Consider the following 57,671-nt stretch of genomic DNA (forward strand, 5'->3'; position numbering starts at 1 on the left):
CCTCGGCAATAAAATCCTGTACAATTAAAAAGTAACCCGGATAACCCGTTTTTTCAATGGTTTGTAATTCGAAGTCTAAACGTTCGGTAACTTCGGGTGTTAAAACACCATAACGTTTTTTTGCTCCTTCGTAAGTGAGGTGGCGCAAAAACTTATTCTCACCGCGCTTTCCTCCATCGGCTTCATCTTCTTCGACCAAAAATTCTTCAGGAATATCGAATTTAGGTAAGAGTACTTCGCGGGCAAGTTTATAAATTTCTATTTTATCTACAATCTCTTGAATATTTACAATCGCCTCTGGTAAATCGGCAAAAAGTGCTTTCATTTCATCACCAGATTTGAAATAGTATTCCTGATTGGGCAGTCCATAACGGTAACCCCGGCCGCGACCAATTGGTGTAGCCTGTTTTTCGCCGTCTTTTACACAAAGCAAAATATCGTGCGCATTCGCATCTTTTTTGTTAATGTAATAGGTATTGTTGGTAGCCACCAGTTTAACGGTATGTTTGCGTGCCAGGGCTATTAATGATTCGTTTACACGGTTTTCATCTTCCTGATTGTGGCGCATTACTTCCACATAGAAATCATCGCCAAACATGTTTTTCCACCAAATTAAAGCTTCTTCGGCCTGGGTTTCACCCATGTTTAAGATTTTGTTCGAAATCTCACCAGAAAGGTTACCCGATAATACTATAATATCATCTTTATAATGCTCAATTATCTGCCTATCAATACGGGGCACATAATAAAAACCCTTGGTATAGGCGATAGATGACATTTTAGCCAAATTGTGATAGCCTTTTTTATTTTTAGCCAACAACACCATCTGGTAACCATTGTCTTTAGCGGTTCTGTCAAGATGGTTATTACAAACAAAAAACTCAACTCCAACAATAGGGGTCATTACCACCTCTGTAGGTCGTTCGCCAGCTTCAATGGCGGCGGCATTTTTTGCTTCTGCGGCTTTATTATGGTTTAAAACCTGGTTTACAAAATGGAAAGCACCCATCATATTCGCGTGATCCGTCATCGCAACGGCAGGCATTTTCTGTGCTGCTGTAGCTTTAATCAAATCGGGGATGCTAATGGTACTTTGCAATACCGAAAACTGGGTATGGTTATGCAAGTGCACAAAAGTTGCGGCGGCAAGTTCCTGTTTATTCCCGGCAAGTTCTTGTTTGGAAATTCCTCCGCCTTCAGCTTTTTGTAAACGCTTACGAATTTCATCCGAAGCAGCTTTTAAATTAATATGTTTTAAACCAACACCCTCAATAGTAGCCGGATTTACTTCTCTAAAACGGGGAAAGTATGCTACATCAACCTGTAATTCTTCTTTCTTAAAAACTTCTCTTTTTACCAGCTCCAAAAAACAACGCGTGGTTGCTTCCACATCGGCGGTAGCGTTGTGTGCCTCGTTAAAAGGAACACCGAACAAATAAGAATGCAGCTCGGTTAAGGTTGGCAATTTAAATTTACCGCCCCTACCTCCGGGCAATTGCAACAACTGCGCGGTAACTTCGGTACACGTATCTAAAACAGGCATTTCTGCCAAGCGGTTAGCAACACCAAAACGGTGAAATTCGCAGCCCATAATGTTAACATCAAAGCCAATATTCTGACCTACAATAAACTTGGCCTTATTTAAAACCTCATTAAACTTAGCCAGCATTTCATCAAAACCAATACCTTGTTCGGCAGCAAGTTCAGTAGAAATACCGTGAATCCGCTCTGCATCATAGGGAATGTTAAATCCCTCTGGTTTAACGAGATAATCCTGATGTTCAACCAATCTCCCCATCTCATCGTGCAATTGCCAGGCAATCTGTATACAACGCGGCCAGTTATCCGTATCGGTAATGGGTGCATTGTAATTGCGGGGCAAACCCGTGGTTTCAGTATCAAAAATTAAGTACATAGTGTGCGGTAAAGAATTAACCGTTTAGAAATAATAACGGTTCTTCAAAAATAAGGAATTTGAGGATTGAAGTTGTCAGGATTTTATCAACAAAATGTGACGAACAAACCTCGCAGGTTTTTGAAACCTGCGAGGTTTAAAAAGGATGTGTACAAACTTCAACTAATACTTATTTAAGAGCAGATGAAGTTTTGTTACGCTAAGTTTAATAGTCCTCTTTTGTAACGAGGATTATTAAAGTACGCATTTTTAATGCGAAAATAATTGCTTAAAGAGCGTTGAAATCGCTTTACTCGTACATCCTCGTTACAAACGAGGACGAGGTAGTTATTTCAACTAGTATTTCGACAAGCAAAAGGATTAAAAACTTATATTATCGAGACTTGAATAAGCGCAATCTTAAATATGCCGCTGCATTGAGGCAATTTAATGCTCCTGGCTCACCAGTTCGCTAACCTCATACCCTTTCAGTCTGCACCTTTCGATGATATGTACCAACAAATCGGCTTCCATTTTAGGCTCTCTTGCCATAATAAACAGGTATTTCTCGTCTGGGTGACCTACCACAACATAACTATAATCGTTGGCCAGTTCGATAATCCAGTAACCAATTTTAAATGGCCATAAAAACTGGGCTTTCATATCGCCATCGGGTTTTTCTGTATCAAAAAACAGTTTCGAAGTGATCGATTTTTCCTCCGGCTTCCCCTCCTTATGGTAAGTAGTATACACATCGAAATGATCATCATCAGCCAAAGTATAGGTTTCGGTAGTTTGCTTCCAATGTTTATCCATTAAAGTAGGAATTGAGTATAACGAATACCATTTACCTTCAAAGGCTTTATAATCGATTTCTGAAATGGGCTTGTTTTCCATGGATTTAGTTTATTGAATAACTTCAATTACGGAATAAGGTTTTAATTAAATTGCTATTTCGGCACCTATCTATTTTATTAAATGATTTAGCCACTGAAACACGGAAAATTTTATCTCCAGCCTTTCATCATCGATTTTTTTACTTCCAGTATCGATTTCTTCCTTTCCAGTATCAATTGCACCCTTGCTGAATCTATTGCAAACGCTTCACTATCGACTTCGTAAGTTTCAGCATCGTTTGCGTAAGCTTCAGTATCGATTGCGTAAGCTTTAGTGTCGATTGTGTAAGTTTCAGTATCGATTGCGTAAGCTTCAGTATCGATTGCGTAAGCTTCAGTATCAATTGCGTAAGCTTCAGTATCGATTGTGTAAGTTTCAGCATCGATTGCCCTGGATACAATCTTAATTGATGCATTAACAAAGCATCAAATTGCATGACGATAAAGTTTTCAGAAAAGGATTTTTAAACCTTATATTTATTTCTACCTTCGATTAATATTTAACGATAGCAAACCATTAAAATAAAATATATGAAAGTAACGGTTGTTGGCGCAGGCGCAGTTGGTGCCACTTGTGCAGATAATATTGCCCGCAAAGAATTGGCAAACGAGCTTGTTCTGTTAGATATTAAAGAGGGCTTTGCCGAAGGTAAAGCCATCGACATGATGCAAACCGCAACTTTATTGGGTTTCGACACAAAAATTACCGGTGTTACCGGCGATTACAGCAAAACAGCTGGTTCTGATGTTGTTGTAATCACTTCTGGCTTGCCACGCAAACCTGGAATGACCAGGGAAGAGCTGATTGGCATTAATGCCGGCATTGTAAAAGGCGTTGCCGAAAATATTTTAAAATTCTCCCCAGAAGCCATTTTCATCGTAATCAGTAACCCGATGGATACCATGACTTACCTCGCCCTAAAATCGCTCGGATTACCTAAAAACCGCTTGATTGGCATGGGTGGAACACTTGATAGCTCGCGTTTTAAATTCTATTTATCTCAGGCTTTAAATTGCAATCCCAATGATTTACAGGGTTTCGTAATCGGTGGGCATGGCGATACCACCATGATTCCTTTAACCCGTTTGGCTACTTACCAAAGTTTACCCGTAAGTAATTTATTAGATAAAGAAACACTTGATAAAGTTGCATCCGATACCATGGTTGGTGGTGCTACTCTAACCGGATTAATCGGTACCTCTGCCTGGTATGCACCCGGTGCCGCAGGTGCCGCATTGGTTGAAGCCATTTTACGCGACGAGAAAAAACTGTTTACCTGTTGCGTTTCACTCGAAGGAGAATACGGCCAGGAAGATATCTGCCTCGGTGTACCTGTAATTATTGGCCGTAACGGTTGGGAAAAAATTATCGATTTTAAATTAACCGATGATGAACAGGCAGCCTTTAATAAAAGTGCTGATGCCGTAAGAAACATGAATAGCGTACTGGTAGAAATGAAACTGGTTTAATACGGTTTATTTTTCACCACGGAAACGCAGAAGCACGGAATAGATTGTTATCCGTGTGTTCCGTGCTTCCGTGGCTATTTTTTTTTGCACTTAAATACTTGTCACCCTAAGTATAAAAGAAAGGGCATAGACATCAACAAAATAATGAAATCAATTTCAATTCCCTTAAAGCTTATAAATTTACAAGATGATGGTTTCCATCTTTTACTGGAAGTTATCGTTTTTAAAGAAAAACATTTTGCTGTTCTAGATACCGGTGCATCAAGAAGCGTATTCGATAAATCATTAATCGAAAAACATCTCTCCGAAACGTTACAGGTATCAGATGAGATTAACGCCGCTACTCTTTTTACCACCACAACCACCATTCAGGCTACCATCCCCGAACTCAAAATTGGTTCTTTAAAGATCAAAAACTACGAAACAGTTGCTTTCGATCTCCAATCGGTTAGCGAAACTTACCAGCAATTTGGCCACCCCCCTATTATAAGCATTATCGGTGGAGATATTTTAATGCAGTATAAAGCCGTTATAAATTATGATAAAATGATTTTAAGACTTTATAAATAAAGGCAATGAAAAAGGACATCAACGACAGGAATGATATTGTTCTTTTAGTGGATACTTTTTACCAGAATGTTTCGCTTAACAAGGCTATAGGCCCAATATTTACCGATGTTGCTAAAGTAAACTGGGAACATCACCTGCCTAAAATGTACGATTTTTGGGAAAGTATTCTTTTCGGTATGGCAACTTACAAAGGCAACCCCATGCTTACTCATTTTGCACTGAACGAAAAAACTCCCTTGCAAACTGAGGCATTCGACACCTGGAAAAACCTCTTTTATAATACCGTAGATGATTTATTTACCGGCCCGAATGCTGAGTTGATTAAACAAAAAGCACAATCTATTGCCGATTTAATGCATTATAAGATTAATTCGGCCCCACCGAAAATCAGAATTGTTTAAAGCAGTTTCTCTTTGATTTACACTGCTTTATTATTAAATTTAGTTAACCAAACTAAATTTAATCATGAAATTTCTCAAAATCTTATTAGCGATTATCGTCGTACTGGCAATAATTATCATTGGAGGCAGCTTCCTCTTACCAAAAAGTTATATTGTGAGCAGATCTACGGTGATCAATGCTGCTGATAGTGTGATTTACAAAAACATCGCAGATTACAATGAATTTTACAAATGGAATGTATGGTCTAAAATGGATCCACAAGCGAAAGTAACCATTACAGGCACTATTGCAACCCCTGGTCACCTTTACCAGTGGAACGGAGAAAAAAGTGGCAACGGACAAATGAAAATCAATAAAGTTGATGTCAATAAAATGGTAGATATGGAATTGAAATTCATTAAACCAATGGAAAGTGTAGCCGATACCCGATTCGATATCACAAAAGAAACCAATGGAAATAAAGTAATCTGGACCATGAGCGGAGAAAGCAAAGGAATAATAAATAAATGGTTTGGCTTATTTATGGACAAAATGATCGGCAAAGATTTTGAAGACGGATTAAAATCACTAAAAGAAAAATCAGAAAAAGGTGTTTAATTGTTTTTGTAATTTAAGGTAGCGCGTAGAGATTGCCACGGAGACACGGAAAAATGAAATAAATTTATTAAATACCGTCGCCCTTCCTTAATACCGTCGTCATTTTGACCGCAGTGGAGAAATCTTTGAAAACCGTGCTTTTTAGTCGCGTCGTCATTTCGACCGCAGTGGAGAAATCTTTTCAAATTGCATCTTAACATCATTTCCCTATGATATCTCCATTCTTTTGCATTCCAGTCGAAATAACAATAAAAGAAATAGTCCTCTCCCACAGTATCGTCATTGCGAGAAGGCTTTTTCAGCCGACGAAGCAATCTTTCTAACCCTTGCGTTTAATAGAGAATTAAGAGGATTGCCACGGAGGCACGGAAAAATGAAATAAATTCCCTAAATACCGTCGCCATTCCTAATCCTGTCATCATTTCGACCGCAGTGGAGAAATCTTTTAAATTGAATTAATAATTTGTCCAAAAATCACTTTATTCCCTTGCACCCCAGAGGAAATAACGATACCCCTATTCCAAACAATTGTGTCGGCTTTGCGTTAAAAAACCATTAAATATCAACTTACCGCAATTAAGATTTTGTAATTCCCTATTTTTTAGATTACTTGCTAACAAATGAATTTATTACTTGTAGAAGACGAACCGAGTGTGGTATCTGTAATTTCGAGGGGACTAACCGAAGAGGGTTTTACAGTAAGTATTGCTCCCGATGGCGCTATTGGAAAACAGATGGCCTTAGATAATCAGTTCGACCTGATTATCCTCGATATTATGCTGCCTGGAATAAATGGATTAGAATTGTGCAAAATTATTAAAGAAAAAAAACCAAATACCCCCGTTATTATGCTTACCGCTTTAGGCACTACCGAAAATGTGGTAAATGGTTTGGATAATGGTGCGGATGATTACCTGATCAAACCTTTTAAATTTGCCGAGCTTTTTGCACGGATCAGGATGTTATTGAGGAGGTACCATGGCGCAGTTTCACAAGATCAGATTATCACCATAGCCGATCTGCAGATTAACTTAAGTGCGAAAACAGTTAAACGGGATCAACAGGAGATTGTACTCACCGCAACCGAATACCGCCTGCTGGAGTACATGTCAAAAAATAAATCCAAAATTTTATCGAGAATAGATATCTTAGAAAACGTATGGGATATCGATTTTAACCTCGGCACCAATGTTGTTGATGTATATGTAAACTATCTCCGCAAAAAAATAGATAAAAATTCCGATCAGAAACTCATCCATACAGCGGTAGGTTTGGGATATATTTTAAAAGAAAAATAAATGGAGATAGCCAAGAAAATCACTTTACTTTTTGCCATTTTATCGGCAATTATTATCTCTCTGCTAAGTGGTTTTGTATGGTATTTTTCTAACGACTTCGCTTTTGAAGATTTTTACAAACGCCTGGAAGCGCGGGTTAACATTGCCGCACAGATAAAATTGTACGAAGATGGAAACAATAAGGTGTATGCAAAAATGCGCAACCAATACCTGGAGCGCTTACCTTCCGAAAAAGAATTTATTGTAGAAGCGGGCAAAGCTCCTGAAAAGGTTGACCGCGAATTGCCTGCCAGCTTTTACAACCGCATTAAGGCAGGTTACATGGCCCGTTACCGGGTAGAAAATCACTTTTATGCAGGAAAATATTTTAGAAATCACAATTCAGGATACATCGTTATTGTTTCTGCAAATGATCCTTTTGGTTTCAGGGAGTTAAAAGATCTCCAGCGGATCCTTATTATCGGTTTTTTCCTTTCCGTTATTTTATCATTTGTAGTGGGCTGGAAGTTTTCGAATTACATGCTGATGCCTTTAAGGAACATTATTAAAAGCGTTAAAAAGATCAAAGCAGAAAATTTGCATTTAAGGCTTGATGTTAAAAATGGAAATGATGAAATGTCGCAATTGGCCCAAACCTTTAATAACATGCTCAACCGGCTGGAAACGGCTTTCGAAACACAAAATAATTTTATCAGCAATGCCTCTCATGAGCTGAGAACACCTTTAACCATTATCAGTGGCGAAGTTGAGCTGGCCCTTAAAACCATCGATGATACAACTAAACAAGAGAAAGCCTTATCTAAAATTAAAGATGAAGCCGAAAGGTTGGAGCATATTTTAACCAGTTTACTGGGCTTGGCGCAATCGGGTTTCAACGGAAAAAATCAACCTTGGGAAGAAGTCCGCATGGATGAATTGCTTTGGGAAATTAAAGAATCGGTTAATCAGGTTCATCCAAACAGTAAAATTGAGATTGATTTTAGCAAACTCCCCGATGATGATGAACTGCTTTCGCTCAAGGTAAATAAAAACCTGATTAAACTTGCCATCAGCAACATTGTAAGTAACGCCTGCAAATATTCAAATGAAAATCTGGTGAGCATCAGCATTGAGGGCAATGCCAATATGCTTTCAATCGCGGTAACCGATCGTGGCATCGGAATTCCACAAACCGATATACAACATATTTTTGAACCTTTTTACCGCGCATCAAATACCAACGACTTTAAAGGTTATGGTGTGGGTTTGCCCCTTTCTTTAAACATTATCCGCTTGCACAGAGGTAGCATTGCCATTAAATCGCAGGAAGGGATTGGCACAGAAATTAAAGTTTTATTACCTGCAAAAGGTTAATTGATGAAAGGTTTAACATGGTTAACTGTATTTCGGACGATTGCAAGATACAATTAACTGATTTAAATGGCTAGGAAATTTCAGCAACATTCCAAAAAAGAGTACACTCTAATCTCATTCTAATCTCGTTCTTATTCGGCTGTAATAACATCGCGCTAAACTTGTATAAATAATGTTTCAATTCATTTAAACAAGATATGCCATGAAAACAGTATTAATTCCTACCGATTTTAGACTAGAGAGTATTAAAATTATTGATGCGCTTGTTCAACACCAAAAAAATGAAACACTAAATATCATTTTTGTGCATGCGTTTAAATTATCAGATTCCATTACCGATATGTTAATGTTAAGTCGCCGCAGCCGTGATTACGAAAACGTTAGCGACGAATTTTATCAACAGCTAAGCCAGGTTAAGGCCAAATACTCCCCTCAGATTAATGCCATCTGTATCGAATATTTTTACGGCAGTACGGTAGCAGCCTTTAAAAATTTTATCGAAGCTTTTGATGTAGAATGTATTGCTTATTTAAAAGAATATAATTTTACACCGATCAACAAATATAGCATCGACCCTAAAATTTTAACTGAACGTGCTGGCTGCGAGGTAATTCAATTGAATACCTTAACTGTACACGCTAGCGAAAACTTAATTGATACAAAAATACACGAAGCAAAACTTCAGAAAGCAAACGTTTAATCATCTCATTTAATAATACTATCATGCTGTTACGAAATAATATTCCGCTCACTTATATATTCGGAAAGATCAAAAAAGAACTCTTGTTTGTTATAGGTTACTCCATAGGAATTGTGGTGTTATATGAAAATTTTCATGTTACACGGATCTCCATACCTGTTGCCGTACCTGCATTACTGGGAACAATCATCTCACTTTTACTTGCATTTCGATCAAACCAGGCATACGATAGATGGTGGGAGGCAAGGATTCTTTGGGGCGCCATAGTTAACGATTCGAGAACCATCTCCCGCCAAATATTGTCGTTCGTAGAAAATCCTTATGGTTTAGAAGAAATAGAGGAGTTTAAGGCAAGGTTTATTAAAAGACAAATTGCCTGGTGTTACGCTTTGAGCCAATCGTTAAGGGGTTTTAATCCACGTAAAGGTTTGGAAGAGTACATTTCAACTGAAGAAATTGCTTTCATTAAAAAACGTAAAAATGTAACCGCCTCTATTCTGGAATTGCATGCCATGGATTTAAAAAAGGCTTTACAGGAAGGCTGGATTAATAAATACCAGCAGATAGAGATTGATAAAACAATAACAGGTTTATGTAACCACATGGGTGGATCGGAAAGAATCAAGAATACCGTTTTCCCTGTAACCTATAGCAAGTATATCAATATGTCGATCCATTTATTCATTGTATTGTTGCCTTTTGGTTTGATTGAATACTTTGGTTATATGGAAGTTCCGTTAGTGGTAGCCATTGCGGCATTCTTTTTATTGGTAGAAAAAATGGCTGTACATCTACAGGATCCTTTCGAAAACAAACCCACAGATACCCCAACTACAACAATCTGCAGAACGATTGAACGCGATCTTTGCCAGATGTTAGACGATAATAAAATTTATGAGGACAAACCTCAAACCGAACTGGCTCCTGTTGGATCCTACTATATTTTGTAAGATAATCGAAGCCGAAAAATCAATCTCATTGTTCGAGATGGTTAGTTAATCAAGAATGTGTTGGCTCTGGATGGAGCAAACCCTTTTAGAAAGTTTATAGTAACAAAAAGCCATTCGGTTGCGAATGGCTTTTGTTTTTTAAATTAATTATATAAAAGTCTATATTTCTCAATCAAGGACTTAGTTTCCATTATACTGATCTTAGCTGTTCTAATTGCAGCATTAAAATAGAGTATAAATAAAACGATAGAAAGTGACACAACTAATTGTTGTACATTAATTGCAAAAATCGTGTATCCGACTGGTACAATGTTCATGGCAAAATTAGTTAATAGTATAGTACCGCCTAATAGAGGAAGAAAAGAATTGCCAGATTTAAAAGACGCAAACTTTTTATAAAGCGAAGGTTTAATAGTAGAAAACACCGAAATTCCAAACACACAGAGCAGACCAGTAACCAAAAATATATAAAAAACATTTGCCGTAAGTAAGCCTTGCATTTTGTAAATGCCGAAAATTGAAAAACAAAGCAGTAACACATATTTATATCCAAAAGCCGAGAAAAAAAATCTCCAAAACAAACGGCTGTATTTAGCGCGAATTGAATTGGTTAAGCCATCGGCAAAGGCACTAAGTCCCATGACACCAAATGATTGAATTGTTTCGTTTACCGCAGCATCAAAATTAAGGGTTGGGTTCTCAATCTTTTTTTCTTCAACTGATGAGGCGATATGATCTAAAATTTCCATCTGTATATCAACCTCTAGAAAACCCCTCTTGGCTATAAGGTCTCTAATTTGGTGCAATTGTTCTAGATTGAGATTCATTTAAAAAGAAGATTTTAAGTTTAATAATACTTGTAAATGTGCAATAAAGTCTTTTGCTTCCTGAAGTTTATTCACCACTTCTTTTTCTCCGCTTTTTGATAGTGAATAGTATTTACGCACACGGTTACCTACTACCTCTGTGGCAGTATCTAATAATCCATCAGCCTCCAATTTATGCAAAGCAGGATATAAAGCACCCTCTTTCAGCAATAATTCGCCTTTAGTTATAGCTTTCACCTTTTGCGTAATTTCATATCCGTACATCCTTTCATTTTCAGATAATAAATTCAAAATAATAGTTTGTAAAGTACCTTTAAACAATTCGTTATTTACAGCCATGAACAAATGTAAATATATTTATATACATAAGAAAACTATGTATATAATTTTATACATTAAAATAAAATTCCTGGCAACAAAAAACCCTCTTCAATTTGAAGAGGGTTATATATTAGCTTTTAGCTTTAGCTCTTGATGTTTCCGCTTAATTAAGCATCAATTTTTGCATATTTTGCATTACGCTCAATAAACTCCCTACGTGGAGCAACTTCATCGCCCATTAACATAGAGAAAGTGTGATCGCATTCTGCAGCACTTTCAATAGTAGCCTGTAATAAAGTACGTGTAGCAGGATTTAAAGTAGTATCCCAAAGCTGTTCTGCGTTCATCTCACCCAAACCTTTGTAACGTTGAATGTGTACGCTATCTTCTTTACCATTACCTTTTATGCGTTGTACAGCAGCATCGCGTTGTACATCATTCCAGCAATATTCGAAATCTTTACCTTTTTTAACCTGGTATAGTGGTGGCGAAGCGATATAAACATAACCCGCTTCAATTAAAGCCCTCATATAACGGTAAAAGAAAGTTAAAATCAAGGTGGTAATGTGAGAACCATCAATATCCGCATCCGTCATGATTACGATTTTGTGGTAACGCAGTTTGGTTAAGTTTAATGCTTTATCATCTTCAGGCGTACCGATACTCACACCTATTGCCGTAAACATATTTTTAATCTCGTCGTTTTCGTAAATTTTGTGCTCCATCGCTTTTTCAACATTCAGAATTTTACCTTTTAAAGGTAAAATAGCTTGAATATTTCTATCGCGACCTTGTTTAGCGGTACCACCCGCAGAATCACCCTCTACCAGGTAAATTTCGCATTTTTCAGGATCGCTATCAGAGCAATCTGCAAGTTTACCCGGCAAGCCAGAACCGCCCATTACACTCTTACGTTGCACCATTTCGCGTGCCTTACGCGCCGCAGCACGTGCCGTTGCAGCTAAAATTACCTTGTTAACGATCATTTTAGCTTCTTTTGGATTTTCTTCCAAATATGCACCTAATGCCTCGCCCACAGCCACATCTACCGCACCCATTACCTCACTGTTACCGAGTTTGGTTTTGGTTTGTCCTTCAAATTGAGGCTCCTGAACTTTTACAGAAACTACCGCAGTTAAACCTTCTCTAAAGTCATCGCCTGTAATTTCCATTTTAAGGTTTTTCAACAAACCGGATTTATCCGCATAACTTTTTAAGGTACGCGTTAAACCCCTGCGGAAACCTGCTATGTGTGTACCACCTTCGTGGGTATTAATGTTATTTACATAAGAGTGAACATTCTCTGAATAACTGTCGTTATATTGAAAAGCCAGCTCAACCGGAACACCATTTTTAATGCCGTCGATATAAATTGGTTCAGGCAAGAATGAAGCTCTTGTACCATCTAAAAAGGCAACAAATTCTTTCAATCCACCATCAGAATGGAAAACTTCTGATAAAAATTTACCGTCTTCTAAAACTTCACGCTCATCTGTTAAGGTAAGGGTAATTCCTTTGTTCAGAAAAGCAAGTTCGCGCAAACGGCCAGCCAATGTATCATATTTGTACTCGGTTGTTTGCGTAAAAATAGTTGCATCCGGGCTAAAAGTTACAATTGTACCACGTTTATCGGTTTTTCCAACTTCTTTAACATCGTATAAGGGCTTACCGATATTATATTCCTGTACCCAAATTTTACCTTCGCGGTGAACTTCAGCTTTCAAATGCGTAGATAAGGCGTTAACGCAACTTACCCCCACACCGTGTAAACCGCCGGAAACCTTGTAAGTATCTTTATCAAATTTACCACCTGCGTGCAAAACCGTCATTACGATCTCTAATGCCGATTTATTTTCTTTTGTATTGATCCCGGTTGGAATACCACGACCATTATCTTCAACCCTGATGGAGTTGCCTTCTAAAATTCTAACATCGATCGTATCTGCATGACCGGCCAAAGCCTCATCAATTGAGTTATCTACAACCTCGTAAACCAAATGGTGTAAACCTTTAACACCAGTATCACCTATATACATTGAAGGGCGCTTACGCACCGCTTCTAAACCTTCTAAAACCTGTATATTATCTGCCGAATAATTTGACTTTAAATCCTGTTCTTCGCTCATATTTTAATTAAAAACAATAAGTATCAAAAATACGCAAATTTTGCCATTTAACCCAATATGTGGATAAGTTTTAGGGTGTGAAAAAGAGTTAATCTCTCTACACTAAAGCATTAGGCATAAAGTAGGTTAAGGTTATTTAAAAGGGTTTTAAAAAGCAAATTAAAGGTTTTAAACAGGCATTAGCTTACCTTTTATTGGGGGTTTCGATGTTACTTTAAAAATTACGCTGATCATTAGAAATTATTAAGGTTGTTTGAAAAGCAAATTCAGCGTTTCAAACGGGTGTTAGTCCTGCTTTTTATTACAAGTCCCGATGAAAAATCGGGAGCTTTCCATTTCAATCGGGTTTAGATGGCCACAACCAACAGAAATGAAAGGATCTCTCATCAGCCCCATCAATCGTTCCTACGGAACGTAACGCCAATTGTACAATTGGCTACCCACCAAATGTCCCGCTGGGACGCCAAGGATTAATTTCCACAACGCAAACCGTTCCGTACCAACGACTCATCGGCACATAAAAATAAGAATATTTTCTTTGTTCATTAGGGACTATCCACCAATCGTGGCACTTGGCAACGTCAAAAATTGAAGGAACTTTAACCACAGATGTATGCAGATAAACACGGATTATATCCCCGTCTGAACAGCCGGGCAGGTGTATATAAATTATGTTTACCTATAACCAAGGCGTAACTTAACAAAATTTCCATCTGGAACGCCAAGGATTAGTTTCCACATCCCAAACCGTTCCGTAGGAACGACTCATCGGCACATAAAAATAAGAATATTTTCTTCGTTACTTAGGGACTATCCACCAATTGTGGCACTGGGCAACGTCAAAAATTTAAGGAACTTTAACCACAGATGTATGCAGATAAACACGGATTATATCCCCGTCTGAACAGCCAGGCAGGTGTATATATCCTTTTTTGTCTGTGGTTAAATTATGTTTACCTATAACCAAGGCGTAACTTAAAAAGATTTCCATCTGGGACGCCAAGGATTAATTTCCACATCGCAAACCGTTCCGTAGGAACGACTCATGGGTAGAAAAAAACAGAATGTTTTTTTACGTTCCATCGGAACGTTTGGTATTCTGAGATTCGCTATTTCCGCCCTGCAACCCCAGATAGCATCACTGGCCTTGCCACCTAAACCCGATGGCAGCGGGCATGAAGTAAAGCAAACAGCGGGTGCAACCTTAAAATGAAATACTGCAAGGGCTTTCCTAAAATTAAACATTAACGATTTTACAGACTTTTGCTACCGAATTGGCTTTAAATTGCATATCAAAACTAATTTATATAAGTTTGTTAAAATTTATTAAACAATAATGGAAAAAAGAACCTTCAAAACCTTTGGTTTATTTGCAACAGCAACTTTAATTACCGCTTTTTCTGCATGCCAAAACAAAGACACTAAAACTACTGAAATTAAAAAAACAGATAGCGCAACTGCAGCAGTTTCTGCAAGCGAGAAAATTGTATTTGTAAACCAAGACTCTTTATTGAACAAATACGAATACTACAAAGACTTAAAAATAAAATTTGAGGGTAAAACTAAAAATGCGCAAGCAGATATGCAGGCAAAAGGTCAGGCTTTTCAAAGAGAGGTTGCTCAATACCAACAATCTGCATCAACTTTAGCTGCAGACCAACGCAAAAGTACTGAAGAGCGTTTGGCTCGTAAGCAACAAGAATTACAAACTTACCAACAAAATGCTGGCGGTGCATTACAAAACGAACAAGCTGTAGAAACCGAAAAACTTTACGATAAAGTTGCTGGTTACTTAAAAACATACGCCAAAGAAAAAGGATATAAAATGGTGCTTTCATACACAAAAGGAAGTACAATTTTATTTGCTGATGAAAGTTTAGATGTTACTTCGGATGTAATTAAAGGTTTAAACGCCGAATACACCAAAAAGTAAGCAATAAGATATTAAAAAATGATGCTCCGAATAAATCGGGGCATTTTTTTTGTGTTATAATTTAGAAAAACACCAGGTAAGATGGAGAAAAAAGATCAGGAATTTATGCAAATGGCAATTGACTTATCAGTACAAAATGTAAGTGAAAGTATTGGAGGGCCTTTTGGTGAAGTTGTGGTAAAAAATGGCAAACTGATCGCGAAATCAGCAAATAAGGTAACCTTAACAAACGACCCAACGGCGCATGCCGAAGTTTCAGCAATAAGACTGGCCTGTACCGAACTGAATACTTTCGATTTAAGCGGTTGCGTAATTTATACCAGTTGCGAACCCTGCCCCATGTGCCTGGGCGCTATTTATTGGGCAAAAATTGATACAATCTATTATGCAAATACTAAAGCAGATGCAGAAAACATTGGCTTTAGCGATAAATTTATTTACAAGGAGTTAGATAAAAAAATGGAAAACAGAAGTTTGCCGGTAATACAGCTCATGCGAGATGAAGCCTTAGCTGCTTTTAAATTATGGGAAACTTCGCCAATGCGGATAGAATATTAGATAAAAGATTATTTGCCAATGCCTACCACAAATTACGAATGTCCAAAAATAAAAACTTGGTCAATAGTAAATTACCGTTTTAATACTTTCTATTATTAATGAAGTTTTAAGGAATAGTTATTGCAGTGAAATGTTATGACCTATGAACAGAAGATAACGAGTGAATTGGATTTTTGGAAATTTAAAACTTTACAAAAACCTTCTCTTATGAGCAAAGTAACTGATAAAGTTCAGAAGAAAATTAACAGTTATATCCCCGATCAGGTTCACAATGCAATTACAACTGCAATAAAACAAATGGTTAAGGCAGTGCTTTTTGGTTCTACATTTACAACTTCGAAACCCATTACCAATTTAACCCTGATGCACCGCGAAGCCCTGGTAAAGCAAAAAATAGATACGTATAAAAAAACAGGTGCCACTGAAGGTGGAATTACAGGAGCTGGTGGTTTTTTAATGAGCCTGGCCGATTTCCCTTTATTGCTGGGTATAAAAATGAAAATGCTTTTTGATATTGCTGCAGTTTACGGATACGATGTGAAAGACTACCGCGAGCGTTTATATATTTTGCACATTTTTCAGCTGGCATTTTCAAGTAAAGAAGAAAGTAAAAATATTTTTATTAAAATGCAGGGTTGGGATGATAAAGCCCACCAACTGCCAACCAATATTGATGAATTTGACTGGCTAACCTTTCAGCAGCAATACCGCGATTATATCGATTTGGCAAAACTTGCACAGATGCTTCCATTCGTTGGAGCAGCAGTAGGCGCAATAGCAAATTATAAATTGATCGAAAAACTGGGAAAAACAGCGATGATGAGTTATCGGATGCGTTATTTTAATCTACAGTACGCCGTAATCAGCTCGCAGGAAACTGAAAACCGTAAACTAAAAACTGAGCAATAATTATTCCTCTTCAAACATTCCCCCGATTAAATCGTCAGTCTCCCTTCTATCTTTTTTAGTGGGCCTGCCCGTTCCCCTATCGCGTTTTAAACTTGGCGAATGGAACATCGATTTAAAAGCATGTGTTTCTTCAACTGGAGTTAAATCTTTGTATTTCGTTAAAGCAGTTGGCGAATCTGTTCTGTTGTAAGAAAGTTCTACTACTTCGATAATTTTCTTTTCAATTCCTTTCGATACCTGGTAAACATCGCCAACTTTTACAATTGCAGAAGGTTTAATATTTTGCCCCTTCAACTTCACTCTTCCGGCTTTACAGGCATCCGTTGCAAGGCTACGGGTTTTAAACAACCTTATTGCCCATAAATATTTATCGATCCTAAGTTTTTCTGTCTCTGTCATAAAGTTCAAAAATACATAATTAGGTTAATTGTTTAAACTGGTTAATTGCTATTTCAGTGCATGATGTACAGTGAATCATTTTAAACGGTTAACCAATTAACCTTCGGGGAAAACAATTTAAACAATTAACCATTTAATAAGCAAAAATTGATTTATTTTGCGTAAAATTTAAAAACATCATGTATTCAGATTTAAAGAAATTAATTGAAGCCGCTTGGGAGGATAGAACCCTTTTAAAATACAGTAATTATTGTGAAGCCATTGAAGCCGTTGTTATGGGCCTTGATAAAGGTGAAATCCGTGTTGCTGAACCAGTTTTAAACTCTTGGGGCATTAATGAATGGGTAAAGAAAGCAGTAATTTTGTATTTCCCGATTCGTGAGATGAAAGAAATTAAAAGTGGCCCTTTCGTTTACCACGATAAAATGGATTTAAAAACCGACTATAAAGCAACTGGTGTACGTGTTGTGCCTATGGCAAGTGCGCGTTACGGTTCGTTTTTAGCCAAAGGTGTAATCATGATGCCATCATACGTAAACATTGGTGCTTATGTTGATGAAGGTACCATGGTTGATACATGGGCAACAGTAGGGTCTTGTGCACAAATTGGTAAACGCGTTCACTTAAGCGGTGGTGTGGGTATTGGTGGTGTTTTAGAGCCTGTGCAAGCTGCTCCGGTAATTATCGAAGATGATTGTTTCCTGGGTTCGAGAGCGATTGTTGTGGAAGGTGTTAAACTTGAAAAAGAAGTTGTTTTAGGTGCAAATGTGGTACTAACCGCATCAACTAAAATTATTGATGTTACCGGCCCTACACCAGTAGAATATAAAGGAGTTGTTCCGGCACGTTCGGTAGTAATTCCAGGAAGTTATACTAAAAAATTCCCTGCCGGAGAATACCAGGTACCTTGTGCTTTAATTATCGGTAAACGTAAAGAAAGTACAGATAAGAAAACATCACTTAACGATGCGTTAAGAGAAAATAATGTAGCAGTTTAAGCTGAAAGCACAAAGGTGAAAGCTGAAAGTGAAACTAAAAAAGCCGAAAGTAACGAACTTGATCAATCAAGCTTGGGTTTTTCGGCTTTAACCTTTTCGCTTAAAATTGGATTCGATGGCAAGCGTGCCGCCAATAACTTAACAGGATTGGGAAATTACAGCCGATCGTTAATTGAGCACCTTGCGCATCAATTTCCTCAACATCAATACCTCATTTATACGCCAAAAGTAAAACAGGCCAACCAGATTGATGCCTTTCTTGAAAAAGAAAACATTGAACTAAAACTCCCTAAAAACGGGTCTTTTTTATGGAGAACTTTAAATATCCTTAAAGATATAAATCAGGATGGCTGCCAGATTTTCCATGGCTTAAGTCATGAGATCCCCCTAGCCATACAACATACCAGGATTAAATCGGTCGTAACCATCCACGATCTGATCTTTCTTCGTTTCCCTCAATATTATAAATTTATCGACAGGAAATTATACGAGTGGAAAAGTAAATCAGCCTGTAAAAGAGCCAATAAAATTATCGCGATCAGCGAAAAAACCAAGGAAGATATTGTAGAATACTACGGCATTAATCCTGAAAAAATAGAGGTAATTTACCAAAGTTGCGATGATAATTTTAAAATTTCACTACCAAAGGAAACTTTAAGCAGAATTAAGGCCACTTATCAATTACCAGAAAAATACATTTTAAATGTTGGCACCATTGAGGAACGGAAAAACCTAAAATTGGCTGTACAGGCCTTAAAAGAGGTAGATGAAGCCTATAAATTAGTGGTTATAGGAAAACAAACCCCTTATTTTAAAACTGTTGAACAGGAAATAGAAAAACTTGGATTAAAAAACCGGATTCTATTTTTAAAAAATATTCCATTTGCCGATTTACCAGGAATTTATCAAATGGCCAATGTTTTTGTTTACCCATCATTTTATGAAGGTTTTGGCATCCCTATTATTGAAGCATTGTACTCGGGTGTTCCGGTGGTTGCAGCAACAGGATCTTGTTTAGAAGAAGCTGGCGGACCAAATAGCTTATACGTATCACCGAATGATTCTGAAGCGTTGGCAACTGCCATCAATAAAATTTTGAACGATTCTGAACTTCAAAAAGAAATGAAAGAAAAAGGGCTGGAATTTGTTCAAAAATTCAACAGCCCTGTAGTTACTCAGCAATTAATGAATTGCTATTTAAATCTTTTGCAATAGCCTTATTTTGCAGCGGTAACGTTTGGTGGGTATTGTGCCAAAATTTCTTTAACACCTGTATACAAACGTTGTTCTCTTTTATTGAAGTTATCAAGGTTAAAGCCTGAACCTTGTCCGTGCCAGAATAAAATCTTTTTAGCCGGATCTAAGAAATCGATAATAATTGTGCCTTCGATATACTGGTTAACATAGTTGGAACCCCAACCGCCCCAGCCTCCTCGCCAGCCACCCCAGCCCCAGCCCCAACCACCGTAGTAAGCCGGACCATAAACATCAGTTTTTTCTCTCGCCACAACTACGAGATTCACCAACAAATCTGGACGATCTGATTTGGTAAATCCTTTGGCATTCATCTCAGATTCTACCGCAGCCATTAATCTGCGTTTATCCAAATTATTAAGTTTTACGCGAGCAATGCCTTTATCGTAAAAATTGTAAGTTTTATAACCGCCTAAATCGACATTTTTATCATAATCTGATGCGGTGCGGAGTGTTGTACATCCTGCTAATGCCAATACGACTGTAAAAAGCATTAATAATTTTTGTGCTGTTCTCATTTTGTGCATTGTTTCTTTTAAAATAACCTGATATAAATATAGCGATTTTGGCATTTAAAAAGGAAAATCGTTTGTAATTTTTACACTCAGATTGTTATATTTTAAACAGCTAGCAATTGATTATGTTTTGACGCTATCTGTCTATGAATAAATATTTTACAAAATCAGTATAATTCTTTAATTGGTGCAACTGTATGTTTAATGTTACTCGATCCGGTTAGAGAATAATTAACCACATCATTATCCTTTTCTAAATCCTTTTTATTTGCTTTCCACTTTAAAATAAATGTTCCATGACTGATCATTTCATCATCGTTGTAAACCTTTGGCATTTGTAATTCTACAGGAAACTGATCAACATATTCTATATTTTCCAAACTATAACGATATATATTGTCTATATCACTCACTTCAAATATAATACCCGGTAAACCTCCAAATTTCCATGGTCCAATTTTCATTAAATTATCCTTTTTAGACCATGCCACATATTTACGTCCTCTAAAGTCGGTTTCGGCTTTGGTGCAAGTTTCGCCATTAATTTCCTTTGTTTCGGTAGAGATTTTCCAATTGAAATTATTTAATGTATCCACTACTAAATAGGTTGCCTTTGGCCATATCCTTTCTGCATAGATAAGGCCAGAAATATCAGGCGATTTCAATACGAAAGGTATCCGTTTATCATTGTCATTCAGTACGATCTTAACGCTGGTGATCCTCCTGATTCCGTTGTACGTAGTATCCCCCTCTAATTTTAATTCCTCATTTGGTATTGACAGCTCTAACGACCTGCCATTCAGGTAATACTGTTCCAATTTTATGTAACTTGTTCTTCCGCTCACATTTATATTGTTTCGATAATGAAAGATGATCCTTTTCTGGGCAACAAGCAATTGAGATAAACTGATAAGTACAGCGAAAAGGAATAATTTCTTCATATTGTTTAGCGTTTGCATAAAAATATGGACTGTTTAATTTAAAAAGCAAACATTAACATTATTTAACTTCCTTTTTAAAAATTACCTTTGCAAAATGCTAAGAGATGAGATTAATAAAGCTTTTGAGGTACTAAAATCAGGTGGGGTTATCCTTTATCCAACAGATACCATTTGGGGTCTGGGCTGCGATGCCAGCAATGCTGAAGCGGTGGATAAATTATTGAAGATCAAAAACCGTCCGGCAGAAAAAAGTTTGATTGTTTTACTTGATGTAGACAGCAAATTGCAAAGCTATGTTGCAGAAATTCCTGATGTAGCATATGATTTAATAGAATATGCAGAAAATCCTTTAACCATTATTTTTTCTGGTGCAAAAAACCTGGCCGAAAACGTAATTAATGCCGACGGCAGCGTAGGAATTCGAATTGTTAAACATGATTTCTGTACACCATTAATTCAGCGTTTTAGAAAACCAATTGTTTCTACTTCGGCAAATTTAAGCGGGCAACCCTCACCGAAATTTTTTGATGATATAGATCCTGAAATTATTGAAGCTGTAGATTATGTGGTAGATTTTGAACAGGAAAACCGGACCAGTAGAAAACCTTCAACCATTATGAAACTTTCTCCAAGCGGACAATTTGAATTTATCAGAAAGTAAGTTCCAATCCGCTGTAGGTATCGAACTTGTGTTTTCTTGATCCACCAAATGTTTTTCTTAATTTTGAACAAATGAATTACCCTTATATATGCAGTCTGATTTGAACGAAGGAAGCAGCAAGTATCCTTCAAAGGATTTGGGCTTGCACCTCCAAAATCCCATATTCAAAACCTTATCCACTATAGCCGATAAGCACAATATCGAAGCTTACGTAATTGGAGGATTTGTTCGTGATTTATTTTTAGATCGCCCTTCGAAAGATATTGATGTTGTTGTTGTGGGCAGTGGGATAGCATATGCTGAAGCAATTGGCCGGAAATTGAACACAAAAGTGGCCGTTTTTAAAAATTTCGGTACGGCTAATATCAAATATCAGGATCTGGAGGTCGAATTTGTAGGGGCCAGGAAAGAGTCTTATCGTTCAGATTCGCGAAAACCGATTGTTGAAGACGGTACCCTGGAAGACGACCAACTCCGCAGGGATTTTACCATCAATGCACTGGCAATTAATTTAAATACCAATCATTTTGGCGAATTGTTGGATCCCTTTAACGGACTTAAAGATTTAGAAAATAAACTGATCCGTACACCCCTTGATCCTGAAATTACGTTTTCTGATGATCCTTTGCGCATGATGCGGGCCATCCGGTTCGCTTCACAGCTTCATTTTGATATTGATCCGGCCGCCCTTAACGCGATTAAAACCCAAAAACAACGCATTAATATTGTATCAAAAGAAAGGATTACCGATGAAATGAATAAAATCATTCTCTCAAAAAAACCTTCGATCGGTTTTAAACACCTTTTTGATACTGGATTACTGCATATCATTTTTCCTCAGATGGCGCAACTTTATGGTGTCGAAATCATCAAAGGAAAAGGGCATAAAGATAATTTCTACCATACTTTAGAAGTATTGGATAATATTTGTGCAGCTACCGAAGACTTGTGGTTACGCTGGGCCGCAATTTTACACGATATAGCCAAACCTGCAACCAAACGTTTTGAAGAAGGCCACGGCTGGACCTTCCACGGCCATGAAGATAGAGGAGCCAGAATGGTTCCGAAGATTTTTGCACAGCTGAAACTTCCCTTAAATGAGAAAATGAAATATGTACAAAAACTGGTGCAGCTCCATTTACGCCCAATTGTTCTGGCACAGGAAACCGTAACAGATTCGGCCGTGAGGCGGTTGCTTTTTGATGCAGGCGAAGAGATTGAAAGCCTGATGTTGCTTTGCAACGCCGATGTTACTACCAAAAACGAATATAAAAAAACGAAATACAGAAACAACTTTGAGCTTGTTAAACAAAAGCTTAAAGATGTAGAAGAACGCGACAAAATACGCAACTGGCAGCCTCCTATTTCGGGCAATGATATTATGGAGACTTTTGGCTTAGATGCAGGCAAAGAAGTTGGATTAATTAAAAATGCGATCAGGGAGGCCATACTGGAAGGCCACATTACCAATGATTATGATGAAGCGTTTAATTTTATGCTTACTCAGGCAAAACAAATGGGATTAAATCCTGTTAATAAATAATTTAATTGCCTCTACGCTATATTAAGGTGCCTTTGTGGCATTTGATGTTTGCGGTAATATAAATTAACTTTATTTTTACGGTTCCAAAATACAATAATGGCTATTTATAAATTTAGAATTACTTTTGAAGATTTTGATGATGTTGTGAGAGAGATCGACATTAAATCAAACCAAACATTTGAAGACCTGCACAAGGCTATTCACAGATCTACGGGTTATAATGCCGAAAAATCTTCATCTTTTTATGTTAGCACCGATAACTGGTTAAAGGGTGATGAAATTGCTTATTTACCGAGCGAACGTAAAAAAGATCGTGTAGTTTTAATGGAAAACTCCAAATTGAGTGGTTTTATTGAAGATCCGCACCAAAAATTTTACTATATCTATAATTTCGACCGCCCATACGATTTTCATGTGGAGCTTGTAAAAATCATTTTAGATGCCGACCCGAATATTGAATATCCATTTTTAGCCAAAAGCAGTGGTGAGGCACCAAAAATTTTCGAAAGCAGCAATGCATCTATTACCGATCCTGGCGCATCTGCTGGTGCAGTAGCAGGCGAATTTGATTTTTTGAATGAAATGAATTTTGTTCCTGAAGATACCGACGAACTAGAAGCAATGGGCGATATGGGCATTAATGAGGAAGAAAGAGATGAAGAAGATGAAAGCGAAAGCGACGAATTTGGCGATGAGTTTTCTGATAGCGACAACTTCGAAGATGATAGCCATAAAGATGATTATTAATTTTTTTGCCATATATGTTGCTGATCCGATCACTTTAAGATTCAGTTCAGCTTCGTAGTGCTTAATTTATAATTTAATTATATCAAGTCAGGTGTTTACATCTGACTTTTTCTTTTAAAAAAATCATGTTACCTGCAGATCAAACTACTAAAAAGCCAAAAACACTAATAGCCATTGTTGGACCTACCGCAATTGGAAAAACAGCTTTAGCTATTAAACTGGCTACACATTTAGATACAGAAATTATCTCAGCAGATTCGCGTCAGTTTTTTAAAGAAATGGAAATTGGAACGGCCAAACCCGATGCAGTAGAACTAGCAGCAGCCAAGCACCACTTTATCAATTCACATTCGGTAAAACAACTGTTTAGCACCGGCGATTTCGAATTGGAAGCTTTAAATATACTCGATGAAATTTTTAAGTACCATGATACAGCTATAATGGTTGGCGGTTCAGGGCTATACATCAATGCGCTTATTAATGGTTTGGATGAAATGCCGGATATTGATTTATCCATTAGGGAAAAATTAAACAATCAATTCGAAAATGAAGGTTTAGCTGTTATTCAGGAGCAATTGGCCAAAGTAGATCCGGAATATTTTGCAAAAGTAGATCAACAAAATCCACAAAGGATGATCCGCGGATTGGAAGTTTTTTTATCCACAGGGCAAAAGCTTTCTTCAATGTTATCGGCCACTAAAAAGGAAAGACCATTCAGTATTATCAAAATTGGGTTAAATACCGATAGAGCTGTTTTGTACAACAGAATTAATGAGCGGGTAGATAAAATGGTGGAAAATGGTTTATTGGAAGAAGTAGCCACTTTAACCCCTTTTAAACAGTTTAATGCCTTAAATACCGTAGGATATAGTGAAATTTTTGATTATTTTGATGGGAAAGTATCGCTAGAGGAAGCAATAACTGCTATTAAACAAAATACCCGCCGCTTTGCAAAACGCCAGCTTACCTGGTTTAGAAGGGATGAAGAAATTAAATGGTTTGAGCCTGATGAAGGCGCTCAAATTATTGATTTTATAGAAACCCAAATGAGCAACAAATAAAAGAGGTTGCATCAAAAATTTGATCCCAACTCAGAAGTTATCTTATTGATACAACCTCTTTTTAACTATTTCGTGTCAGGAAATTTTACTCCCCTATATTGTGTAATATCCACTGTAGGTATGGTAGAACCATACTTTGCATTAATTGCATCAATGAATACATTGGCAATTACCGCATTTCCACGTGGCGTTAAATGTATCCCATCCAAAGAAAAAGCACCACCTGAAATAAAAGCAGAATTAATACCAATACCTTGGATATTCATTCCCACTTTAACCTGGTTAAAATAAGTATAAGTATCAGCTATGGCCAAACCTTTACTTGTAGCTAAAGATTTAATACTGCTGTTGTAACTGTTTACGTAATCTTTCACTTTTATAACCTCATCTTTATCCAGTACCCAATTACTGGTAATTGGATTTAGTGGGTGTAAGCCGTAAGGAATAGCACCCTGACCAAACAAACCAGCTGTTTGAAATGGCAAACGGATTAAATCTTCAGCAGTTGCAGCCCTAACTGCGCCTGTTCCGGTTTGAATATAAATTGCTGCTGCCGCAGGATTGATTGCTTTGGCTGCATTTAATAAAGCTGCTACCGTTACCGTATTAAAATAAGGAATTGCAGTTACATCAGGTATCGTACCAACAATACCTTTTTGCCCACCTGCAGATAATGCATTTACCAAATTAGCATATAGCGATGAAAAAGTAACCTTATCTGTTAAAACCGTAGTTGGATCTCCGTTAACGGTAACCGCTCCATTTAAAGCATACCCTAACACATCATTATTGCCCAACCAAAGTGAGAAAAAGGTGTGGTTTCTGCCCTGTATGTACTGAAAGTAATTCGTTTTACCAACTTGCGCATCAGTTAATAAACGCTCGAAATAAGGATTAGCCGCACTAAAAGTTAAAGATGGGTCAAAAGATAAATCGACACGCATGCCTGGGATACCTAAGTTTTGAATCTCAGTGGTGTATTTGGCTAAATGCTTTGCCGCATCAATGTAAGCCAATTTATCTGTAACCGGAGTTAAGGTTGGGGTACCGTTAACCAATGCTGTTAATGCAACATACCCCGAACCATTAGCTTGTGCATCTGTAAAAAAAGGAGAAGTAAAGCTACCACCACCTACTGTAGCCATTTTGGCCGCAATTAAATTTGGATAAGCTACTTTTTGTCCCTCTAAATATAATCCACCATCAGCAAAACCTGAGGTTAAAGAATTACCTACGGCAATGTATTTGCTAAAATTAGCTTGGCCGGCTGTAGTACCCGCCGGTGTTTCAATTTCTGGTTTACAAGCCGCTGTAAAAAGAATGGCAGCAGCTACAAAACTATTTAATATATATTTTTTCATTTGTAATTTCTCCTACCATTTATAAGTTAACGAAAGCCCTGGTGCATAAACCAAAGTTTTAAAAGTACCATCTAAGCCTGTTTCAAGGTTTTTCTGTTTACGCGATTTTACATCTTCAAAGAAGAATGAGGCATTAACTTCGAAATGACTGGTTGGCGTATACCCTAAACCAGCACTTAAAATATAACGGTCGGCATCTGGTGCCTCAGGAGTTACGTAACCATCCTGTACCGGAGAAAAAGCATAACCTACGCCAGCTCTTAATGCTAATTTTTCAGAAGCCCGGTGATTAATTCCCAATTTGAAGGAAGATCCATCCCGATAATTACGGGCTGATTTCGTATCGGCCAGTGAAGGGGTATTTGTTGCATAATCAAAAGATAAATCCTGATAAATATGCCATTGTACCCAACTTGCATCGAATGCTAAAACTGTACTTTTTGAAAGTGGAATACCAACTCCCAAACTGGTGGTAGCCGGTAAAGGCAGTTCGGCATTAAATGTATTTCCGGCAGGGAAAGATGAAGTTAAAGAACCTGGCACCTGAAAATCGGCTGTTCCACCATCAAGTTTGGTAATCACTTTAGATTTGTGAACCAACGCAAACGATATATTGCTTAAGGTTTTAATGTACAAACCTGCATTCCAACCATAACCCTTACCTGTACCATCCAAGGTAACATGGCCTGAGCGACCGTCGGGATAATTTACCGGTAATGCCCGCTGAAGATTTACATCGCCATGGTTATAAACAAAACCTGCACCAATACCAATACGATCTGTAATTTTAACGCTCAATGTTGGCTGGAAATAAATTGCTTTTAAATTTAACGAAGTTAAGGCATACTTACCAGACCAGTTATCACCCCAATCTACCAAACCACCAAATGGTGTATAAACACCTAAACCTAATTTCCATTTGTTAGATTTTGGACCCCAAACGGCATAAAATTCGAAAGGTGGAGCAACTTTGTTTTTTACATTTTCTGTAATGTTGGAACCGCTTTGTTTGAAAGCTGATTTAAACAATAATGGGTTTACTCCTGCTGAAACTGAGTTTTTCTCTAAGAAAGTTACTGCACCGGGATTGTAAAATACGGAAGCCTCATCTAAAGCCAATGCAGAACCTGCACCTGCCATACCAATTTGTTTCTGACCTTGTAAATTAACCTGGAAACCCTGCCCCAAAACCCATAGAGGGGCAGAAAGTAATGCGCTCAATAAAATTTTTTTCATTTATAAATGGTTATATCACAAATATATACTATGCTAACATAGTAAACAAATATTTGTTTGTAAGAATTTTGATTGGCTTACGCCTGGGCAGTAGGCCCACCAAAGCCCATCGGAAAAGGTGGCTCTTCCTGTGTTTTGATTCTTCCATTTACAGCTTCAAATTTCTGAATGTTATCTTCCAGTGCCGCCAATAAGCGTTTAGCATGTTCTGGCGTCAAAATAATTCTTGATTTTACCTTGGCCTTTGGTATTCCTGGCATCACACGAATAAAATCAAGTACAAATTCGGTATTTGAATGGGTAATGATGGCCAGGTTAGAAAAAATTCCTTCAGCAATTTCTTCTGATAACTCTATATTTAATTGATTTTCGTTTTGTTGTTCTTCCATAATAGCTCAAAAATAAAAAATTCCGCTGCTTAATGGTGGAATTTAATATATAATGTTCGAAATAAAATTAATTATTGGTAGATCAAGCTTTGCTATTTCTCAACAAAATCAAGCTCGGCAATGGCTAAGGCTTTTTTATTTCCTGCTATTCCGGTTGCTTTTATCCGAATATATTGTGCGTTTATACTATTTTTAAAATAATGTGTTCTCGGCGTAGGGTCGTTAATCAGGTTACCAAATTCAAAAGTTTCAACATCTTGCCAGTTTTTACCATCACTACTGGTTTGTAATATTCCTTTTTCAAGCATTCCATCCGCGAAATTAGTTGGTGGAGTATAAATAAAGCCTTTTAAATTGTGAATATTACCAAAATCTATAGCAATAAAATGCAAATTTTCACTTGAATTAGAAAGCCAGTAAGTTTTCTTATCGGCATCAAAGGCCATGGTGGCATTATGCTTTGCATCTTCACTATCCATATTCAGTAACTTCCAATCTTTCTTTACTATTCCAAATGTTTCAGCAGCTAAAGCACCCTTTTCCTTATCGGTTATTGCAATTGCCTTTACTTCTCCTTTCGCAATCTGTATCGGCCCTTTATATTTTTTAGCGGTTGCAGTAGGCAAACTCCCATCGGTAGTATAATAAATTTCTATGCCTTTATTCAGGTTGGCAGTTGCATTTTCTCCGTGTGGTTTCCAACCAAATTCATGTGTTTTGGGCGATATGGTGGTTAAACCATTTATATCTCTGTTGAACTGTAATTGAGGCGGGCGGGTACGGTAGTAGTGTGCAGAAATGGTCGCGATTGCAGGATTAGCCCTGGATGATAAAATGGTTAATCTGATTTTCGATGTCGTAATTTCAGGAAAACGTAATATTCTTTTGTAACCGATATTGCTTGCTTCGGCAATTTTTTGCCATTTATTTGCAATCCAGGCGTCTAATTGATGTTGTACCACGCGTTCACTATGGCTTGCAATATCTTCCTGAACAACAATCCGGTTTACAGTAACCGGCTTTATGGTAGAAATTACAATACTTTTTTGTTTATCAGCAAGTAAAACACATGTATTCAAATCATTATCAAGCACTTGCTTAAATCCCTTAGCACCCGAAAATAGATTTTTGTCATACGTTTCTTTAATGCGTTTCCCCACCTCATTTAATACGCTTACATCTTCTTTTGAAAATTTTCCATCACGATTGGGCGGAATATTCAGCAAAAAAGTAGAGTTCCCCCCTACCGAACGTTCATAAATATCAAAAACATCATCAGCACTACGCACTTTTTGTTTATCATCATCGCGGTAAAACCAACCCTCTCTTATTGAAGTATTGGTTTCTGCCTGTTGATAATGCAAGTATTTGGCTTTGTAAAGTTCATTATTGCTCCCTAAATCTTTAGCTGTTAAATCTGGAAAATGAGTAGCAGTATCCGGGTTTTCGCTATAAGGAAGTACATTCCATTCTGTTTCACGGGTTCCTCCAGCTTCATTTCCGCACCAACGGATATCTTCTTTACCGAAAATAACGGCTTTTGGTGCCAATGTATGGATCAGCTTTTTCCATGCAATATAATTATATTTTTGGCCGCCCTTGGTTTTAGGGTGTGCGCCATCAAACCACACTTCATCTACCTTACCATATTCTGTTAAAACTTCGAACAGCTGGTTTAAGAAATATTCGTTGTAGTCGTCAACTTCGAAATTAAATTTAGTTTTGTTTGCAAACGGTCTGCCGGCCACTTCGCGGGGTATGGTCCTGGTTGTTACTTTACTTAAGTTACCATACAGGCCTTCAGGACTTTCGATCTGATATAAATCTGCCGGAGATAAGTAAATGCCCAATTTTAGTCCGTACTTTTTGCAGGATGCAGACAGATTTTTTAAAATATCACCTTTACCATTTTCAAAACCTGTTGTCATGATACCGTGGTTGGTGTACCTACTCTGCCAAAGTACAAACCCATCATGGTGTTTTACGGTGATGATAACCATTTTCATCCCTGCCGATTTCATAGACTGACACCATTGGTCGGTATGTAATTCTTTCAGGTCAAAAACTTTAGGATCTTCTTTACCGTTCCCCCACTCCATCCTAGTAAAAGTATTAGGTCCGATGTGGATAAACGCGATAAATTCATTTTTTAAAGCACTTAACTGGTTTGAAGTGGGTACTACATGGCTTGCTTTTGCAATAATGGTGGCTTTGCTATCATCCGCTGCAACTGCAATGGTATTTTGCGGTTTTATACCATCACTTTGTGCAAAGGCATTTGCAATAAATGAAGCCATAATGGCCGATGTAAATATTAATTTTCTCATTTGTTTGTTTGAATGCTTAATTATATTTGGTTTAAAATGGTTATGTAGTTATTAGCTATATTTAGATTACTAGCTTAACCGGAGTACAATCAATTATTTTTTTACCGCTAATATTCTGTTGATTATTTTCTCGTAGGCATCTGCATATTGCATCATGCCAAAATCGTTAGGATGGGTGCCATCAATGGTGCTGTCGTCAGTGAATCCAATTTCTTTAGCAGTTAAGATATAAAGATCTTTAATTCCTGATTTCTTAAGTTTTTGATAAGTATTGTTTAACACTTTAGAGGTCCAACTGTAATTACCTGTTAATACGCTATCCAAATTAACCTGATCCAAACCTGAGCTATGTTCAACCAATAAAATAGGCGTATTGGGGTGTTTGGCCTTTAAACCTTGCACTGAACTGGTAATTCGCTTTTCAATTTCTTCAGCCGGATAAACTTTTTTATCAGTTAAATTAGGCTGACAGTCGAGCACAAATAACTTAGCATCTGTTTGATTCATTAAATCGATCAGTGGGCTTTCCAAACGGCCGTTACCCGAAAACCCAAGGTTAATAACGGGCTGAGCCAATTTTCTGCCCAAAATATTTAACCAGGCCATACCAGGGCGGCCAGCACTTGCACCTTGCATTATAGATGTACCGTAAAATACAAGAGGTGCTTTTTCGTTGGCTTCTTCAACTTTAAGCTCTGCATTAGCATTTACGCCTAATTTTAACCATTTAGGGGCATTATACAAAGGCAAATACAAACGGAACCGCTTAATTTTTACGGATTGGTTGAAATTTCCATAAGCATAAGTAATGGTGTCTTTATAGCTGTATTTGGCTTTGATCCAATGCCATTTATTTTGAAAATCCTGTGCATATAAATCTAATCCGCTTACCCCTAAAGTTGGCATGTTTTCTAAATTTTTACCCGCTTTCAATTGGTATTTTACTACAATTTGTTGCGCTGTGGTATAAAAATCTATATACTCACCTGCGGTATTTTTGGCCAGATCCCAAACTTCTTTACGAACATTTTTTTCGGCTTCAGTGGGTAAACGGTTAAAATAGTTAAGGCTGTCGGGGTTTTGCCAGGCTTTCCCCTTTAATGTTGGATAACTGTTCTCCATTGGGTTAAACCACTTAATATTGTCGACACCCTGTGCGCAAATAGATTTACAAAAAGCCAAAGAGAAAAGTAAAGAGAGCAAAAAAAGATTAGGTTTCATTTTAGTTATTTATTTAATAATTGTTTCACGTTTTGTAAGGTTTCATCTGCTGTTATCGTTGATAAAGATTTGATTTCGAATTTCTTTAAAGCTGTGTTCAACTCATTTAGAGATGCTGCATTTTTGGTTTTAATATAAAATGATTGAAGCTGTTTAATCTTTTCGAAATCCTGGGCACCCTCAATCAATTTTTCGAATCTTACCGAAGATAATGGTCCTGGATAAACCTGATAAGTGTCTCCAGCTGGCCAAGCGGTGAAACGGGTATCTGTTAAAGGATTTTTTGTCCAGCTGTTATATGCCCACCTTACGTAACCATCCATATTTTTATATGCGGTATACCAGCCCATCCATACTTGTTCTGCAGGCGACGAAAAACTAAATGCATTGGGATAAGGCTCTGTACAACAGGTATACCAGGTGCTAATTTTACCTTCCTTGGTTCTTTTCTGTAATATTTCTGCCGGGAATTCCCATTTTGATGCGATGCAATAATTATCAATATCTTTTTCTATCTCCTGATGATACTCTCCGGCTAGTGCGATTTTCCAGTTTGGATCAATACTTTTCAATAATTTTATTACAGCTTGCATCGCTTTCATCGGGCGTTCATCCATAGCAATGTATGTTTTAGCAAACCAGTTTTTTGTTTTTAAGTGTTTGGTAAAATCAGTAAGCATGGTTTTCCAAAATGCATCATAAGCAGGTGTACCAATGGCATCAGTAAAAACAGCTTCTTTTTGAGTAGCTTCATCCCAATAGTTAAAAGCAATTTTCCAAGGAACCATGCTATAACAATTAATGCGCTGGTTGATACCCGTAGTCATTACAAATGAGATATATTTATCAAACAATGCATAATCATAGGTCCAGGAGCCATCTTTTTTCTTAGTCCAATTGATTAAACTCGGGTAATCATCATAAGTTTGATGGCCCCATGCTTCGTTCACAATACTTGCAGTGATGGTTTTTTGCCCGGCATTTGCCAACATTTCATAATAGGGTTTCATTAGTGCGAAATGTTCATTACTCCACAACTTTACATTATGCACCCTGGCAATAGCTGCAGGGTGCTGCCATAAATCTAAGTCATATTTCCACTCATTTGGCGGTGGAAGTACTTTATCTATCACCTTAATTTCAATAGGTAATTTATATTCTTTTTCGGCAGTAATTTTAACTGTTCCGGAATAGGTTCCGACTTGAATATTTGAAGGAATTTTTATACTCAGCCAAACAGGTTGCGTATTTTGGGCTTTAACGGTAATATTGTTGTTTTTTGTGTCGATCAGGTCAGCCACATAAGATGAATCAAAATCTGCAGCTTTGCGGTAACCACAGCCATCTCTAAACTCATCTGTAATGACATATTTTATTAAACCCGCGCTAAGATTTTCTTTCTTGATGTGGTTTCCTGTTTGATCTTTGAGATCTGAGAGCTGGATATTTATGTGATCTAGATTGTTTTTAGTCCAAAGCAGTAATTGGGTATGTATCTTTTCGCCCTTCCAGGCTGAGGTGTTCCATGAATTTTGCATTGCAATCTGCGGCAGTAATTCTTTTGGAAATCTTATATTGCTGCTGGCAAAACTAATATTTAATGAATTGCTGATGCGCTGCCAATTATTATTTATGTTTTCTTTACTTGGCCGTAGTGGTTTTTGGAGTGCCAAACTAACATCCTGGGCAGCACTGGTTAAGCCAAAACCCAGCAATAATATTACTGATAAAAACTTCATAAACCTAAGTTAATGAAACCGATCAGTATAAGGTTAAGAGATTACAGAGCGGGCTTTACGCAAACGTTTGATGGATTGTAACAAAATTGATACAATTCCACATAAAGTTAAAAGTCCCATTATTGTTGAAGGCGCTGTAATTATAAATAATAATACGACTTACTTATTGATAAATAATAAAATAAATCCAATTGTAACGGCTATCTGGCCAATCCAAAATATAAACATCCATTTTATAATATCTGCCTTTGAATTAGCTAAATCTTCTTTAGTAGCCAAAACCTCACGCTTATTTTCAAACTCAGATTTAACTTCATCTTTTACATAAGAAACCAACTGCTCTGCTTCCTGCTCGCCAAGCTTAGCTTTTAAGATCTGAAAAAGTTGAATTTCTGAAACACTCATGTATTTATTTTTTTATTAAAGTTACAAAATCTATTCCAAACAAAAAACTCCCTCACTAAGGGTGAGGGAGTTTAAAATAAATATCAGAAAATACTAAGCTTCTACTTCTTCTTGTTTTGAAGCCAATAATTTATCGTATTCTTCTTGAGAACCAACAATGATTCTTTCGTAACCACGTACACCAGTACCTGAAGGGATTAAGTGACCAACGATCACGTTTTCTTTTAAGCCTAACATATTATCGCGTTTACCTGCAATTGCTGCCTCATTTAATACTTTCGTAGTTTCCTGGAACGAAGCCGCAGAAATGAACGATTTAGTACCTAATGATGCACGTGTAATACCTTGTAAGATAGAACTTGCAGTTGCTGGTCTGGCATCTCTAACCGTGATCTGTTTTAAATCCTTACGTTTCAATTGAGAATTTTCGTCTCTTAATCTACGTAATGAAACAATTTGACCTGGTTTTAAGTCTGTAGAATCACCTGCATCTTCAACAACTTTCTTATCGTACATTGCATCGTTCTCGTCAGCAAAATCCCAACGGTCAACAGCATTGTTTTCTAAGAAAATAGTATCACCTGGATCTTCAATGTGAACTTTCTGCATCATCTGGTGAACAATTACTTCAAAGTGCTTATCGTTAATTTTCACACCTTGTAAACGGTAAACCTCTTGAATACCATTTACTAAGTATTCTTGAACCGCTGCAGGGCCTTTAATTGATAAGATATCTGCTGGAGAAATTGAACCATCTGATAAAGGCATACCCGCTTTCACAAAGTCATTATCCTGTACAAGGATGTGTTTCGACAATGGAACTAGGTATTTTTTAACTTCACCATCTTTCGATTCGATTGTGATTTCACGGTTACCACGTTTAACGCCACCTAAAGTTACCACACCATCAATCTCAGTTACTACAGCTGGGTTAGATGGGTTACGTGCTTCAAATAATTCCGTTACACGAGGCAAACCTCCTGTAATATCTCGAGTTTTACCAGTTGCACGAGGAATTTTAGCGATAATCTGACCAGTTTGGATAGCTTCACCTTCATCAACTGAAACGTGAGCACCTACCGGAATGTTATAACCTTTGATAAATTCACCTTTCTTATCAACAATTTGAACAGAAGGGTTTTTAGTTTTATCACGTGTATCGATAATCACTTTTTCACGGTGACCAGTTTGCTCATCTGATTCTTCACGGAAGGTTACACCTTCAATAATTGCATCAAATTGTGCTTTACCGGCAAATTCTGAAAGAATAACCGCGTTGTACGGATCCCATGAACAGATTTTATCACCTTTTGAAAGTTTATCACCTTCTTTAACGAACAAGAATGCACCGTAAGGAATGTTGTTGGTTACAATGATACGTCCGGTTCCTGGTTCAACAATTTTGAACTCGCCTGAACGGCCCAATACTACCTGAACTGTTCCATCTTCTGTTTGAGTATCAACAGTACGGATATTTTCGAATTCGATTACACCATCAAACTTAGCTACGATGTTAGATTCTGCAGCAATGTTTGATGCAGTACCACCCACGTGGAAAGTACGAAGTGTTAACTGTGTACCCGGCTCACCGATTGATTGTGCTGCAATTACACCAACTGCCTCACCTCTCTGAACACGTTTACCTGATGCCAAGTTACGGCCATAACATAATGCACAAACACCACGTTTTGATTCGCAAGTTAATACTGAACGGATCTCGATACCCTCTAAAGGAGATTCTTCGATCAATTTAGCAACATCTTCGTTAATATCTTCACCAGCACCTACCAATAATGTGTTATCCAAAGGATTGTACACATCATGTAGTGAAGTACGGCCTAAAATCCTGTCGTATAATGGCTCAACAATATCTTCCTGATCTTTTAAAGCGGTAGTATACATACCTCTTAAAGTACCACAGTCATTATCATTAACAATCATATCCTGCGCCACATCATGTAAACGACGGGTTAAGTAACCCGCATCCGCTGTTTTTAACGCCGTATCTGCCAAACCTTTACGCGCACCGTGAGTAGAGATAAAGTACTCTAATACCGATAAACCTTCTTTAAAGTTTGATAAGATCGGGTTTTCAATGATATCACCACCTGAACCAGATTTTTGAGGTTTCGCCATCAAACCACGCATTCCGCAAAGCTGACGAATCTGCTCTTTAGATCCACGTGCACCAGAATCAAGCATCATGTAAACTGAGTTAAAACCTTGGTTATCGCTAGATAACTGAGTCATAACGAAAGTAGTTAACCTGTTGTTGATACGGGTCCAGATATCGATAATCTGGTTGTAACGTTCGTTGTTGGTAATGAAACCCATATTATAGTTGTTTCTTACCTCTTCAACCTCAGCAGCTGCCTGTTCTAATAAAGTATGTTTTTCTACCGGAATGTTTACGTCTTGTAAGTTGAACGATAAACCTCCCTGGAATGCCATTCTGAAACCTAATTCTTTGATATCATCCAAGAATTGTGAAGCACGGGCCATACCAGTCATTTTCACTACTTCACCAATAATATCCCTTAAAGATTTTTTGGTTAATAGTTCATTGATATAACCTACCTCTTCAGGAACCATCTGGTTAAACAATACCCTACCGACAGTAGTTTCAGTTAATTTATTAACGATAGAACCGTCAGCTTGTTTAACATTTACCCTTACTTTGATAAATGCGTGCAAGTCTAATTCTTTTTCGTTATAAGCAATAATAACTTCTTCCGGAGAATAGAAATTTGAATCCTGTCCTTTTACAACTCTCGAATCATCAGTTCTGCGGCCTTTAGTAATATAATAAAGACCCAAAACCATATCCTGAGAAGGTACTGTAATTGGTGTACCGTTAGCAGGGTTTAAGATATTGTGTGCTGCAAGCATCAAAACCTGGGCTTCCAAAATTGCTGCATTACCTAAAGGTAAATGCACAGCCATCTGGTCACCATCAAAATCGGCGTTGAATGCAGTACAAACTAACGGGTGTAACTGGATTGCTTTTCCTTCAATTAATTTTGGCTGGAAAGCCTGAATACCTAGTCTGTGTAAGGTAGGTGCACGGTTTAATAATACCGGGTGACCTTTTAATACATTTTCTAAAATATCCCAAACTAACGGATCTTTTCTATCAACGATTTTCTTAGCAGATTTAACTGTTTTTACAACACCACGCTCAATCATCTTACGGATAATGAATGGTTTGTAAAGTTCAGCAGCCATATCTTTAGGAATACCGCACTCGTGTAATTTAAGGCTAGGCCCTACAACAATTACCGAACGAGCTGAATAATCCACACGTTTACCCAATAAATTCTGACGGAAACGACCTTGTTTACCTTTCAAGATATCTGAAAGCGATTTCAAAGCACGGTTACCTTCAGTTTTTACCGCGTTAACTTTACGTGAGTTATCGAATAACGAATCTACAGCTTCCTGCAACATACGTTTTTCGTTACGTAAAATTACCTCTGGTGCTTTAATCTCGATCAAACGTTTTAAACGGTTGTTACGGATAATTACACGACGGTATAAATCATTTAAATCTGAAGTTGCAAAACGGCCACCTTCTAATGGAACTAAAGGACGTAATTCTGGTGGAATAACCGGAACAATTTTAACAATCATCCACTCAGGGCGATTCTCAATACGTGTATTAGCACCACGGAAAGCTTCAACAACCTGAAGACGTTTTAAAGCCTCATTTTTACGTTGTTGAGAAGTTTCGTTAGCAGCCTGGTGACGTAAATCATAAGATAAAGTATCTAAATCAATACGTTTTAATAAATCTTCTAATGCTTCAGCACCCATTTTGGCGATGAATTTATTAGGATCTTTATCATCTAAATATTGGTTTTCTTTAGGTAATTTATCTAAAATATCTAAATATTCTTCTTCCGTTAAGAAGTCCATATAGTTGATACCTTCTTCAGCCATTAAGCCTGATTGAATAACTACGTAACGCTCATAGTAGATAATTAAATCTAATTTTTTAGTAGGTAAACCTAATAAATAACCGATTTTGTTTGGTAAAGAGCGGAAGTACCAGATGTGTGCAACAGGAACCACTAAAGCAATGTGTCCCATACGCTCACGACGTACTTTTTTCTCAGTTACTTCAACACCACAACGATCGCAAACAATACCTTTATAACGGATACGTTTGTATTTACCGCAATGACATTCGTAATCTTTTACCGGACCAAAAATACGCTCACAGAACAAACCATCACGTTCAGGTTTGTAAGTACGGTAATTAATGGTTTCTGGTTTCAACACCTCACCGCTTGAACGTTCCAAAATAATTTCTGGAGACGATAAGCTAATCGTGATTGATGTGAAATTGCTTTTTAATTTATTATCCTTTTTGTAAGACATACTTATGTAAGGTTAAAGCGGAAAGCTTAAAGACCAAAGCTGCTTTGAGCTTTAGTCTTTAGTCTTTCGGCTTAATTAATCTAATGTAATATCTAAACCTAAACCGCGTAACTCATGTACCAATACGTTAAACGATTCTGGTACACCTGGCGTTGGTAGGTTTTCACCTTTAACAATGGCTTCGTAAGTTTTGGCCCTTCCGATTACATCATCCGATTTAACGGTTAAGATCTCCTGAAGGATATTAGCTGCACCAAATGCCTCTAATGCCCAAACCTCCATCTCACCAAAACGCTGACCACCGAATTGAGCTTTACCACCCAATGGCTGTTGTGTAATTAATGAGTACGGTCCGATTGAACGGGCGTGCATTTTATCATCAACCATGTGACCTAATTTCAACATGTAGATAATACCTACAGTTGTAGTCTGATCGAAGCGCTCACCTGTTAAACCATTATATAAGTAAGTTTTTCCTGAAGCAGGAACGCCGGCTTTAGCAATCCACTCTTCTACTTCATCATGAGTAGCACCATCAAAAATCGGAGTTGCAAATTTAACACCCAATTCCTGGCCAGCCCAAGCTAAAATAGTTTCGTAGATCTGACCAAGGTTCATACGTGAAGGTACACCCAGTGGGTTCAACACAATATCAACCGGACTACCATCAGCTAAGAAAGGCATATCTTCATCACGTACAATACGTGCAACAATACCTTTGTTACCGTGGCGACCTGCCATTTTATCACCTACTTTTAATTTACGTTTTTTAGCAACATAAACTTTTGCCATCTGTACGATTCCTGAAGGAAGCTCATCACCTACACTGATCGCGAATTTATCACGTTTGTAAGCACCAAGTTCTTCGTTAACACGGATACCGTAGTTGTGAAGCAACATTTTAATTAACTCGTTTTTATCATCATCAGTAGTCCATTTATTAGGGCTAATGTGATTATAATCAAGTTCTGCTAAAATTTTCTGAGTAAATTTAGCGCCTTTGGCAACCAATAATTCTTTGTAAATGTTAAATACACCCTGAGATGTTTTTCCGTTTACGATAGTGAATAATTTGTCAACAAGTTCTGCTTTTAATTTCTCAGTAATGTTGTTATATCCTTTGTCTAATTTCTCAATTGCCGATTTTTCTTCAGCTTTTGTAGTTTTCTTAGCACGGCTGAATAATTTAGTATCAATTACCACACCTTGGATTGAAGGAGGAGTTTTTAAAGACGCATCTTTAACATCACCTGCTTTATCACCAAAAATTGCACGTAGTAATTTCTCTTCAGGTGAAGGATCAGATTCTCCTTTTGGAGTGATCTTACCAATTAAAATATCACCTTCTTTTACATCAGCACCAATACGGATAATACCATTTTCATCAAGGTCTTTAGTTGCCTCTTCAGAAACGTTAGGGATATCTGGTGTTAATTCCTCTTCTCCACGTTTAGTATCACGTACTTCTAATTCAAACTCTTCAATATGCAATGAAGTGAAAACGTCATCACGAACAATACGCTCGTTGATTACAATCGCATCCTCAAAGTTGAAACCTTGCCAAGGCATGAATGCCACTTTCAAGTTTCTACCTAAGGCCAATTCACCGTTTTGAGTTGCATAACCTTCGCAAAGTACTTGTCCTTTAGTAACTTTCTGACCTTTCTTAACGATTGGTTTTAAGTTGATACAAGTATTCTGATTGGTTTTTTTGAATTTAATTAAACGATATGTTTTGCTATCACCTTCAAATGAAACTAAACGATCATCTTCGTTACGCTCATATTTAATGGTAATTTCGTTAGCATCCACATATTCTACAACACCGTCACCTTCAGCATTGATCAAAGTTCTTGAGTCACGTGCCACGCGACCTTCTAAACCTGTACCAACAATTGGTGCTTCAGGACGTAACAATGGTACGGCCTGGCGTTGCATGTTCGATCCCATCAAAGCCCTGTTCGCATCATCATGTTCTAAGAACGGAATCAACGAAGCAGCAATTGAAGTAATCTGGTTAGGCGCAACGTCCATTAAGTCTAATTTCTCAGGCTCAATAATCGGGAAGTCACCTTCATAACGCGCTTTAACACGTGGTGTTGTAAAGTTACCTTTATCATCATATTCTGCATTTGCCTGAGCGATGGTTTTACCATCTTCATCTTCTGCAGATAAGTAAATCACGTCTGAATCTACAACTACTTTACCATCTTCAACACGTTTGTATGGTGTTTCAATGAAACCTAGATTATTGATTTTTGCATGCACACAAAGTGATGAAATCAAACCAATATTCGGTCCCTCTGGAGTTTCAATAGTACATAAACGACCATAGTGAGTATAGTGAACGTCACGCACCTCGAAACCGGCACGCTCACGTGATAAACCACCTGGACCTAAAGCCGATAAACGGCGTTTGTGCGTAATCTCGGCCAATGGATTGGTTTGATCCATAAACTGAGATAACTGGTTAGTACCAAAGAACGAGTTGATAACCGATGATAACGTACGGGCGTTAATCAAATCAGTTGGTGTAAACACCTCGTTATCGCGAATATTCATACGCTCACGGATTGTTCTGGCCATACGGGCTAAACCAACACCAAATTGTGCGTACAATTGCTCACCTACCGTACGTACACGACGGTTAGACAAGTGATCGATATCATCTACCTCTTCTTTTGAGTTGATCAACTTGATCAGGTATTTCACAATTGCAATAATATCTGCCTTTGTTAATACTTTAACCTCATCAGGCGTATTCATTTTCAATTTACGGTTGATGCGGTAACGACCAACATCACCTAAATCGTAACGTTTATCCGAGAAGAATAAACGATCAATGATACCACGAGCAGTTTCCTCATCAGGTGGTTCTGCGTTACGCAAAGCACGATAGATGTTTTCAACAGCTTCTTTTTCTGAGTTTGATGTATCTTTCTGTAATGTATTATATATAATGGTATAATCAGCCTGACTTGCGCCATCTTCTTTTGATAAGATGATGCTTTTTACGCCAGCCTCGATAACCATATCAATGTGTTCGTCTTCTAAAACGGTTTCTCTTTCAAGAATCACTTCATTACGGTCGATAGAAACTACCTCACCAGTATCTTCATCAACAAAATCTTCAACCCATTTTTTCAATACCCTTGCAGCCAGTTTACGACCGATGTATTTCTTTAAACCAGATTTACTAACTTTTACTTCGTCAGCAAGATCAAAAAGTTCTAAGATATCTTTATCAGAATCGTAACCGATAGCACGTAATAAAGTGGTAACCGGGAATTTTTTCTTACGATCGATGTAAGCGTACATTACGTTATTAACGTCTGTAGCGAACTCGATCCATGAACCTTTGAAAGGAATTACACGTGCAGAATACAATTTGGTTCCATTAGTGTGACGGCTTTGGCCGAAGAACACACCTGGAGAACGGTGTAATTGCGAAACGATAACACGTTCTGCACCGTTGATAACAAACGTACCTTTTGGTGTCATATACGGGATTGTACCTAAATACACATCCTGGATAATGGTTTCAAAATCTTCATGTTCTACATCATTACAAGAAAGCTTAAGCTTTGCTTTTAATGGAACATTGTAGGTTAATCCACGCTCAATACACTCGTGTATATCGTAACGTGGCGGATCAACAAAATAATCAAGAAACTCTAATACGAAGATATTTCTTGAATCTGTTATTGGAAAGTTTTCAGCAAACACTTTAAACAAACCTTCGCTAGAGCGATCGTCTGATGTGGTATCTATCTGGAAAAATTCTCTGAATGATTGCAATTGCACATCCAGAAAATCCGGATAGTCTATAATGTGCTTACTAGTTGCAAAATTTACTCTTTGTTCGACTGTCTTTGCCAATGGACTAAAAGATTTTAGTTTAAGAATAAACTATTTGTTTGGTTTCGGTTTCAAGCATTCTCATTAACCAAACAAAATGAGATGTTTATAAACAGGTAAAGACACCGACATTTTCAGTCGGTGTCTAATACATTTTTAGCTTAGCTAAGTTAAGTGATTACTTAATCTCAACTACTGCTCCAGCTTCTTCTAATTGTTTTTTAAGAGCTTCAGCTTCGTCTTTAGATACACCAGCTTTTAATTCTTTTGGTGCTCCGTCTACTAAGTCTTTTGCTTCTTTCAAACCAAGGCCAGTTAAGTCTTTAACAAGTTTCACAACTGCTAATTTAGCGCCACCAGCTTCTTTTAAGATAACATCAAATGATGTTTTTTCTGCAGCAGCAGCAGGTGCATCACCACCAGCAGCAGGACCAGCAACTACAGCAGCAGCTGCAGGCTCGATACCATACTCGTCTTTTAAGATTTGAGCTAATTCGTTAACTTCTTTAACGGTTAAGTTTACTAATTGCTCAGCAAACGATTTTAAATCTGCCATTTTATTAAGATTTTAAAAATTTACGTAAAAATAATTTTGTTTTATTGCGAACTTAAGGTGTTCGTTAACCTTCTCTCTCTTGTAGAGTTTTAACAATTCCTGCAATTTTGCCTCCGCTTGATTTAAGCGCAGATATAACATTCTTAGCTGGTGATTGTAATAATCCAACGATATCTCCGATAAGCTCTTCTCTTGATTTCAAGCTTACTAAGTTATTCAATTGGTCATCGCCAACATAAACTGATGAATCTATAAATGCTGCTTTAAGCAATGGTTTATCAGATGTTCTTCTCAAAGCTTTAATCAACTTAGCCGGAGCGTTTGCTGTTTTTGAGAATAATAATGATGATGAACCTTTAAGGGCATCGTATATCTCAGAAGCGTCGCCGTCTAAACCTTCAATCGCTTTGCGGATTAAAGAGTTTTTAGCAACTTTCATGATGATATCACCTTCAAAACATTTGCGACGGATGTTATTAATCTGCTCAACAGAAAGGCTAGAAGTATCAGCAATATAAAAATTGCCATACTCTTGCATTTGTCCTTGTAGTTCTAAAACTACTTCGTTTTTTTCTTCTCTGTTCATGATTAAATCCCCGCTACTGATTTTGTTTCAATTGCAATTCCAGGACTCATTGTAGAAGACACGTGAATGCTCTTAAAATAAGTTCCTTTAGCAGCAGATGGTTTTAATTTTGAAATTACCTGAATGATTTCAAGTGCATTCTCATAAATCTTATCTGCTGGGAATGATACTTTCCCTATTGAAGCGTGTATAATACCGCTTTTGTCTACTTTAAAATCAATCTTACCTGCTTTAACCTCTGTTACAGCTTTACCAACTTCGTTAGTTACTGTACCAGATTTTGGGTTTGGCATTAAGTTCCTTGGACCTAAAACGCGGCCTAATTTACCTACTTTTGCCATACAAGCTGGTGTTGTGATAATAATGTCTACATCGGTCCAACCACCTTCAATTTTAGCCACATATTCGTCTAAACCTACGAAGTCTGCGCCGGCTGCTTTTGCTTCTTCTTCCTTATCAGGAGTTACTAAAGCTAAAACACGAACAGTTTTACCTGTACCGTGTGGTAAAGTAGCAATACCACGTACCATTTGATTCGCTTTACGCGGATCAACACCTAAAGATACATCAATATCAACTGATGCGTCAAATTTAGTGGTAGTGATTTCTTTTACCAAAGCAGCAGCAGCCTGTAAAGTATAAGCTTTACCAGCTTCTATTTTAGCGTGTGCCTTTTTTTGATTTTTAGTTAATTTCGCCACTGTTGTAAACTGTTTTTTAATTAATTGTTCCAGGGTGCGTCACCAGAAACGGTGATTCCCATACTGCGTGCTGTACCAGCAACCATACTCATTGCAGATTCGATTGTAAATGCATTTAAATCAGGCATTTTATCTTCAGCAATAACTTTAATCTGGTCCCAGGTCACCGATCCAACTTTTTTACGGTTAGGCTCAGCAGAACCACTCTGTAATTTAGTAGCATCTTTTAATTGGATAGCTACAGGAGGGGTTTTGATGATGAAATCGAATGACTTATCAGCATAAACAGTAATTACAACTGGCAATACTTTACCTGCTTTATCTTGGGTACGAGCGTTGTACTGTTTGCAAAACTCCATAATGTTCACCCCTTTAGCACCTAATGCAGGTCCTACTGGTGGCGATGGATTTGCCGCTCCGCCTTTGATCTGTAATTTGATCATTGCACTGACTTCTTTTGCCATTTTGTGTTTTTTGTTTATTTAAAACTCAATGTTAAATATTGGAAGCATGTAACATTTAATTCCTTATAGCTCCTATAAAGCTTAAAGGACTGCAAAGATATGGATAATCTTACAGTCCCACAATAGTTTGAGAAAAATATATTTATTTTGTATTCAACATATCCAAAACTTCCTTATGCCTTCCAACTATTTCATTATTTGATAATGCGATGGAAGCATTCGGCCTTACTATAGCCTTTATCAATTTGTGATCATAAAGGTAATATCTGGTTTCGAACGTATTTTTAACTTTAGAATCTTTCAGGTACATCGGCTTATCATAAAATGTTTCCTTTCTGAAAAGAAAATATAAACCATTAGCATTAATATAGTAATCTTCTTCCGTCTTTCCCATTTCGCCATAAAAGATACAATGGATCTTTTTTAGCGTTTGTTTATCGTAGTAACCTATTACCTCCCCGCCCTCTGCCGACATTGATGAAGCGTTTTTAACTTTCTTTTTATAAAATCTTAAACGATTATTAATAGTAGAATAATCTGCTTGTATTTTCTTAAGGATAACCGCCGTATCAACTAACGGTGTAATTAAATAACGATCCGCACTAAAACCAACCGTAGCAAAGCAAAATATACAAATCAAAAATACCACGAATCCTTTCATTGCTATTTGGATTATATTTTTTTAAAGATATAAAAAACAACGAATCATAATTTCCTAAAATATCTAAAACAAAAAAGCCTTAGAAAACAATTCTAAGGCTTTATATATTTAAAAATAAAATTTTACTCTTTTTCCACTTGCATGTAGTTAAGCTCAAGCGGTGTTTTACGACCAAAGATTTTAACCATTACTTTTAGTTTTTTCTTCTCTTCATTTACCTCTTCGATAATACCAGAGAAACCATTGAAAGGCCCGTCCATTACTTTAATGCCTTCGCCAACATAATAAGGAACATTCATGGTTTCACCTTGTTCGCTCATTTCATCAACCACACCTAAAATACGGTTAACTTCTGCCTGGCGCATTGGAATTGGATTACCAGCTTTATCACCAAGGAAACCAATAACGCTATTAATTCCTTTAATGATGTGCTCTAACTCTCCGTCTAATGTAGCTTCGATTAAAACATAACCAGGGTAAAAGTTACGTTCTTTGGCAATTTTTTTACCATCTTTCATCTGGTAATATTTTTCCATTGGTATTAATACCTGTGGAACCAAATGAGAGAAACCTAAACGGCTGATCTCAGCATCTATGTACTGTTTTACTTTCTTCTCTTTTCCGCTAACAGCCCTTACAACGTACCACTTTAGATCGCTCATTAGTAAATATTAATTAGAAAGTGATTTATAAAAAGTATCTAACACAAATGTAGATCCTTTATCCATTGCAAAAATAACCAATGCAATAATTAAAGAAGCCACCAATACAAGGATTGCAGAACTCTGCAATTCACCCCAAGTAGGCCATGTAACCTTATTGGTCATTTCATCGTACGATTCTTTTATAAACTCAACTACTTTAGCCATATTATAATGATTAAATGATTGAGTTAGTGAGCGAAAGAATGAAAAAACATTCAATCATTAAAACATTCACTAATTCAATCATTAATTTGAGCACGGGAACAAGGATTCGAACCCTGATCAAAGGTTTTGGAGACCTCTATTCTACCGTTGAACTATTCCCGTAATTAGAAAGCAAAGTGCTTAAGCGTGCTCAAACACTTTGCTTTTCTTATTTATTTAAGTTCCGATAAATCGGAATTTAAAATTTATTTTAAAATTTCAGTTACCTGACCAGCACCTACTGTTCTACCACCTTCACGGATAGCGAAACGTAGACCTTTTTCCATTGCGATAGCGTTGATCAACTTTACAGTGATTGTAACGTTATCACCTGGCATTACCATCTCAGTACCTTCAGCTAGTGAAATCTCACCAGTAACATCTGTGGTACGGAAATAGAATTGAGGACGGTATTTGTTGAAGAATGGAGTGTGACGACCACCTTCTGCTTTTGATAATACATAGATCTCAGCTTTGAAATCTGTGTGAGGAGTTACTGAACCTGGTTTACAGATTACCATACCACGACGGATATCAGTTTTCTCAATACCACGTAACAATAAACCTACGTTATCACCTGCTTCACCATAATCTAAGATCTTACGGAACATCTCAACACCAGTTACTGTAGATTTTAAGTTCTCAGCACCCATACCTAAGATTTCAACCGGATCTCCAGAGTTGATTACACCACGCTCAATACGACCAGTTGCTACAGTACCACGACCAGTGATCGAGAATACATCTTCAACAGGCATCAAGAATGGAAGCTCAGTTAAACGTGGAGGAATTGGAATGTAGCTGTCAACAGCATCCATTAATTCCATAATTTTTGCTACCCATTTAGCATCTCCGTTCAAACCACCTAAAGCAGAACCTTGAATAACAGGAATATCATCACCAGGGAAATCGTAGAACGATAATAATTCACGAACTTCCATTTCTACTAATTCTAATAATTCAGGATCATCAACCATATCCACTTTGTTCATGAATACAACCAATGAAGGTACACCAACCTGACGAGCCAATAGGATGTGCTCACGAGTTTGTGGCATTGGACCATCAGTAGCAGCAACAACGATAATAGCACCATCCATTTGAGCCGCACCTGTAACCATGTTTTTAACATAATCCGCGTGACCTGGACAATCTACGTGTGCGTAGTGACGGTTTGCAGTTGAATACTCAACGTGCGCAGTATTAATTGTAATACCTCTTTCTTTTTCCTCAGGAGCTGAGTCAATTGAATCGAATGAACGTGCCTCAGATAAACCTGCATCAGCTAAAACTTTTGTAATAGCTGCTGTTAAAGTTGTTTTACCGTGATCGACGTGACCGATTGTACCGATGTTTAAGTGCGGTTTACTACGGTCAAATTTTTCTTTTGCCATTTTATTTATAACTAATTAGTAGGTTAACTTTTTATTAATTTTTATTTATTGTTTTGATGCAATGCAACACAAAAAACCTTGTCTACACTGCATATTAAACAGATTTAACAAAGCTTTATTATCCTGAGCCAACTATGGGAATTGAACCCATGACCTCTTCCTTACCAAGGAAGTGCTCTACCGCTGAGCTAAGTCGGCTTTTTAGTTTCCAGTTCCAGCCTTTTAGTTTTAACCAAATTAAAACTGTAACCAATAACTGCCCACTTTTCTAATCTTATTGGAGCGGAAGACGAGGTTCGAACTCGCGACCTATAGCTTGGAAGGCTATCGCTCTACCAACTGAGCTACTTCCGCTTTTAAAAACTAGTGATTGATTGAATGAAAGAATGAGAGATTTATTCTATCATTAAAACATTTGGTCATTCATTTAAAGTGTGGGGAGAGAAGGATTCGAACCTTCGAAATCTTGCGATAACAGAGTTACAGTCTGTCCCATTTGGCCGCTCTGGAATCTCCCCATTTTTTACTTCAAAATGCTAACACTTTAAAATAAAAAGAGCCTCCTATCGGAATCGAACCAATGACCTACTGATTACAAGTCAGTTGCTCTACCAGCTGAGCTAAGGAGGCTTTAAATTTTGTGCAATGATACGAAAAATCTTCATTTTTCATACTATCAACGTGTTTTTTTAAAACTTTTATCTTTTTAAAGAACAACCCTTTTCTGATTGGCTTAACACCGTTTCCGAAAGGGAATGCAAATATACACACTTATATTTCACTTCAAAATAAATTTGAAAAAAAATAGAGAACTTTTTTAGTGTTTTAACCCAAAAGCCGCGATTTACAATAATAGATACTTCATAATCAGCCCCTTTGCTATTGTATAAAAATGCATTATTATTTTTAACTTTTAATACGTTTTAAGCAATGTGAATCGGTTTTTAGCCTTAACCCTTATTTTACGCTTTTACCTAGTTGGTTAAAACATGCGTACACACTTAGCTGATTAATTCAAATAGTATATGTTTCTTAAAAAACTTCAAAACATTACTTAGTTAATCATTTTTTTGATTGATCATTATAATGGAGAAAATGTTTACCATGAAAATGTATTTCAATAAAAAAACGGCAACACCATGATGAATGATGTTGCCGTTTTATTTATAAAACCAGACTATGTTAGTAGTCAGCAGCTTCGCTTTCGGTTAAAATTGCTTTATGCTCGCTTAATTTTGCGCGCGTTTTATCTTTATGTTTAGTGATCTGCTTTCTTAACGATTCGATCGCCAGATCTGTGGCTTCTTCAAATGATTTACATTGTTCCTTTGCAAAGAGGGTACCACCTGGTACAATGAGTTTTATCTCACTGATTTTATTGGCCTCGTCTTCTACGTTCTCTAACTTTAAATACACTTCTCCGCTAATGATCTGGTCGAAAAACTGATCTAGCTTGTTCGCTTTCTTCTGTATAAAATCTAACAACTTACTGTCTGCACTGAAGTGGATTGATTGAACTCCGATTTTCATTTTTCCTCCTTTTTTTACGCCTTTGGATGGGCTTGTTTATAAATTGTTTTTAATCTTTCGATCGAATTGTGGGTATAAACCTGGGTTGCTGCTAAACTTGCGTGGCCCAAAAGTTCTTTGATTGCATTTAAATCTGCTCCTGCATTTAGCAGACTTGTTGCATAGCTATGCCGAAGCACGTGGGGACTTTTCTTTTCATTGGTTGATATGTGGTTTAGGTATGAGGTAACAATGCGGTATATTAATTTTGGATATGCCGCCGCACCTGCATTGGTAACGATTAAGATAAGCAAATTGTTATTAAAGTTTTGCAACTTTTTTAGGTTAATATAGGTATCAACCTGATTGATAAGCTGTTTATTTACGGGTATAATTCTTTCCTTATTTCTTTTACCCAATACCTTGATTGTTCCCGAATACACATCAATATCTGTTTCTTTTAACTGAAGTAACTCGGTTAAACGCATACCGGTACCAAAAAGCAGTTCAATTACCAGATGATCGCGTACAGAAGGAAAACTCTCATTGAAATAATTTTCAGAATCCAACAATTGATCCATCTTTTGCGAATCAATAAACACTGGAAGCCGTTTGGGAATTTTAGGGGCTTTAATTAATACAGTCGGATTTTGGTCAATCTTTCCGGCTCTTAATAAAAATTTGTAAAAGCTTCTTAAAGCTGAAATTTTGCGGTTGATGGTATTTTCGGATACTTCCTGCTCCATCAATTCTACCATATAACTTCTTAGATGGGTATGCTTAACTTCAAGGAAACTGAGCGTGAAACTATCATTGATGTATGCCTCAAACTGATCTAAATCTGTTTGATAAGCGCCGATGGTATGTTGAGAATAGCGCTTCTCGTGAGTTAAATATGTGATAAAACTTTTTAGCAACATTCAATATCTTTTTACGGGCATTGATATGAAGTTACAAATAGTTTTGATATAAAGAAATCATTAATTAATTGTTTATTGTAAAGTTTTGGATTCCTTTTAAAACAAAAAAGTCCTTCCGATTTTAATCAGAAGGACTTTTTATATTTATATCGTAAACAACTATGAAGTTGTATCTAGATTCATGTTCTGAATGTAAACAGCATGTTTAATTTCAGTACGGCGAGCAACGGATTTTTTCTCGTATGCTTGGCGACTACGTAGTTCTCTCAATACACCAGTTTTTTCAAACTTTTTCTTGAAACGTTTAAGGGCTTTATCTAATGATTCGCCGTCTTTAATGTTGATAATGATCATAACGCTGAAATACCTCCTCTCGTGGTTTTTAAATTCTTCCCCTGTTATCGGGGATGCAAATGTAAGCAAAAGATTGAAAATTAGAAAGATTTAGAAAAAAGAAATTTAATTTAAATCATTAAGCAAACTCATCTGTTGATTACCTACATTTATATATACATTATTATTTATGACTACAGGCAAAAAAGTTACCTCAATTATTGCAGTAATAGTTGTTATTGTATTAATTGCAATTTGTTACTACCGTTATTTCTTTGTTTTTGGCGAAGGCGTTAAAGCAGGCGAATTAAATTATGTGGTAAAAAAGGGCTATGTGTTTAAAACCTACGAAGGAAAATTGATTCAAAGCGGTATAAAATCCAGACAAACAGGAACTTTACAGAATAATGAATTTGAATTTTCTATCGCAAATAAGGAAATAGCAGATAAAATGATGGCCAATAGTGGTAAGTTTTACGAATTACATTATAAGGAATATAAAAATTCGCTACCGTGGCGTGGATTTAGTGTGTATGTAGTGGATAGTATTTTAACATCCAAAGATATACCGCAATAAGCTGAACATGAGCAGAAAGCGAAAAGTCCAAAGACTAAAGCTTAAAGATGTGGGAAGATAGTTTACACACCTTGCCTATTCGCTTTGGTCTTTCGGCTTTAGTATTTAAGTTTTAACCTTTCTTCGGCACCTTAGCTCCTTCTTTTCTTGCTTCTGATAATCCGATGGCAACTGCTTGCTTTTTGGATGTTACTTTTTTACCGGAGCCGCTTTTAAGCTTGCCCTCTTTCATTTCGTGCATGGTTTTTTCAACTTTATCACCAGCTTTTTCTGAATACTTTGCCATATTTTAGTTCATTAGTCAATGGTTCATTAATACATCTCGTTAATCGGTTAATTGTTTAAATTGATTAGCTGATGTTATGCGCCAAACTTAATTAACCTTTAGTATTAGTAAAACAAGGGCAATAAAGGGTTGGTTTGGGAAAATTGAACAAAAAAAATCCGGAGGAGGTTAAGCCGTCCGGATTGCTCATAATATATTTGGTTTGTTGTTTCTAAGATTGAAGGTGTAGGGCGTAATGTTTAGGGTGATCGACATTAGCCTTGAACCCTAAACCTTATACCTTTCTACCCTTGCAATATTTCTCGGGCAATTACAATTTTCTGTATTTCGGATGTGCCCTCACCTATGGTACATAATTTACTATCGCGATAAAATTTTTCAACCGGGAAATCTTTGGTGTAACCATAACCGCCAAATATCTGTACGGCATCGGTGGCCACTCTTACCGAAACTTCTGATGCAAAATATTTTGCCATTGCCGATTCTTTGGTCATAGGTAAATGCCTGTTTTTTAAATCGGCGGCCTGGCGGATCAATAATTCAGCGGCTTCAATTTCGGTAGCCATATCGGCAAGTTTAAAACTAATGCCCTGGAAGCTTGAAATAGGCTGCCCGAACTGCTGGCGTTGTTTCGAATAGGCTACTGCCGCATCAAAAGCACCTTTGGCAATGCCCAGGGCTAATGCTGCGATCGAGATTCTTCCACCATCCAAAACTTTCATGGCCTGTTTGAAACCTTCACCTACATTTCCCAATAAATTGGCTTTAGGTACCCGGCAGTTATCAAAAATCATTTCCGTGGTTTCCGACGCCCTCATGCCCAGTTTATTCTCTTTTTTACCTGCTGTAAAACCAGGTGTACCCCGTTCAACAACAATGGCAGAAATCCCTTTCGAGCTCCCCTGCTCACCTGTTCGTACCATTACTACAGCAATATCGCCGCTTTTACCATGGGTAATCCAGTTTTTTGCTCCATTTATAATATAATCGTCGCCATCTTCAACAGCAGTGGTCATCATTCTAAGCGCGTCTGATCCCGTGTTGGCTTCGGTTAAACCCCAGGCACCAATCCATTCGGCTGTTGCAAGCTTTGGCAGCCACTTCTGTTTTTGTTCTTCATTGGCAAATGCTAAAATATGCCCTGTACACAAGGAGTTGTGTGCAGCCAGCGAAAGGCCAATTGAACCACAAACCCTGGCAACTTCTACAATTACATCAACATATTCCTGATAACCCAATCCGGAGCCACCATACGTTTCAGGTACCAAAACGCCCATTAAACCCAATTCTCCTAGTTGCTTAAACAGTTCTATCGGGAAATGCTGTGCCTCATCCCATTCCATGATATTCGGACGAATGTTTTTCTCAGCAAAATCGCGGACCATGGCCTTCACATTCTGCTGAGTTTCTGTTTCTGAAAAATCGAAGCTTACGCTCATTAAATTATATTTTAAGTTAGTTGAAGGCAATTATAAACATTTATTTCATAGTTAATTACCATAAAATATTTGTGCAATTACAGAATGAAATGGTATTCGGTTCAATTAGTATATCGGTTAATTTTAAACCCCGAAATTACCCGAAAAAGTTTTTTTATATTTTTTCACACTATAGGGGAATAAACCGATAATAGGGTTTTGTTGATGAGAATAATTGCTTTCACCTTGTTGGGCTATGCGTATTATATAAACTGAAAGATATACATCTCAATTAATTATCGTGGGAAAGCTTGTGAACAGCAAATTAGGAGATTAATTAATCAACGTTTAAAAGGAAATATAAGGTAGAATCTTATCAATTACCTCTTGATTTAAGATTACGATCTTTTTTAAATCTGTTGAACCGACATAATTACCATGTTGTTTTCGATACTGGAGAATGGCGTTGATTTGTTTGTACGATAAATAGGGATTTGCTTTTAAATCGTTAAAAGTTGCGGTATTGATATTGACTTGCTTTAAAGGTATGGCACTCATTGAAACTTGACTTTCTATTGCTGCATATTTATTAGCATCCAAACCATAAACCTCCATTAATTGCTCTTTTTTATAAAATCCGCCGAGTCGATTACGGTATTTAACAATTCTGCTTGCAAAAGCTCCCCCTATTCCTTTTATCTCATCTAATTTTGCAGAATCGGCCAGATTTATGTCCACAATAACTGCGGCTTTTTTCACATATTCCTTTTTTTCGAATGGTGTAAACTTTTTTGAAAAATCACCTTGCTGATTAGCAATGTTTACATACGGCAACAGTTTTGCATACATTTTAGGAGAAATGGTATACATTTTCTTCAAATCTTCGGCTTTGTAAAATCTGCCACCTTTTTGGGTATAATTTACTATGGCTTGTGCCTGTTTAGGCGATAAACCTAAATGCTGCCAGCCTGTTGCGTCCAAAGTATTAGGGTCGAACTTAAAAAGTTTACTGTTATCTTCCCGGCCAGGATTTTCAATGCGGTCGCGGATCTCAGAAGCATATTTTTCGTCGGCTAAGGTTATATTCTGTATCCTGCTCAACAGATTTGGATCATCTTTTTCAATAGGTTTATAGGCACTATATAATAAAGGTATAGCCTTTAATAATAAAATAATGGATACTAAAAACAGTAAGCCATTAAATTCTCCTTTGCTAAAACCGAAATTTTTATTGAGCCAAATTCTCATTGATGTGATATGACATGTGTATTATAAATATAAATCTTATTTTTGGGATTGCAAAACTGAGCAGGTTTTGCTTATCAACGCCATAAGAATTATATATGAAGATCATAACTACGTCTGAGTTTGCGAAAGCGACAAAGATAGATAAGCTAGGTGTACCAGGTTTAGCGGGTTTGATGATGGAGATCATGAAACTGAATGACATCAATGATGTATTCGCTCAAAATCAACACTTTAAAGGTTTAGAGTTTGTAGATAAGATACTGGAAACCATTGGCGTTTCTATCGAATTTGATGACGACGATTTAAATAGCATCCCAAAAACTGGTCCTTTCATTGCCATCGCAAACCATCCTTATGGTGGTGTAGAAGGTTTGGCTCTTGTTAAACTTTTATGCACCGTTAGGCCGGATGCAAAAGTGATGGTAAACTTTATTTTAAAGAAAATCCCAAATCTGGATGAGTTTTTTGTTGCCGTAAACCCTTTCGAAAATGTTCAGCACTCCTCAAGCATCAGTGGTTTAAAAACTACTTTCGATTTGCTGAGAAATGGCATTCCGATAGGAATTTTTCCTGCCGGAGAGGTTTCTACTTTTAAATTGGATGCGCAGCAGGTAACCGACAGAATGTGGCATCCGGTTGTTGGTAAGCTTATTGCCAAAGCTAAAGTTCCGGTTGTACCTATTTATTTTCATGGTAATAATGGTGTTTTCTTTAACATTTTAAGCTTCATCCACCCTACTTTGCGCACGGCAAAACTTCCTTCGGAGTTTTTAAATAAACATGGCCGCACCATTAAGGTAAGAATTGGTAAGCCCATTGCGATTTCAGAAATTTCGCACATGAACAGCAGCAATAAGTTAATGGACTTTTTAAGGGCCCGTACTTATGCGCTAGGAATTGGACTGGATACGGAGAAAAAACTCTTCAATCCACTAAACTTATTTAAAATTAAAAAGAAACCTGCAGAGGTTATTGAAGAAACTTCGCGGTTATTGATTAAAAGTGAGGTTGAAAAGTTGGAGGATTTTAAGGTTTGGACGGAGAAAAACTATGAAGTTTATATTGTTCCTACACTAAAGATTCCTAATATTTTAAGGGAAATTGGCCGCTTGCGGGAGATTACCTTCCGCGAAGTGGGTGAAGGAACAAACAAAAAAATAGACCTTGACAACTACGATATTTACTATAACCATTTATTTATTTGGGATAGGGATTTAGAAAATATTGTAGGTGCGTACAGAATTGGTAAGGGCGACGAAATTTTAGAAAGCATGGGCCGCCGTGGGTTTTACCTTTCTGAACTCTTTAAAATGAAAGATCAGTTTTACCCTATGCTGCGCCAAGGGATAGAACTTGGCAGATCGTGGATCAGGAAAGAATACCAGGGCAAGCCACTTCCTTTATTTTTACTTTGGAAAGGCATTTTAAAATACCTGATTGATAACCCACAGTACCGCTATATGTTCGGGCCGGTAAGTATCAGCAACAATTTTTCTAAATTTAGTAAAGCTTTAATTGTTGATTACATTACAAAAAACCATTTCGATTATGAGATGGCCAAGTATGTTAAACCGAGAAATAAATTTAAAGCAGATCTTTTACCAATTTCTACTGATACATTGGTTGACAGTAGTGAATCTTTTAAAGATTTAGACAGTATTATTGGTGACATAGAAAATTCGCACATTAAAATCCCTGTATTGTTAAGGCAGTATATGAACCTTAATGCAAAGATTATTTCATTCAATATCGATCCTAAATTTTCTGATTGCCTGGATGGGTTTTTAGTTGTAGATACACACAATATTCCACCAGAAATGCTGGAAAAACTTGGCAAGAACTTATAATTTCATTCAATAAAAAAACCCAGACATCCATCTGGGTTTTTTATTATCAACTAACCTAAACTTTATAAATACTAACCAAATATTTATGCCACAAAAGTATAGTGAGCTTGTTAAGTTGGTATTAATGAAATGTTATTTATAGAATTAATTACAATACAATTTGTTAACGAATAAATACGCAGTTGTTCATATTATTCCGTTATCTTTAGCTACTCTGTATGAGCTATGATGAACATTCGACTTTGAAAAACAGGATGTTTCCCTCCCTTATATTTAGCTCAACTAAATAATCTTTTATTAGGTTGGTTTTCGAATAGAAATCAATCTTGAATTCTCATTATGACGGTCATTTCTAAAGAAAATTTTTCAAAAGCAACAGGTATTTGTAAAATTCCCATCCCTGGTTTGGCTTCCTTTTTAATGCGTTTTTTAAAGATTAATGAATTTAACGGAATTATTAAAGATGCCGATACTTTAGAAGGTGAAAAATTTGCAAACCATATCCTTAAAGTTTTAGGTGTTACCATTCAGATCAGTGATGAAGACTTGGCCAACATCCCGAAAGAAGGTGCATTTATAGCTATTGCAAACCACCCTTATGGTGCAATTGAATCGCTTGCACTTTTGAGCACACTAGCCAATCACCGTCCCGATACCATGTTTATGGGAAACTTTCTATTAAAGAAAATCCCGAACCTGGAAAAATGCATTATCGCCGTCAATCCCTTCGAAAAAGTTCAGGATGCATCAAGCATTAGTGGATTAAAAACAACTTTGAAAGTTTTAAAGGACGGGAGCCCGGTTGCTATTTTCCCCGCTGGTGAAGTTTCTTCTTATAAATTCAGAAAAAATCAGATTACAGACCGAGAGTGGCATCCTGTGGTTGGAAAAATCATCTCTAAAGCCAATGTACCCATTCTTCCAGTCTATTTTCATGGCAATAACGGGATTTTTTTCAGTTTGCTAAAATTCATACACCCGTCTTTACAAACTGCCAAATTGATTTCAGAATTATTCAACAAAAATGGCCATCAATTAAAAATCAGTATTGGCAAACCCATTCATTTAAAGGAGATTGCTTGCAAAGATTGTAATACTTCTCTTTTGAAACACTTAAGAAAAGATCTTTACGCATTAAAAAATGATTAGGTTGGTTTTTAAAGTTCAATGTTAATTCCTGGTTAGTTACTATGCCTCCTGTTAACATAAAGAAATTGTTGCTTTAACGTTAATAATAAGTAAATTTAATGTAACCAAATATGTTGTGGTTTGATACGAGGGATTTACATATTATTTTCGAGCATTATTTTATTTGCTTTTTTGGTGATGAATAGCAACATCGCCATGGGGCAAAACTATTCGTTTGATTTTTATAACGGTACTTTCAATTTCAAACTGGATTCTACAACCGTAATACCCACAGCAAATGCAGCTAGTGCTGCCGAAGTTTCGAAATTCTATAGCAGCATTTCTTCAGGTGATTATGAACCGCTTATTTCTTCATTAAAAGAATATCAGAAAAAATACGACTTAAATGACTGGATTTATTACCAGCTGATCCGTAAAACTGCTGAGGAGATCAGTCCTAAAGCAAACAATTATTTCCGGTATACCTTATATAAATGGTTTTTGCTCAGTAAATGTGGTTATGATGCCAGGCTGGCAGTTGGGAATAATCAGGTGATCTTTTATGTGCGAAATGATGAAGATATTAGTGATATCCCCTTTTTTATGGTCGACGGAAAAAAGTTTCTCTGCTTAAATTACCACGATTATGGAAAACTATTTAAACAGGCTGATACTTATAAGCCGGTTAAAATTTCCGTTCCGGAAGCAAAAAACGCCTTCTCTTATAAAGTAACGCGTATGCCCGATTTTAAACCGGATAGTTATCAGGAGAAAGATATCGCGTTTAGTTATCGACAAAAAGTACAGCATTTTAAACTTAAAGTGAATGAAAATGTACAAACCATTTTCAAAAACTATCCGGTAGTCGACTTTGAAAGTTATTTTAACATCCCACTGAGTAGAGAAACCTATAGTTCGCTCATTCCAACATTAAAAGAAAATTTGAAACACCTGGATAAGAAAAAAGGTGTTGATTATTTGATGAAGTTTACCCGCTATAGTTTTTTATACGAAGATGATAGTGAGAATTACGGTGAAGAAAAACGTTTCTCGCCAGAGCAAACTTTATTAAGTACTTATAGTGATTGTGATGACCGGGCGGCCCTGTTTTTCTATCTGGTAAAGGAAATATACGATTTACCCATGATCGCTTTATTGTATCCTAAACACCTTACCATTGCCGTACAATTTGATACACCTATAGGCAAGGCGATTACTTATAAAGGCAAAAAATATTCTTATTGTGAGCCTACACCACAGGCGCAGAATTTAAAAATCGGACAGCTTTCTGCCAAC

52 protein-coding genes and 5 tRNA genes (2 of these 57 running past the window's edge) are annotated in these 57,671 nt (G+C 37.0%); 21 read left to right on the top strand and 36 right to left on the bottom strand.

The window, feature by feature from the left end; all coding sequences use genetic code 11:
• Window positions 1–1,915: the 5' end (the start) of a DNA polymerase III subunit alpha gene (gene dnaE / locus ASE74_RS23120; protein WP_055914777.1), read on the bottom strand. The gene continues 2,519 nt to the left of window position 1, outside the view; the window shows 1,915 of its 4,434 coding nt (coding positions 1–1,915); the start codon lies at window positions 1,913–1,915; its stop codon lies off the left edge, out of view.
• Between the two features lie 426 nt (window positions 1,916–2,341).
• A complete protein-coding gene (locus ASE74_RS23125; RefSeq protein WP_055914779.1) occupies window positions 2,342–2,791 on the bottom strand; it encodes a lipocalin family protein in 450 nt (149 codons plus the stop codon).
• A 530-nt stretch (window positions 2,792–3,321) separates the two neighbouring features.
• On the opposite strand from ASE74_RS23125, the gene mdh reads away from it, so the two are divergent.
• The 8 genes from mdh to ASE74_RS23170 all read left to right on the top strand — a co-directional run bounded on the left by mdh (window position 3,322) and on the right by ASE74_RS23170 (window position 10,130).
• Window positions 3,322–4,260: a malate dehydrogenase gene (gene mdh, locus ASE74_RS23135; protein WP_055914785.1), complete on the top strand. Its 939-nt coding sequence runs from the start codon at window positions 3,322–3,324 to the stop codon at window positions 4,258–4,260.
• A 144-nt stretch (window positions 4,261–4,404) separates the two neighbouring features.
• Window positions 4,405–4,830 (top strand): aspartyl protease family protein, encoded by a 426-nt coding sequence (locus ASE74_RS23140; RefSeq protein ID WP_055914788.1) that lies wholly within the window; start codon window positions 4,405–4,407, stop codon window positions 4,828–4,830.
• A gap of 5 nt (window positions 4,831–4,835) precedes the next feature.
• Window positions 4,836–5,231, top strand: a complete 396-nt coding sequence (locus ASE74_RS23145) for a group III truncated hemoglobin (protein ID WP_055914791.1) — start codon at window positions 4,836–4,838, stop codon at window positions 5,229–5,231.
• Between the two features lie 64 nt (window positions 5,232–5,295).
• The gene (locus ASE74_RS23150) at window positions 5,296–5,829 is read left to right on the top strand and encodes an SRPBCC family protein (RefSeq protein ID WP_055914794.1); all 534 of its coding nucleotides are present in this window, start codon (window positions 5,296–5,298) and stop codon (window positions 5,827–5,829) included.
• Between the two features lie 620 nt (window positions 5,830–6,449).
• Window positions 6,450–7,127: a response regulator transcription factor gene (locus ASE74_RS23155; RefSeq protein WP_055914798.1), complete on the top strand. Its 678-nt coding sequence runs from the start codon at window positions 6,450–6,452 to the stop codon at window positions 7,125–7,127.
• Entirely contained in the window at window positions 7,128–8,480 is a 1,353-nt protein-coding gene (locus ASE74_RS23160) for a HAMP domain-containing sensor histidine kinase (RefSeq protein ID WP_055914801.1), read from the top strand. It abuts the gene before it with no gap.
• Between the two features lie 202 nt (window positions 8,481–8,682).
• Complete coding sequence (locus tag ASE74_RS23165) at window positions 8,683–9,180, top strand: hypothetical protein (RefSeq protein WP_055914804.1); 498 nt, start codon at window positions 8,683–8,685, stop codon at window positions 9,178–9,180.
• A 23-nt stretch (window positions 9,181–9,203) separates the two neighbouring features.
• Entirely contained in the window at window positions 9,204–10,130 is a 927-nt protein-coding gene (locus tag ASE74_RS23170) for a bestrophin family protein (protein WP_055914807.1), read from the top strand.
• Between the two features lie 143 nt (window positions 10,131–10,273).
• Here ASE74_RS23170 and ASE74_RS23175 read toward each other — a convergent pair whose 3' ends face one another.
• The 3 genes from ASE74_RS23175 to gyrB all read right to left on the bottom strand — a co-directional run bounded on the left by ASE74_RS23175 (window position 10,274) and on the right by gyrB (window position 13,404).
• Window positions 10,274–10,957, bottom strand: a complete 684-nt coding sequence (locus ASE74_RS23175) for a hypothetical protein (protein WP_055914810.1) — start codon at window positions 10,955–10,957, stop codon at window positions 10,274–10,276.
• Window positions 10,958–11,296: a PadR family transcriptional regulator gene (locus ASE74_RS23180; RefSeq protein ID WP_055914813.1), complete on the bottom strand. Its 339-nt coding sequence runs from the start codon at window positions 11,294–11,296 to the stop codon at window positions 10,958–10,960.
• Window positions 11,297–11,445: 149 nt separating this feature from the next.
• Window positions 11,446–13,404 carry a DNA topoisomerase (ATP-hydrolyzing) subunit B gene (gene gyrB / locus ASE74_RS23185; RefSeq protein ID WP_055914816.1) on the bottom strand — a complete coding sequence of 653 codons (1,959 nt, stop codon included), beginning with the start codon at window positions 13,402–13,404 and terminating at the stop codon, window positions 11,446–11,448.
• Between the two features lie 1,336 nt (window positions 13,405–14,740).
• Between gyrB and ASE74_RS23190 the strand changes: the two genes are divergently transcribed.
• The 3 genes from ASE74_RS23190 (at window position 14,741) to ASE74_RS23200 (ending at window position 16,804) form a co-directional block, all read left to right on the top strand.
• The gene (locus ASE74_RS23190; RefSeq protein WP_055914820.1) at window positions 14,741–15,337 is read left to right on the top strand and encodes an OmpH family outer membrane protein; all 597 of its coding nucleotides are present in this window, start codon (window positions 14,741–14,743) and stop codon (window positions 15,335–15,337) included.
• Window positions 15,338–15,418: 81 nt separating this feature from the next.
• Window positions 15,419–15,895, top strand: a complete 477-nt coding sequence (locus ASE74_RS23195; RefSeq protein ID WP_055914823.1) for a nucleoside deaminase — start codon at window positions 15,419–15,421, stop codon at window positions 15,893–15,895.
• A gap of 135 nt (window positions 15,896–16,030) precedes the next feature.
• Window positions 16,031–16,804, top strand: coding sequence for an EcsC family protein (locus tag ASE74_RS23200; protein ID WP_055914826.1), 774 nt, complete (start codon window positions 16,031–16,033; stop codon window positions 16,802–16,804).
• On the opposite strand, the gene ASE74_RS23205 is transcribed toward ASE74_RS23200, so the two are convergent.
• The gene (locus ASE74_RS23205; RefSeq protein ID WP_055914829.1) at window positions 16,805–17,203 is read right to left on the bottom strand and encodes an RNA-binding S4 domain-containing protein; all 399 of its coding nucleotides are present in this window, start codon (window positions 17,201–17,203) and stop codon (window positions 16,805–16,807) included. It abuts the gene before it with no gap.
• A gap of 179 nt (window positions 17,204–17,382) precedes the next feature.
• On the opposite strand from ASE74_RS23205, the gene ASE74_RS23210 reads away from it, so the two are divergent.
• Both ASE74_RS23210 and ASE74_RS23215 read left to right on the top strand, forming a co-directional pair.
• The gene (locus ASE74_RS23210) at window positions 17,383–18,201 is read left to right on the top strand and encodes a 2,3,4,5-tetrahydropyridine-2,6-dicarboxylate N-succinyltransferase (RefSeq protein WP_055914833.1); all 819 of its coding nucleotides are present in this window, start codon (window positions 17,383–17,385) and stop codon (window positions 18,199–18,201) included.
• A gap of 15 nt (window positions 18,202–18,216) precedes the next feature.
• Complete coding sequence (locus tag ASE74_RS23215; RefSeq protein WP_082458907.1) at window positions 18,217–19,416, top strand: glycosyltransferase family 1 protein; 1,200 nt, start codon at window positions 18,217–18,219, stop codon at window positions 19,414–19,416.
• 2 nt (window positions 19,417–19,418) lie between these two features.
• On the opposite strand, the gene ASE74_RS23220 is transcribed toward ASE74_RS23215, so the two are convergent.
• Both ASE74_RS23220 and ASE74_RS23225 read right to left on the bottom strand, forming a co-directional pair.
• Window positions 19,419–19,973 (bottom strand): DUF4136 domain-containing protein, encoded by a 555-nt coding sequence (locus ASE74_RS23220; RefSeq protein ID WP_162235839.1) that lies wholly within the window; start codon window positions 19,971–19,973, stop codon window positions 19,419–19,421.
• A 164-nt stretch (window positions 19,974–20,137) separates the two neighbouring features.
• Complete coding sequence (locus tag ASE74_RS23225; RefSeq protein WP_162235840.1) at window positions 20,138–20,911, bottom strand: GLPGLI family protein; 774 nt, start codon at window positions 20,909–20,911, stop codon at window positions 20,138–20,140.
• 94 nt (window positions 20,912–21,005) lie between these two features.
• Between ASE74_RS23225 and ASE74_RS23230 the strand changes: the two genes are divergently transcribed.
• From ASE74_RS23230 to miaA, 4 genes are all read left to right on the top strand, one after another.
• Window positions 21,006–21,572 (top strand): L-threonylcarbamoyladenylate synthase, encoded by a 567-nt coding sequence (locus ASE74_RS23230; protein ID WP_055914841.1) that lies wholly within the window; start codon window positions 21,006–21,008, stop codon window positions 21,570–21,572.
• Between the two features lie 88 nt (window positions 21,573–21,660).
• Complete coding sequence (locus ASE74_RS23235; protein ID WP_055914844.1) at window positions 21,661–23,115, top strand: CCA tRNA nucleotidyltransferase; 1,455 nt, start codon at window positions 21,661–21,663, stop codon at window positions 23,113–23,115.
• A gap of 96 nt (window positions 23,116–23,211) precedes the next feature.
• A complete protein-coding gene (locus ASE74_RS23240; protein ID WP_055914847.1) occupies window positions 23,212–23,862 on the top strand; it encodes a hypothetical protein in 651 nt (216 codons plus the stop codon).
• A gap of 125 nt (window positions 23,863–23,987) precedes the next feature.
• On the top strand, window positions 23,988–24,923 hold the full coding sequence (gene miaA, locus ASE74_RS23245) for a tRNA (adenosine(37)-N6)-dimethylallyltransferase MiaA (protein ID WP_055914849.1): 936 nt from the start codon (window positions 23,988–23,990) through the stop codon (window positions 24,921–24,923).
• A gap of 65 nt (window positions 24,924–24,988) precedes the next feature.
• Here the strand turns inward: miaA and ASE74_RS23250 are convergent, their stop codons facing one another.
• The 25 genes from ASE74_RS23250 to rpsU all read right to left on the bottom strand — a co-directional run bounded on the left by ASE74_RS23250 (window position 24,989) and on the right by rpsU (window position 49,892).
• Window positions 24,989–26,284 (bottom strand): G-D-S-L family lipolytic protein, encoded by a 1,296-nt coding sequence (locus ASE74_RS23250; protein ID WP_055914853.1) that lies wholly within the window; start codon window positions 26,282–26,284, stop codon window positions 24,989–24,991.
• A 12-nt stretch (window positions 26,285–26,296) separates the two neighbouring features.
• Complete coding sequence (locus ASE74_RS23255) at window positions 26,297–27,520, bottom strand: OmpP1/FadL family transporter (RefSeq protein WP_055914856.1); 1,224 nt, start codon at window positions 27,518–27,520, stop codon at window positions 26,297–26,299.
• 77 nt (window positions 27,521–27,597) lie between these two features.
• Window positions 27,598–27,909, bottom strand: coding sequence for a DUF3467 domain-containing protein (locus tag ASE74_RS23260; protein WP_055914859.1), 312 nt, complete (start codon window positions 27,907–27,909; stop codon window positions 27,598–27,600).
• 92 nt (window positions 27,910–28,001) lie between these two features.
• Window positions 28,002–30,236, bottom strand: coding sequence for an alpha-L-fucosidase (locus ASE74_RS23265; RefSeq protein ID WP_055914862.1), 2,235 nt, complete (start codon window positions 30,234–30,236; stop codon window positions 28,002–28,004).
• Window positions 30,237–30,329: 93 nt separating this feature from the next.
• On the bottom strand, window positions 30,330–31,457 hold the full coding sequence (locus tag ASE74_RS23270; protein WP_082458908.1) for an SGNH/GDSL hydrolase family protein: 1,128 nt from the start codon (window positions 31,455–31,457) through the stop codon (window positions 30,330–30,332).
• A 5-nt stretch (window positions 31,458–31,462) separates the two neighbouring features.
• Complete coding sequence (locus ASE74_RS23275) at window positions 31,463–33,196, bottom strand: DUF4091 domain-containing protein (RefSeq protein WP_082458909.1); 1,734 nt, start codon at window positions 33,194–33,196, stop codon at window positions 31,463–31,465.
• A 159-nt stretch (window positions 33,197–33,355) separates the two neighbouring features.
• Complete coding sequence (locus ASE74_RS23280; protein WP_055914868.1) at window positions 33,356–33,601, bottom strand: hypothetical protein; 246 nt, start codon at window positions 33,599–33,601, stop codon at window positions 33,356–33,358.
• A gap of 93 nt (window positions 33,602–33,694) precedes the next feature.
• Complete coding sequence (gene rpoC / locus ASE74_RS23285) at window positions 33,695–37,981, bottom strand: DNA-directed RNA polymerase subunit beta' (protein WP_055914871.1); 4,287 nt, start codon at window positions 37,979–37,981, stop codon at window positions 33,695–33,697.
• 75 nt (window positions 37,982–38,056) lie between these two features.
• On the bottom strand, window positions 38,057–41,860 hold the full coding sequence (rpoB, locus tag ASE74_RS23290; RefSeq protein ID WP_055914874.1) for a DNA-directed RNA polymerase subunit beta: 3,804 nt from the start codon (window positions 41,858–41,860) through the stop codon (window positions 38,057–38,059).
• A gap of 157 nt (window positions 41,861–42,017) precedes the next feature.
• A complete protein-coding gene (rplL, locus tag ASE74_RS23295) occupies window positions 42,018–42,395 on the bottom strand; it encodes a 50S ribosomal protein L7/L12 (RefSeq protein ID WP_029283246.1) in 378 nt (125 codons plus the stop codon).
• A gap of 64 nt (window positions 42,396–42,459) precedes the next feature.
• Window positions 42,460–42,981, bottom strand: a complete 522-nt coding sequence (gene rplJ, locus ASE74_RS23300; RefSeq protein WP_055914879.1) for a 50S ribosomal protein L10 — start codon at window positions 42,979–42,981, stop codon at window positions 42,460–42,462.
• A 2-nt stretch (window positions 42,982–42,983) separates the two neighbouring features.
• Window positions 42,984–43,682, bottom strand: coding sequence for a 50S ribosomal protein L1 (gene rplA / locus ASE74_RS23305; protein WP_029279316.1), 699 nt, complete (start codon window positions 43,680–43,682; stop codon window positions 42,984–42,986).
• A 20-nt stretch (window positions 43,683–43,702) separates the two neighbouring features.
• Entirely contained in the window at window positions 43,703–44,146 is a 444-nt protein-coding gene (gene rplK / locus ASE74_RS23310; RefSeq protein WP_010601094.1) for a 50S ribosomal protein L11, read from the bottom strand.
• A 142-nt stretch (window positions 44,147–44,288) separates the two neighbouring features.
• The gene (locus ASE74_RS23315) at window positions 44,289–44,807 is read right to left on the bottom strand and encodes a hypothetical protein (protein WP_055914882.1); all 519 of its coding nucleotides are present in this window, start codon (window positions 44,805–44,807) and stop codon (window positions 44,289–44,291) included.
• Window positions 44,808–44,929: 122 nt separating this feature from the next.
• The gene (gene nusG, locus ASE74_RS23320; RefSeq protein ID WP_025143263.1) at window positions 44,930–45,469 is read right to left on the bottom strand and encodes a transcription termination/antitermination protein NusG; all 540 of its coding nucleotides are present in this window, start codon (window positions 45,467–45,469) and stop codon (window positions 44,930–44,932) included.
• 9 nt (window positions 45,470–45,478) lie between these two features.
• On the bottom strand, window positions 45,479–45,676 hold the full coding sequence (secE, locus tag ASE74_RS23325) for a preprotein translocase subunit SecE (protein WP_025143264.1): 198 nt from the start codon (window positions 45,674–45,676) through the stop codon (window positions 45,479–45,481).
• Window positions 45,677–45,767: 91 nt separating this feature from the next.
• Window positions 45,768–45,838, bottom strand: a tRNA-Trp gene (locus ASE74_RS23330).
• Window positions 45,839–45,921: 83 nt separating this feature from the next.
• Window positions 45,922–47,109 carry an elongation factor Tu gene (tuf, locus tag ASE74_RS23335; RefSeq protein WP_029279334.1) on the bottom strand — a complete coding sequence of 396 codons (1,188 nt, stop codon included), beginning with the start codon at window positions 47,107–47,109 and terminating at the stop codon, window positions 45,922–45,924.
• A 126-nt stretch (window positions 47,110–47,235) separates the two neighbouring features.
• Window positions 47,236–47,307, bottom strand: a tRNA-Thr gene (locus ASE74_RS23340).
• 80 nt (window positions 47,308–47,387) lie between these two features.
• A tRNA-Gly gene (locus ASE74_RS23345) sits at window positions 47,388–47,463 on the bottom strand.
• Window positions 47,464–47,544: 81 nt separating this feature from the next.
• Window positions 47,545–47,627, bottom strand: a tRNA-Tyr gene (locus ASE74_RS23350).
• A gap of 39 nt (window positions 47,628–47,666) precedes the next feature.
• Window positions 47,667–47,739 (bottom strand) — tRNA-Thr (locus ASE74_RS23355).
• 552 nt (window positions 47,740–48,291) lie between these two features.
• Window positions 48,292–48,639, bottom strand: coding sequence for a ribosome hibernation-promoting factor, HPF/YfiA family (hpf, locus tag ASE74_RS23360; RefSeq protein ID WP_055914885.1), 348 nt, complete (start codon window positions 48,637–48,639; stop codon window positions 48,292–48,294).
• A gap of 14 nt (window positions 48,640–48,653) precedes the next feature.
• Window positions 48,654–49,538 (bottom strand): tyrosine-type recombinase/integrase, encoded by an 885-nt coding sequence (locus ASE74_RS23365; protein WP_055914889.1) that lies wholly within the window; start codon window positions 49,536–49,538, stop codon window positions 48,654–48,656.
• 159 nt (window positions 49,539–49,697) lie between these two features.
• Window positions 49,698–49,892, bottom strand: a complete 195-nt coding sequence (gene rpsU, locus ASE74_RS23370; protein ID WP_025143268.1) for a 30S ribosomal protein S21 — start codon at window positions 49,890–49,892, stop codon at window positions 49,698–49,700.
• 169 nt (window positions 49,893–50,061) lie between these two features.
• Between rpsU and ASE74_RS23375 the strand changes: the two genes are divergently transcribed.
• Window positions 50,062–50,448 carry a hypothetical protein gene (locus ASE74_RS23375; protein ID WP_055914892.1) on the top strand — a complete coding sequence of 129 codons (387 nt, stop codon included), beginning with the start codon at window positions 50,062–50,064 and terminating at the stop codon, window positions 50,446–50,448.
• A 112-nt stretch (window positions 50,449–50,560) separates the two neighbouring features.
• On the opposite strand, the gene ASE74_RS25030 is transcribed toward ASE74_RS23375, so the two are convergent.
• From ASE74_RS25030 to ASE74_RS23385, 3 genes are all read right to left on the bottom strand, one after another.
• Window positions 50,561–50,734 carry a DUF6496 domain-containing protein gene (locus ASE74_RS25030; protein WP_200912349.1) on the bottom strand — a complete coding sequence of 58 codons (174 nt, stop codon included), beginning with the start codon at window positions 50,732–50,734 and terminating at the stop codon, window positions 50,561–50,563.
• A 284-nt stretch (window positions 50,735–51,018) separates the two neighbouring features.
• The gene (locus tag ASE74_RS23380) at window positions 51,019–52,173 is read right to left on the bottom strand and encodes an acyl-CoA dehydrogenase family protein (RefSeq protein WP_055914896.1); all 1,155 of its coding nucleotides are present in this window, start codon (window positions 52,171–52,173) and stop codon (window positions 51,019–51,021) included.
• 327 nt (window positions 52,174–52,500) lie between these two features.
• The gene (locus ASE74_RS23385; protein WP_055914899.1) at window positions 52,501–53,400 is read right to left on the bottom strand and encodes a ComEA family DNA-binding protein; all 900 of its coding nucleotides are present in this window, start codon (window positions 53,398–53,400) and stop codon (window positions 52,501–52,503) included.
• A gap of 95 nt (window positions 53,401–53,495) precedes the next feature.
• On the opposite strand from ASE74_RS23385, the gene ASE74_RS23390 reads away from it, so the two are divergent.
• The 3 genes from ASE74_RS23390 to ASE74_RS23400 all read left to right on the top strand — a co-directional run.
• Window positions 53,496–55,247, top strand: a complete 1,752-nt coding sequence (locus ASE74_RS23390) for a lysophospholipid acyltransferase family protein (RefSeq protein WP_055914902.1) — start codon at window positions 53,496–53,498, stop codon at window positions 55,245–55,247.
• 339 nt (window positions 55,248–55,586) lie between these two features.
• Window positions 55,587–56,396 carry a lysophospholipid acyltransferase family protein gene (locus ASE74_RS23395; protein WP_055914905.1) on the top strand — a complete coding sequence of 270 codons (810 nt, stop codon included), beginning with the start codon at window positions 55,587–55,589 and terminating at the stop codon, window positions 56,394–56,396.
• A gap of 177 nt (window positions 56,397–56,573) precedes the next feature.
• A protein-coding gene (locus tag ASE74_RS23400; RefSeq protein WP_055914908.1) for a hypothetical protein crosses the window boundary here: on the top strand, window positions 56,574–57,671 show its 5' portion. Its footprint extends 54 nt past the window's final position; the window shows 1,098 of its 1,152 coding nt (coding positions 1–1,098); its start codon is at window positions 56,574–56,576; its stop codon lies off the right edge, out of view.

The sequence above is a fragment of the Pedobacter sp. Leaf216 genome, assembly GCF_001421515.1.
GTDB lineage: Bacteria > Bacteroidota > Bacteroidia > Sphingobacteriales > Sphingobacteriaceae > Pedobacter.

Excerpts from the sequence above, each read along its gene's own strand:
- ASE74_RS23220 (WP_162235839.1), bottom strand. The coding sequence starts at position 19,973 with ATGAGAACAGCACAAAAATTATTAATGCTTTTTACAGTCGTATTGGCA.
- ASE74_RS23205 (WP_055914829.1), bottom strand. The coding sequence starts at position 17,203 with ATGACAGAGACAGAAAAACTTAGGATCGATAAATATTTATGGGCAATA.
- ASE74_RS23365 (WP_055914889.1), bottom strand. The coding sequence starts at position 49,538 with ATGTTGCTAAAAAGTTTTATCACATATTTAACTCACGAGAAGCGCTAT.
- ASE74_RS23235 (WP_055914844.1), top strand. The coding sequence starts at position 21,661 with ATGCAGTCTGATTTGAACGAAGGAAGCAGCAAGTATCCTTCAAAGGAT.
- ASE74_RS25030 (WP_200912349.1), bottom strand. The coding sequence starts at position 50,734 with ATGGCAAAGTATTCAGAAAAAGCTGGTGATAAAGTTGAAAAAACCATG.
- ASE74_RS23385 (WP_055914899.1), bottom strand. The coding sequence starts at position 53,400 with ATGAGAATTTGGCTCAATAAAAATTTCGGTTTTAGCAAAGGAGAATTT.
- ASE74_RS23230 (WP_055914841.1), top strand. The coding sequence starts at position 21,006 with ATGCTAAGAGATGAGATTAATAAAGCTTTTGAGGTACTAAAATCAGGT.
- ASE74_RS23190 (WP_055914820.1), top strand. The coding sequence starts at position 14,741 with ATGGAAAAAAGAACCTTCAAAACCTTTGGTTTATTTGCAACAGCAACT.
- ASE74_RS23315 (WP_055914882.1), bottom strand. The coding sequence starts at position 44,807 with ATGAAAGGATTCGTGGTATTTTTGATTTGTATATTTTGCTTTGCTACG.
- ASE74_RS23255 (WP_055914856.1), bottom strand. The coding sequence starts at position 27,520 with ATGAAAAAAATTTTATTGAGCGCATTACTTTCTGCCCCTCTATGGGTT.
- ASE74_RS23225 (WP_162235840.1), bottom strand. The coding sequence starts at position 20,911 with ATGAAGAAATTATTCCTTTTCGCTGTACTTATCAGTTTATCTCAATTG.
- rplJ (WP_055914879.1), bottom strand. The coding sequence starts at position 42,981 with ATGAACAGAGAAGAAAAAAACGAAGTAGTTTTAGAACTACAAGGACAA.
- rpoC (WP_055914871.1), bottom strand. The coding sequence starts at position 37,981 with ATGTCTTACAAAAAGGATAATAAATTAAAAAGCAATTTCACATCAATC.
- nusG (WP_025143263.1), bottom strand. The coding sequence starts at position 45,469 with ATGAGCGATCTAAAGTGGTACGTTGTAAGGGCTGTTAGCGGAAAAGAG.
- ASE74_RS23280 (WP_055914868.1), bottom strand. The coding sequence starts at position 33,601 with ATGAGTGTTTCAGAAATTCAACTTTTTCAGATCTTAAAAGCTAAGCTT.
- tuf (WP_029279334.1), bottom strand. The coding sequence starts at position 47,109 with ATGGCAAAAGAAAAATTTGACCGTAGTAAACCGCACTTAAACATCGGT.
- ASE74_RS23375 (WP_055914892.1), top strand. The coding sequence starts at position 50,062 with ATGACTACAGGCAAAAAAGTTACCTCAATTATTGCAGTAATAGTTGTT.
- ASE74_RS23125 (WP_055914779.1), bottom strand. The coding sequence starts at position 2,791 with ATGGAAAACAAGCCCATTTCAGAAATCGATTATAAAGCCTTTGAAGGT.
- gyrB (WP_055914816.1), bottom strand. The coding sequence starts at position 13,404 with ATGAGCGAAGAACAGGATTTAAAGTCAAATTATTCGGCAGATAATATA.
- ASE74_RS23170 (WP_055914807.1), top strand. The coding sequence starts at position 9,204 with ATGCTGTTACGAAATAATATTCCGCTCACTTATATATTCGGAAAGATC.
- ASE74_RS23160 (WP_055914801.1), top strand. The coding sequence starts at position 7,128 with ATGGAGATAGCCAAGAAAATCACTTTACTTTTTGCCATTTTATCGGCA.
- ASE74_RS23165 (WP_055914804.1), top strand. The coding sequence starts at position 8,683 with ATGAAAACAGTATTAATTCCTACCGATTTTAGACTAGAGAGTATTAAA.
- ASE74_RS23180 (WP_055914813.1), bottom strand. The coding sequence starts at position 11,296 with ATGGCTGTAAATAACGAATTGTTTAAAGGTACTTTACAAACTATTATT.
- ASE74_RS23140 (WP_055914788.1), top strand. The coding sequence starts at position 4,405 with ATGAAATCAATTTCAATTCCCTTAAAGCTTATAAATTTACAAGATGAT.
- ASE74_RS23150 (WP_055914794.1), top strand. The coding sequence starts at position 5,296 with ATGAAATTTCTCAAAATCTTATTAGCGATTATCGTCGTACTGGCAATA.
- ASE74_RS23200 (WP_055914826.1), top strand. The coding sequence starts at position 16,031 with ATGACCTATGAACAGAAGATAACGAGTGAATTGGATTTTTGGAAATTT.
- ASE74_RS23265 (WP_055914862.1), bottom strand. The coding sequence starts at position 30,236 with ATGAGAAAATTAATATTTACATCGGCCATTATGGCTTCATTTATTGCA.
- ASE74_RS23260 (WP_055914859.1), bottom strand. The coding sequence starts at position 27,909 with ATGGAAGAACAACAAAACGAAAATCAATTAAATATAGAGTTATCAGAA.
- hpf (WP_055914885.1), bottom strand. The coding sequence starts at position 48,639 with ATGAAAATCGGAGTTCAATCAATCCACTTCAGTGCAGACAGTAAGTTG.
- ASE74_RS23195 (WP_055914823.1), top strand. The coding sequence starts at position 15,419 with ATGGAGAAAAAAGATCAGGAATTTATGCAAATGGCAATTGACTTATCA.
- rplL (WP_029283246.1), bottom strand. The coding sequence starts at position 42,395 with ATGGCAGATTTAAAATCGTTTGCTGAGCAATTAGTAAACTTAACCGTT.
- secE (WP_025143264.1), bottom strand. The coding sequence starts at position 45,676 with ATGGCTAAAGTAGTTGAGTTTATAAAAGAATCGTACGATGAAATGACC.
- rpsU (WP_025143268.1), bottom strand. The coding sequence starts at position 49,892 with ATGATCATTATCAACATTAAAGACGGCGAATCATTAGATAAAGCCCTT.
- ASE74_RS23155 (WP_055914798.1), top strand. The coding sequence starts at position 6,450 with ATGAATTTATTACTTGTAGAAGACGAACCGAGTGTGGTATCTGTAATT.
- ASE74_RS23270 (WP_082458908.1), bottom strand. The coding sequence starts at position 31,457 with ATGAAACCTAATCTTTTTTTGCTCTCTTTACTTTTCTCTTTGGCTTTT.
- miaA (WP_055914849.1), top strand. The coding sequence starts at position 23,988 with ATGTTACCTGCAGATCAAACTACTAAAAAGCCAAAAACACTAATAGCC.
- ASE74_RS23380 (WP_055914896.1), bottom strand. The coding sequence starts at position 52,173 with ATGAGCGTAAGCTTCGATTTTTCAGAAACAGAAACTCAGCAGAATGTG.
- mdh (WP_055914785.1), top strand. The coding sequence starts at position 3,322 with ATGAAAGTAACGGTTGTTGGCGCAGGCGCAGTTGGTGCCACTTGTGCA.
- rplK (WP_010601094.1), bottom strand. The coding sequence starts at position 44,146 with ATGGCAAAAGAAGTCAGTGCAATGATCAAATTACAGATCAAAGGCGGA.
- ASE74_RS23250 (WP_055914853.1), bottom strand. The coding sequence starts at position 26,284 with ATGAAAAAATATATATTAAATAGTTTTGTAGCTGCTGCCATTCTTTTT.
- ASE74_RS23175 (WP_055914810.1), bottom strand. The coding sequence starts at position 10,957 with ATGAATCTCAATCTAGAACAATTGCACCAAATTAGAGACCTTATAGCC.
- ASE74_RS23210 (WP_055914833.1), top strand. The coding sequence starts at position 17,383 with ATGTATTCAGATTTAAAGAAATTAATTGAAGCCGCTTGGGAGGATAGA.
- ASE74_RS23145 (WP_055914791.1), top strand. The coding sequence starts at position 4,836 with ATGAAAAAGGACATCAACGACAGGAATGATATTGTTCTTTTAGTGGAT.
- ASE74_RS23240 (WP_055914847.1), top strand. The coding sequence starts at position 23,212 with ATGGCTATTTATAAATTTAGAATTACTTTTGAAGATTTTGATGATGTT.
- ASE74_RS23275 (WP_082458909.1), bottom strand. The coding sequence starts at position 33,196 with ATGAAGTTTTTATCAGTAATATTATTGCTGGGTTTTGGCTTAACCAGT.
- ASE74_RS23395 (WP_055914905.1), top strand. The coding sequence starts at position 55,587 with ATGACGGTCATTTCTAAAGAAAATTTTTCAAAAGCAACAGGTATTTGT.
- ASE74_RS23390 (WP_055914902.1), top strand. The coding sequence starts at position 53,496 with ATGAAGATCATAACTACGTCTGAGTTTGCGAAAGCGACAAAGATAGAT.